The following is a 55735-nucleotide window of genomic DNA, read 5'->3' on the forward strand; positions in this document are numbered from 1 at the left end:
GGTCCCCGCGGCGGCCCCGCGGCGGCCCCGCGGCGGCCCCGCGGCGGCCACGCGGCGGCCACGCGGCGGCCACGCGGCGGCGGAGAGTGCGGGATTCGAACCCGCGGAGACGGGTTACGCCTCAACAGTTTTCAAGACTGTCACCTTCGGCCGCTCGGTCAACTCTCCTCGGCGCCGTGACGGCGCCGCGGACGCTCACGCGCCCGTGACATTGTGCCAGCCCGGGGCGAGGCCCGGGCTCAGCACCTGCAGCTCGTAGAGCTCGGAGGCGCGCGCGAGCTCGGCGTCGTACGTGAGGATCGCGTGGATCTCGGGGTGCGCCACCGCGGCGCCCAGGTGCAGCGCGGCGAATGGCTTGAGCACCGCCACCGCATGGGTCGAGACCGACACGTTGTGCTCCGAGAACCGGATCACCGGGATGGACCCGCGGACCATCTCGACCACGTCGAACGCCTTCGTCTTCTGCTCGCGCGGGTAGAGCTCGGCTGCCTGGCGCAGCTCGGTGAACCCCAGCTGCGTGGTCGCGAGCTCGTGGATGCGCGGCACCGCGAAGTCGTTGAACTCGTCGAAGTAGCGGACGCCCGGCAGGAACCTGCACAGCGCGGAGCCGTCGACGTAGATCACGGTAGAAGGGTAGCCCGGACATGGGAGCGCCCCCGCAACGCGGGGGCGCTCCCTGCCTCAGCTGGTCGTGTCAGCGGCTCTGGATGCGACGCATCGCGAGCTGCACCACGGAGATCAGCGCCTGCTTGGTCGCCGCCTTCTCGCGGGCGTCCGTGTACATGATCGGGGTGTCCTCGGAGATGCCGAGGGCCTCGCGCACGTCCTCGAGGGTGTGGCGGGCCACACCGTCGAAGCAGTTGACGCACACGACGAACGGGATGCCCCGGCCCTCGAAGTAGTCGACCGCGGGGAAGCACTGGTCGAGACGCTCGGTGTCGACGAGCACGACGGCGCCGATCGCGCCGCGCACCAGGTCGTCCCACATGAAGAGGAAGCGGTCCTGGCCCGGCGTGCCGAACAGGTAGAGCCACAGGGAGCCCGGCAGCGCGATGCGGCCGAAGTCCATGGCGACGGTGGTGGTGGTCTTGCGGTCGGTCACGCCTCCGGCATCGTCGACGCCCACCGAGTGCTCCGTCATGGCGGCCTCGGTGTTGAGCGGGTCGATGTCTGAGATGGATCCGATGAAGGTCGTCTTGCCGACGGCGAAGCCGCCCGCGACGACGATCTTGACGACCGTGGGAGCGGCGACAGCCGTCCCCGGTGCGACTGCTGCGTTAGAGGGCTGCGATGCCATCGAGGACACTCTCCAGGAGACTCAGGGACAGCTCGCCGGACGCATCGTGGGTCGAGGCGTCGTCGGCGGTGCCACTTACGTGGATCTTCAGATAGTTGACTTCGGCAAGATCCGTCACCAGCACCCGGACCACACCCAGCGGAAGGCGGGTGTGGGCCGAGAGCTCGGCCACGGACTGGTACTGACCTGTAGCGAGCTGCAGGATCTTCTTCTTCTCAGGGGTGAGCCCCGTCAAAGCCTGGGGGTCGGTGGTCGCCTCGACCAGGGCCTCCATGGGGAGGTCCTTGCTCGCAGCGCTGACCCGTCCACCGGTGACGGCGTACGGCCGGACCGTGTACGCCTCATCCTCGTGGCCGTCGAACGGCGTGCTGGAATCCGACACGATCAGGCCCTCGTCTGGCCGTTCGTCGGGAGGTTCTGACGCATCTCGGTGATGAGCTGCGGCGTGAGCGCGTTCTCGAAGCGCGACACCAGGAGCGTCATCTCGTAGCCCACGAGGCCCACGTCGCAGCTCGAGTCCGCCGCCACCGCGAGGACCGAGCCGTTGGAGACGCTCATGAGGAACAGGAAGAGCTCGTCCATCTCGACGATGGACTGGCGCACCTCGCCCGCCGCGAGCTGACGCGCGGCACCGCGCGTGAGGCTCGACATGCCGGCGACGATCGCCGCGAGGGTGTCGCCCTCGGTGCGGTCGAGGTTCTTCGACATCGCCATGAGAAGGCCGTCGGCGCTCACCACAAGCGTGTGGCGCGTGCCGGGCACGGACTCGACGAAGTTGTCCAGGAGCCACCCGAAATTGGTGGCCTCGGTGCTGAGGGCGGTCACATGTGCTCCTTGTGTGTGATGCGCGGCCGGGTGGCCTGGGGGTGGTCGTGGTCGGTCACGGTCTACTCGTTCGCCGGCTGCGGCGTGGACCGCAGGTCGAGGTCGGCGGCATCCGTCCGGGCCCGCTGGGTCCCGGAGTAGAAGCTGCTGAAGCGGCTGCGGACGGCGTCGGCGTCGCGCTCCTTGGGGGCGAGCGACACCTCCTCGGCGATGGGCTTCACCTCGACGGGCGCGGCCTCGGGGCTGCGACGCTTCTGCAGTCCCGCGCGGGTCTTGTCCACCGTGGGGCGCAGCTCCGACAGCGAGCTGAGCTCGGAGAACGCGAGCCGGGTCATGTCCGCGTCCTCGTCCGTGAACATGCGGCCGGACGGCTGGGTGTCGAACACCGGCTGGTATCCACCCACCGCCGCGTCGGAATCCGCCGCGGCGAGCGCCGAGGCGCCCGCCGCCTGCCAGCCGCTGGGCTGCGCGAGCTCCTCGGGCGAGAACGATGCGGGGGCCGACTGCGGCTCGAACACCGGCGCCTGCGGCACGTAGGGCGCCGCGGGCTCGGGCGCGAACGTCGCCGCGGGGGCGGGCGTGGGCTCGGGCGCGAACGCCGGAGCGGGCTCCGGCTCGAGCGCGGCGACCGGCTCGGGCTCAGGCGCGACGGGCCACGCCTCCGGGGTCACGGCCCACGGGTGCGCCGCTGCGGCCTCCGGCTCCGGGGCGATCGGCTCGAAGGAGCTCGGCGTGAAGGCGGGGGCCGCCTCCGCGACCGGCTCGACCGGAGCGACCGGCTCGACCGGGGCGCTCGGGGTGATCGGCGCGAACGGTGCGGGCGCCTGCGCCACGGGCTTCGCCGCCGCACGCTCGTCGTCGCTCTTGCCGCGCCCGAACAGGCGACCGAAGAAGCCTGCGCGACCGGCCTCCTCGCCCGACGCCTGGGCGATGATGTCGTCCATGCTCGGCTCGGAAGGCGCCTGGTAGGTGTACGGATCGTCGAGCAGCGCGTCGGCCACGCCGGCGGACGGAACCGCCGGTGCGGGGGCCGCGGCGAGCTCGGCCTCGCGGTCGGCCGCCGCGGTCGCGAAGGCCGCGGCGTCGAGCCACGGCGAGCGCGCCGGCTCGTCCTGTGCCTCGGCGACGGCGGGCTCCGTCGGCTGCTCGACCTCGGCGGCCGGCTCGGCCTCCGGCGCGGGGACGGACGATGCGGGGGTCGCCGGCGCCCACGGCGCGGCGGGCGCGAGCCACGGGCTCGCCGCCGGGGTCGCCTCGGGCTCGGGCTGAGCCTCGACGACGGCCTCGGACACGGCCTCGGCGGCCGGCTCGGGAGCGCTCCCGGGCGCCAGCACCATCGTCCACGGCATGGCCGCGGGCTCGTCCTGGACCGCGGGCTGCTCGGTCACGGCCGCCTCGAGGGGTGCCTCGGGCTCCTGCTCGAGCGCCACCGCGAGCTCGAACTCGTCGGGCTCGAGCGTCGGGATGGTGAACGGCTGCGCCTCGAGCGAGGCGTCCTCGACGGCAGGGGCCGCGGGCTCCACCTCGGGGACGGCGTCCCGTGCGGGCGCGCCGGCGAACGCGGCGCCGTACGGGGACCTCGCGAGCGCCGACGTCGGGGACGGGGCCTCATCGGCCTCCGCGACAGGCTCGTCGCGCCGCATGAGGGGCGAGCTCGACACCGCGAGCTTGGGCACCGAGAACGTGGGCAGCGACGGCGCGGCGGGCTCCGGCTCGGCCTCGAGCACCGGCTCGAGCTCGGGCTCGACGTCCGGCTCGAGGACCGGCTCCGGCTCAAGCTCGGGCTCGGGCTCGAACGCGGGCACCGGCGCCGCAGCCTCGTCGGCTCGCGCCTGGCCCTCGGCGGCGGCGGACGCGCGACGCATCGCGTCGAAGGCCGCGAAGGCGCCGCCGGCGCTGCGGGTGGGAAGTGCGGGCGCCTCGGGCTCGGTGGGCTCGCCCAGCGCATCGGCCATGACCGGCGGGACCGGGTCCGGCACCGGCGCGACCACGGCAGGCTTCGCCGTCTCGCGGCGCGAGCGGAAGCCGCGGAACACGGAGGCGCGCTCCTCGGCCGTCTGCGGGTCGACCTCGGCGGGCGACACGGTCGGGGTGAACGCGGCGGACTCGGCGTCGAGCGCGCTCAGCTGCGCGGCGGTCGCGCGGACGGGGAGACCGATGACCTTCTCGGCCTCGTCGGACGATGCGGCCGCGGGGGCCTCCTCGACGCGACGGCGGCGGGTCGGCAGCCCGGACTCCGACAGGCCAGCCGTGAGGTCGGCGCCGTCGACCGGCTGGCCGACGGGGGCCGCGGCGGCATCGGCGGCGATGAGCGCGTCGATGCCGGCGGGGAGGGGGATGGAGTCCTCGTCGTACTGCGGCTCGGACAGGGGCTCGGGCAGGGGCTCGGGCTGAGGCTCCGGCTCGGAGCCGCGACCGGACAGGCTCGCGCCGGCGACCATCGAGGCGGGCGCGTACGCGGCGGATGCCGGGGTGACGGGGGCCACGGGCGCCGCCGGGGCGGCAGGCGCCTGGACGGCGGGCGCGGCGGCGGGGGCGGGTGCCGACTCGGCCTCGCCCACGGCCTGGAAGAGCGCGGAGGGCAGCAGGATCGTCGCCACCGTGCCCTTGCCCTCGACGGAGGCGAGCGCGACCTGGGCGCCGAGGCGCCTGGCGATGCGGCCGACCACGAAGAGGCCGAGGCGCTGCGCGCCCAGGATCTCGGAGGCGGCGGAGGACTGGACGCGGGCGTTCGCCTCGGCGAGCTCCTCCTCCGTCATGCCGATGCCGGTGTCGATCACCTCGACGGTGAAGCCGTCGACCGTGCGACCGGTGCGGACCACGACGCGCGAGCCCGGGTCGGAGAACACGGTCGCGTTCTCGAGCAGCTCCGCGAACAGGTGGGCGGCGGTGAGCGCCTGGTGGCCGAGCATCGCGGGGTCGACCACGAGGTCGAGGTCGATGCGCTCGTACAGCTCGATCTCGGACGAGGCGGTACGGATCACGTCGGACATCGGCATCGCGCGGCGGATGCGACGGCCGGTGTCGATGCCGGCGAGCACGAGCAGCGACTCCGAGTTGCGGCGCATCCGGGTCGCGAGGTGGTCGAGCGCGAACAGCTTCGTGAGGCGCTGCGGGTCGTCCTCCGTGCGCTCCATCTCGTCGATGCTGGACAGCTGGCGGTTGAGCAGCAGCTGGTCACGGCGCGCGACGTTGACGAACATCTCGGAGATCGAGGAGCGCAGGGCGGCCTGCTCACGCGCGATCTCGATCGTGGCCGCGTTGACGCCGTTGAACGCCTCGGCGAGGCGGCCCACCTCGTCCCGCGACTCGACGGTGATCTGGACCTCGGAGACGTCGACGTCCTCGCCGGGCATCGCGACGCGCTCCACCAGGCGGGGCAGCTCCTCGCGGACCGCGGTCGCCGTCGTGGTGAGCCGGCGGAGCGGGTTGACGATGCGGCGGGAGATCGCGAACGCGATGAGCAGCGAGCCGACGACGGCCGCGATCGCGATCGCGAGGGTCAGCCACGTGGCCGACGCGGCGTTGACCGTGTTCGTGGTGATGATGCTGGTGGTGCGGTCCCACGCGTCGTCACGCAGCGGGGCGTACTGGTCGAGCTCGGCCTGGACCTTGCTGGGCCAGTCGTCCGACTGCGCGGCGACGAGCGACGAGTCGAGGCCGTTGAGGATCGTGTTCTGGACCGTCACGAACGACGTGTCGGTTCCGGCGGAGGCGCCCAGCGCGGGCACCTCGATCGCCGGCGTCAGGCCGGCCGCGCGGGTCTGCGCGTCCTCGAGGCCGAGTCGCGTGCGCTCGACGAGCGTGCGGGTCTCGGCGACCTCGGACGTGGTGAACTCGCCGTCCCGGATGAGGCGGTTGAAGACGTCGCCCTCGTACCGGATGTTCTCGATGAACGAGTCGAGGGCGCCGTAGGCCTGGATCGTCGCGACGGCGTTGCGGTCGGGGATCGCGAGGGCCACGGCGTCGGAGGCGCCGACGAAGGTCTTGATGACCTGCGTGTAGTAGTTGACGACGGTTCCGGTGGACACGCTCGCCGTGCGGACGCCCGCACGGATCTGCGGGAGCGAGTCGCGCAGCTCGTGGCCGGCGCTCACCGCGGCGAGCGCGGTCGCGTTCGCCTCGGTCGCGTCCACCTGCGCCGCGGCGGTGGCGATGTGGTCCAGGCCCGCGTCGACGGCGGGGAAGATCTCGTCGAGCTGATCGCGGTAGTCGGCGGTCTCGGCGAGGAGGCGGTGGGCGTAGACGCCCTCCTGCTCGACCGCGTAGGACAGCGCGGCGAACGGGATCTGCAGGTCGAACTCCTCGGGGCTCGAGCTCGCGAGCGTGTCGAGCTGGCGCACGGCCTCGCGGTACGCGCCATCCATCTCCTCGACCTCGTCGGCGGTCGGGAGGACGATCCAGCCACCCTCGGTCTCCGGCGTCGAGATCGTGTAGGCGCGCGCGTCGGGCAGCATCGTGCTGCCGTCCACACCCAGGCGCTGCTTGGTGAAGTCGAGGAGCGCGGACGCCTCGTTGTCCTCGAGCGCGTTCACGCGCTCGACGAGCGTGCCGTAGCGGTACTCGACGTCGGCGCGCGCGGCGGCGAGCTTCTCCTGGGTGTCCTGGACGATGTGGACGAAGTTGAGCGCGGCGCTGCGCTCGTCCTGGATGAGGGCCTCGGTCTTGCGAGCCTCTCCGAGGGTCTCGACCAGCTTCTCGGCGTTGGAGTTCTCGACGTAGTCGTTCGCGGCGGACAGCGTGATGTACGACACCGCCGACAGCAGGACGAGAATGGGCACCATGACGACGGCGAGGAGCTTCCCTCGGATACCGAGCCTCTGGAGCATGAAACCTTCCCCTCACAAGCCGCCGCACGGATCAGGGCGCTCCGTGCATGGAATCGGACGACTGCTCCCTTGCCCTATCGGCCGGTTCATGCAGGAACATGAGCCTTCATCCACGTGCGATGTTTGATGAGAGGGTAAGGGCCGCCAACCATGACGGGGTCAACAGGGGCACATCCATGAAGGCATGCATCGTCGTCACACCCGGGGGTCCCGAGGCGTTCTCCCTGGCAGATGTGGAGATCGAGCCGCCGGGAGGCCTCGATGCTGTGATGCGAATCACAGCCGCAGGCGTCAACCGCGCGGACGTGCTCCAGCGTCAGGGCAGGTATCCGGCGCCTCCGGGCGCCCCCTCCTGGCCCGGGCTGGAGGCCGCGGGCACGCTCCTGGAGGCGCCCGCATCGTCCCCCTGGCGCGCCGGGGACCGCGTGTGCGCGCTGCTGCCGGGCGGCGGCTACGCCGAGCGCGCCGTGGTCGACGCGTCGCTGCTGCTCCCGGTCCCCGACGGCCTCTCGGACGTCGAGGCGGCGTCGCTGGTCGAGGCGGCGTGCACCGTCGTGTCGAACCTCGACGAGGCGCGAGCGCTCCCGGGCGAGACCCTGCTGGTCCACGGCGGCTCGGGAGGCGTGGGGACCGCGGCGATCCAGATCGCCAAGGCGCGCGGCATGCGCGTGATCGCCACGGCCGGCGGCGCGGAGCGCGCGGCACGATGCGCGGCGCTGGGGGCCGACGTCGCGCTCGATCACCGTGCCGACGACTGGGTCGCGGCCGTGCGGGACCTGGGCGGCGCGGACGTGATCCTCGACGTGGTCGGCGCCGCGTACCTCGACGCCAACCTGCGCGCGCTTCGCACGGGCGGACGGCTCGTGGTGATCGGCATGCAGAAGGGCGCGCGCGGCGAGCTCGACCTGGGCCTGCTGCTCGCGAGGCGCGCGCGGGTCATCGGCACCACGCTGCGGGCGCGCCCGCTCGCGGAGCGGGCGGCGATCGTCGCACGGGTGCGCGAGGAGGTCTGGCCGCTGGTGCCGGACGCGGTACGGCCCGTGGTCCACGCGACACTCCCCCTCGAGCGCGCGGGCGACGCGCATCGGCTCCTCGAGTCCGGCGAGGTGTTCGGGAAGGTGGTGCTGACCGTCTGAGCGGGAGGCCTACATCACCGCGAGGCGGTCGGGGTCGATGAGGCGGTCGAGCACCGTGAGGATGCCGTCGTCCTCCACCGAGCCGATCACCTCGTCGGCGATCGACTTCACGTGCGCCGGGGCCGTGCCCATCGCGGCGGACCACCCGGCCCACTCGAGCATCGCGATGTCGTTGTTCCCGTCGCCGACCGCGACCGTGTGGTCGGGGTACACGCCCAGCTGGCGCCGGAGCGTCTCGAGCGCCGAGGCCTTCGACACCCCGGGCGGCGTGAGGTCGAGCCACGCGGAGTAGCCCACCGCGTAGGTGACATCGTTGAGGCCGATGCGGTGCACCAGGTCGTCGAAGTGGTCGACGTCGACGCCGGGGGCGCGGATGACCACACGGGTCGCCTCGTCGTGGCACAGCTCGTCGAAGGTCGCGACGCGCTGCCGCCCCACGAGCTCGCCCTGGGGGAACTCGCGGTTGACCAGGAAGCCCACGCCCAGGTCCTCGACCGCGAAGAACGCGTCGGGCATCTCCTCACGGATGAGCTCGAGCGCCGCACGGGGGTTGAAGGTGACCTTCTCGACGATGTCGTAGCCACCCGTGGCGCGCGGGTTGAGGCGCACGGTGACCGCGCCGTTCGAGCACACGGCCCAGCCGCGCCGCAGGCCCAGCCGCTCGGCCACCGGCAGCATGCCCATGATGTTGCGGCCCGTTGCGAGGATGACGTGGTTGCGGCACATCCGCGCGCGCTCGACGGCCTCCGCCACCGCGTCGGAGATGTCTCCGCCCCAGTGCATGAGCGTGCCGTCGATGTCGAGGCCCACGAGTCGCCACAAGTCCGGTCCGAGCGGGGGGCGCATCTCGCGGGGATTCATGCGACGACCTTACGACGCGACGTGCGCGGGCCGCGACGCGCCGCGGTGACCATCGCGTGAACGATGCACGGGCTCAGCGCGTGGGCTCCAGCACCTCGAGCCCGCCGAGGTAGGGGCGCAGCAGCGCGGGCACGTGGATGCTGCCGTCCGCCTGCTGGTGGTTCTCCAGCAGCGCCACCAGCCAGCGGGTGGTGCCGATGGTGCCGTTGACGGTCGCCACGGGCTCCGAACCGCCCTCCCTCCTCTCACGGATCGCGAGGCGGCGCGCCTGGTACGTGGTGCAGTTCGAGGTCGAGGTGACCTCCATCCACCGCTCCTGGCTCGGGAGCCACGCCTCGCAGTCGAACTTGCGGGCCGCGCTCGAGCCCAGGTCTCCGGCCGCGGTGTCGATGACCCGGTACGGGAGCTCGAGCGCCTGGAGCATGGTCTCCTCGGTGCGCAGGAAGCGCGCGTGCTCGGCGGCCGCATCCTCGGGGCGCACGTAGGAGAACATCTCCACCTTGTGGAACTGGTGGACGCGGATGATGCCGCGCGTGTCGCGGCCCGCGGAACCCGCCTCGCGGCGGTAGCACGCGCTCCATCCCGCGTAGCGGCGCGGGCCGTCGGACAGGTCGAGGAACTCGTCGGTGTGGTAGCCGGCGAGCGCCACCTCGGAGGTGCCGGTGAGATAGAGGTCGTCCCGCTCGAGCCGGTAGATCTCGTCGGCGTGCTTGCCGAGGAAGCCGGTGCCCGCCATCACCTCGGGGCGCACCAGCGTCGGGGTGATCATCGGCGAGAAGCCCGCGTCGATCGCGGTCTGCATCGCGGCGTTGAGGATCGCGAGCTCGAGGCGCGCGCCGATCCCGGTGAGGAAGTAGAAGCGCGCGCCCGACACCTTCGCGCCGCGCTCCATGTCGATCGCCTGGAGCCCCTCGCCGAGCGCGAGGTGGTCCTTCACCTCGATGCCCTCCGCCGCGAGATCGCGCGGGGTGCCCTCGTGACGCACCACCACGAAGTCGTCGGCGCCGCCCGCGGGCACGCCGGGCTCGGGGATGTTGCCGAGCGAGCGAGCGAGCTCGACCGCGCGCGCCGAGGCCGCATCGGCCGTCGCCTGGAGCTCCTTGACGCGTGCCGCGAGCTCCTTGGTGCGCGCGAGCAGCGCCTGCTTCTCCTCGCCCTGCGCCCGCGCGACGTCCTTGCCGAGCAGCTTCTGCTCCGCGCGCGCGGTCTCGAACTCCTGCAGCGCCGCGCGGTTGGCCGCGTCGGCCGCGAGGACCTCGTCGACCACGCCCGGATCGTCGCCCCGAGAGCGCTGGCTCTCCCTCACGACATCGGGGGTGGCGCGCAGCAGCTTGAGGTCGATCATGCCCGCAAGTCTATCGGCGGCCGACGTACGCTCTCCTCATGACCGCCGGCACGGGAATCGCTCTGATCGCGCTGGTGGTGGCGCTCATCGCGCTCTCGATGACGATCTCGACCACGCGGCGCATCGGCGTGCGCGACCCGGTCGCCGTCCCTCCCGTGTGGCGGCGGCTCCTGCGGATCAAGCCGCTGCCCGCGCTCGACCTCGCGGCCGCGGCCGACCGCTCGGACGCGCGCGAACGCGTCGCCTTCATCGCCAACCCGACCAAGGCGGGGATCGCGGAGCTCAGGGAGCAGGCCATGCGCGCATGCGCGATCCGCTACCTCCCCGAGCCCATGTGGCTCTACACCACCGCCGAGGACCCGGGCACGGGCCAGACCCGCGAGGCCCTCGCCCTGGGGGCCGATGTCGTGGTGGCCGTCGGCGGCGACGGCACGGTGCGCGCGGTGGCGGAGGGGGTGGCGGGCACCGGGGTGCCCATGGCGATCATGCCCATGGGCACGGGCAACCTGTTCGCGCGCAACCTCGACCTGCCGCTCGGCGACGTCCCCGCGCTGCTGCGCACGGCGCTCGAGGGCGCGCAGCGGCACTCGGACGTCGGCTGGCTCACGCTGGTGAGGACCCCCGACGGCGAGGACGAGGGCGAGCGGCACATCTTCCTGGTGATCGCCGGGGCGGGGCTCGACGCGGAGATGGTCGCGGGTGCGGACGACAGGCTGAAGCGCCAGTTCGGCTGGGTCGCGTACTTCTTCGCGGCGGTCCAGCACCTGGGGAAGCGCATGGTCGCGCGCATCGCCGTCGACGGCGGGGAGCCGGCGGAGAGCCACATGCGCACGGTGCTCCTGGCGAACGTGGGCCGGCTGCCCGCGGGGATCCAGCTGGTGCCCGACGCCACCTTCGACGACGGCATGATCGACGTCGCGACGCTCGACGCGCGCGGCGGCATCGTCGGCTGGACGGAGCTCTTCGGCACCGTGGTGGCGCAGGGCGCAGGCATCCGGGAGCCGTGGCACACGCGGGTGTGGCGCACGTCGCGCATCGACCACGTGCGCGGACGGCGCGTCGAGATCCGCTTCGAGGAGCCCCAGAAGGTCCAGGTGGACGGCGAGTCGCTGGGCCGGGCGACGCGCGTGCTCGCGGAGGTCGACGCGGGGGCGCTCACGCTGCGCGTGCCGGCGTCGAGCGTGCCCGGCGCCGAGCCGGCGGACGATGCAGCGGCGCTGCCCTCATCGTCCGAGCCCGGCTGAGCCGGGGCGCGCGGGACAGCGCTCGCGTCAGTGACGGCCCGCGCGGAGCCCCCGGACCCACGCGCGAGCGTCGGCGAAGTCCTCCTCCGAGGTGCCCGGCGCGACCGGGGTCGGATAGCCGGAGGCCGCCGGGTAGGAGCCCAGGAAGATCACCGACGGGTGGGTGCGCCGCAGTCCCATGAGGACCTCGGCCATGCGCGGCTCGTCGATGTGCGCGAGGGCGTCGACGGAGAACGAGTACTCGCCCGGACGGCCCGACAGCGGCCGGCTCTCGATGCGCGACAGGTTCACGCCGCGCGCCGCGAACTGCTCGAGCATCGCGAGCAGCGCACCCGCGCGATCGTCGGGCAGGCAGATCGCGAGCGTCGTCTTGTCGGCGCCCGTGGCCGGCGGCACCTCGGTGGGGCGGCCGACCTTGACGAACCGCGTCGCGGCATGGGCGTTGTCAGCGACTCCCGAGGCGAGCACCTCGAGCCCGAGCCGGGCACCCAGACCGGGCGGTGCGAGCGCCGCCTCGAAGCCACCGCCGCCCGCCGCGAGCTCCTCCGCGGCGGCCGCGTTGGACGATGCGGCGATCTGGACGGCGCCCGGCAATGACGCCGCGAGCCAGCGGCGGCACTGGTTGAGACCGTGCGAATGCGCGGAGATCGACGCGATGTCCGCGAGCGCCGTGCCCGGCTGGACCACGAGCTCGAAGGACACCGGCAGGAGCACCTCGCCGAGGATGACGAGCGGCTCGCCCGTCGCCAGCGTGTCGAGCGTCGCGGTCACGCCGCCCTCGACCGTGTTCTCGATCGCGACCACCGCGAAGTCGACCGAGCCGTCCCGCACCGCCGCGAGCGCGGCGGGGACGTCGATCATCGGCACCGCCTCGACCTCGTCGGCCGCGACCATCGCGAACAGCGCGGCCTCGGTGAACGTGCCGGAGGGTCCCAGGAACGCGTAGCTGGGCAGCGTCACGACTCGTCTCCCGCCTCGGATGCCTCCGGCGCCTCGGGCGCCTCGTCCCGGTGCGGACGCAGGCGCTGCTCCACGGAGGCCTGCGTCGACTGCATCCTGGCGCGGATGCGGCGCGCGCTCACCACCGTCAGCACCTCACGGTAACGGTTGGCCCGGCCCATGGGCGTGCGGTCCTCGATCGACGGCCCCTTGTGCCGAATGTCGCACTCCACCTCGGTGATCGCGAGCCCCGCGTGCAGCACGTCGAGCGTCATGGCGACCTCGAGGCCGTTGCCGCGCGCGAGCGGCATCGCCACCTCGAGCGCCTCACGCGTGAGGCAGCGGATGCGCCCGAGCGGCTGGCGCGGCGACCATCCCGTGGCCCTCTCGACCGCGGTCCGCGCGATCTTCGACGGGACCCCGGGCGCGACGGCCTGCGAGTCCGTGAGCGCGACCGCAAGGTCGCACACCCCCTCGAGCACGGCAGGCACCAGCGGCGCGGCGCCGATCGCGTAGTGGCCCAGGTTGGGGTCGAGGATGAGGATCGCCCGCGGCGTGCCCTCGGGCTCGTCGCGCATCGCGATGACAGAGGCGCCGGTCTCGACGGCCGCGGAGCGACCGCGCACATGCGAGTGCCGCACCACGACGGCGCCCGCGCGGCGGGCGAGCTCCTGCGTGTTGTCGGTGGACGCATCGTCCACGACGAGCACCAGGTCGACGCCCGGGATCGCGAGCGCGGCACGCACCGTCGCGGCGATGCGTCGCGCCTGGTTGTGGGCGACGATCAGCGCGGCGACGGACGGACCGTGGACCGCGGCGGGCACGGCCATGCGGCCGCGTGCACGGCGCGCGCGGGCGCGGGCCAGCGCCTCCGTGGAGGCCGCCCTCCGCTCGGATCCCTCGGCTGTCGACACGTCGCCTAGCCTAGTCACCCGTGACCGTCCCAGGTACCACTCTTTGCCCTTTCCTTACCTGCCCGTGGCATCGACCCGACCCTGGCATGCGCCCGATCGGCGTGGAAGAGTAGGCCCCATGCACGATCGCGCCGGCACCATCGCCCTTCCTGAGGATCTCATCGACATCGACGCCCTCCTGGGTGAGTATTACGACCGAGTTCCCGATCCCACCGTTCCCGCCGAGCGCGTCGCGTTCGGCACCTCGGGTCACCGCGGCAGCGCGTTCGACGGCGCGTTCAACGAGGCGCATATCGTCGCGATCACCGCCGCGATCGTCGAGTACCGCCGCGACCAGGGGATCGACGGCCCGCTGTTCATCGGCAAGGACACGCACGCGCTCTCGGGCCCCGCGCAGGAGACGGCGCTCGAGGTCCTCGCCGCGGCGGGGGTCGAGGTCCGCGTCGACGCGCGCGACGGCTACACCCCCACCCCGGCTGTCTCGCTCGCGATCCTGGTCGCCAACGGCGCCGTCTCCGAGACCGGCCTGCGGACCTCGGGCAAGGGCCTCGCGGACGGCATCGTCATCACGCCGTCGCACAACCCGCCGCGCGACGGCGGTTTCAAGTACAACCCGCCCCACGGCGGCCCCGCCGACACCGATGCAACGGGCTGGATCGCGAACCGGGCGAACGAGCTCCTCGCGGGCGGCTGGCGCCAGGTGCCCCGCTTCCAGCTGAAGAAGGCCGTCGCGACGGAGACCACGCAGGGCTTCGACTTCCTCGACCTCTACCTCGACCACCTGCCGTCGGTGATCGACCTCGACGCGATCGCGCGGGCGGGCGTGCGCATCGGCGCGGACCCGCTCGGCGGCGCGGCGGTCGACTACTGGGGTGCGATCGGCGAGGAGTTCAAGCTCGACCTCACCGTGGTCAACCCCAAGGTCGACCCGGCGTGGTCCTTCATGAGCCTCGACTGGGACGGCAAGATCCGCATGGACTGCTCGAGCCCGTACGCGATGGCGAGCCTGCGCACGCTCATGGCGGGCGCGGACAGCCCCTACGACGTCGCGACGGGCAACGACGCCGACTCGGACCGCCACGGCATCGTCACCCGCGACGGTGGCCTCATGAACCCCAACCACTACCTCGCCGCCGCGATCGCCTACCTCTACGGCGGCGCGCGCCCGCAGTGGCCGGCGAACGCGCGCATCGGCAAGACGCTCGTGTCCTCGAGCCTCATCGACCGCGTCGGCCGTGACATCGGCCGCCCGGTGGTCGAGGTGCCCGTGGGCTTCAAGTGGTTCGTGCCGGGGCTGCTCAGCGGCGACATCGCGTTCGGCGGCGAGGAGTCCGCGGGCGCCTCCTTCCTGCGCCGCGACGGCCGCGTGTGGTCGACCGACAAGGACGGCATCATCCTGTCGCTGCTCGCGTCGGAGATCATCGCGTCGACCGGAGCGTCCCCCTCCGCGCTGCACGCGGGGCTCGTGGACCGCCTGGGCGAGAGCTGGTACGCCCGCGTCGACGCCGCCGCGAGCAAGGAGGAGAAGGCCAAGCTGGGCGCCCTGTCCCCCGAGAAGGTCCCCGCCACGACCCTCGCGGGGCGGCCCATCACGGCCAAGCTCACCGCGGCGCCCGGCAACGGCGCGAAGATCGGCGGCCTCAAGGTGACCACGGACGATGCATGGTTCGCGGCCCGCCCGTCCGGCACCGAGGACGTCTACAAGATCTACGCGGAGTCGTTCGTGTCGGAGACGCACCTGGGCGAGGTCCAGGCGGCCGCGCGCGAGGTGGTCGCGGAGGCGCTCGAGGGCTGAGTTACCCCCCCACAACAGGGGGTAGCGCCGTCACGCCTGGTCTGGCAGGGTGTCCGCCATGTCTCGCACTCTGCGCACCCTTGCCCTGGCCGTCGTCGCGACGCTGGCCCTGTCCGGCTGCCTCCGGATGGAGATGAGCTTCACGCTCCACGAGGACGACACCGTCGACGGCGCGATGCTCATCGCGATCGAGAAGGGCGTCGGCGAGGCCATGGGCATGTCCGACGAGGACCTGCTGAGCGAGCTCGACGCCGAGTCCGGCCTGGACGGCGTCGACGGCGCCACGGTCGAGCCCTACGACGACGGCGATTACGTGGGCCAGACGATCACGTTCGAGAACCAGCCGCTCGACGCGACCGACGCGGTCGACTCGGGCCTCACCATCACGCGCGAGGGCGACGAGTTCATCGTCACCGGTGAGGGCGCGAGCGCGGAGGACCTCGAGCAGATGGGCGAGCTGCCCGGCGCCGTCATCACGATGAGCGTGACGTTCCCGGGCGAGGTGACCGAGCACAACGGCACGCTCGAGGGGACCACCGTGACGTGGGACATGCTCGACTCGCCGGCAGAGCTGAGCGCGCGCGGCGGCGCGACCGTGGGCGGCGGAGGCCTGCCGACCGCGCTGTGGGTCGCCATCGGCGCCGTGGTGATCGCGGCCGTCGCCGTCGGCGTGGTCGTCGCGCTGCGACGCCGCGGCGGGGACGCACCCGCCGAGGATGCCGCCGCGACGGCCGAGGGCGCGCCGGTCGCTCCGGTCGAGCCGGAGGCTTCGGCCTTCGCGCCCGCGCCGGTGGCCGACGAGGCGGCGGCGGACGAGGCGGCGGACGAGCCCGCGCCGGCCGGTGAGGCGGCAGCGGAGGAGCCCGCGCCCGCGACCGAGCCGATCGCGCCGACCGTCGAGCTCCCGGCCGCCGCGGATACGATCGAGACGGGCTCCGTCGAGGGCACGGATCCCGAGGAGGACCATGCGCGATGAGAAGGTCGACGGCGACGCTCGCGATCGCAGCGGTGGCCCTCACGGGCTGTGTCCGCGTCAGCACCGCCACCACCTTCTCTGACGCGGACACGCTCTCGCAGCACGCGGTGATCGCGCTCACAAGCCAGGCGCGGACCGTCCTCGAGCAGCAGCTGGGCCAGCTCGGCGACCTCGAGCTCCCCGACGGGGTCGCGGTGCCCGACGGTGCCGGCCTGGACGCGCTCGCGGGCCTCGACTCGCTGCTCGATCCCGATGCCGTGCGCGAAGGGCTCGCACCCCTCGAGGACGCGTACCCGGGCTCGGTGTCGGTGGAGCCCTACTCCGACGAGGACGGCCTCGAGGGCGTCGAGATCGAGGTCTCCGACATCCCCATCGACGCGCTCGCGGACGCCGCCGGCGCGGCACCCCTGGGAGGCGCGACCGCCGTGACGCGCGAGGGCGACACCTACGTGGTCACCCTCGAGTCGGGTGCCGCGAGCGGCCTCGCCGCCGCCGGCGCGAGCGCCGACGACCTCACCCTGCTGGGCGGCGCCGTCGAGGTCGAGGCGTCGTTCACCTTCCCCGGGCTGGTCCACGAGGCGAGCGCGGGCACGGTGGTGGGCAACACCGTCACGCTCGGGCTGACGGATCTGCTGGGCGCGGACTCGATCCGCATCGTCGGCGGCGCCACGGCGCAGCACGACTGGGGACCCGTGCTGAAGTGGCTCGTCGTCGCCCTCGGCGCGCTCGTCATCATCGGCGGCGCGACCGCGCTGGTCCTGCAGGACCGCCGCCGCCGTCACGTCTCGCACCTCCCGCCGCCGCGTGCGTCCGAGGGTGGGCCGGGCACGCTCGGCGGCGACGATGCTCCCGCGCGCGAGGACGCCGGCCCGCCCGCCTGACGGCGCAGGTCGGCGGGCGCACCCCCGCGCGGGGTGGGACCATGGCGCTCGTGCTCGACAACTATCGCGGGATCCTCTCCCACCCCGGGGCGAAGGCCTTCGCCGCGGCCGGCCTGCTGGCCCGCCTCCCGATCTCGATGTTCAACATCTCGGTCATCCTCATGGTCCAGCTGCAGTACGACAGCTACGCGATGGCGGGCCGCGTCGCGGCCGTCGGCACGCTCGTGTGGGCGGCCCAGACGGTGCCCACGGCACGCCTGGTCGACCGCATCGGTCAGCGCGCTGCGATGATCCCGCTGACCCTCGTCTTCATCGTCGGCGCCGTCATGGCCGTGGTCACCGCGATGACCCACGGCCCCGAGTGGCTGCTGTGGGTCTCCGTCACCATCGCGTCGGTCCAGGGACCGCTCGGCTCGCTGACCCGCGCGCGCTGGTCGCATCTGCTCGACTCCGACCGCGACATCCACACCGCCTTCGCGCTCGAGGGCGCGCTCGACGAGGTGCTGTTCGTCACGGGCCCCGCCCTGGCGACCATCCTCGCGACGCTCGTGTGGCCGCCGCTCGGCGTGGTGGTGTGCCTCGTGGCGCTCGTCATCGGCATGACCATCCTGCTCGCGCAGACCGGGACCGAGCCCGCGCCGCATGCGGGCACCGACGTCGACTCGCTCGGGCTGCGCCTGCCGCCCGCGGTGATCGCCGTCGCCGCCGTCACGCTCGGCATCGGCGCGATGTTCGGCGCCTTCGACATCTCGGTGGTGGCCTTCGCGGACGAGGCGGGACGCCAGACGCTCTCCGGCGTGGTCATCGCGATCGTGTCCGCGGGCTCGCTCGTGGGCGGCCTGCTCTACGGCGCCCGCCACTGGCGGATGCCGCTGTGGAAGCGGACGGTGCTCGGCGCCCTCGCGATGACGGTCGGCTTCGGCGCGCTCGCGCTCTCGCCCAACCTCGCGGTCCTCGCGACCCTCGGGCTGCTCGCGGGCCTCACGATCGCCCCGACGATGACGAACGCGGACACCGTGGTGCAGCGCGTGGTGAAGCGCCACCAGATCACCGAGGGCATGGCGTGGCTGCGCATCGGCATGGGCGTGGGCGTCGCGTTCGGCGCGTGGCTCGCGGGCGGCCTGGTCGAGCACTCCGGCGCGCGCGCGGGCCTCGGCGTCTCGGCCGCGGGCGCGGGCCTCGCGCTGGTGCTCGTGCTCGCGAGCGCCGGGATCCTGCGACGCGGGACCGAGCGCGGCGACCGCGCGGCGGAGGACGATGCGCCGCCTCCGTCGGAGCGCGAGGTCGCCGTCGAGCAGCCTCCGACGCCGCCCCACCTCTGATTCTGCGAAGAGGGGACCTAGGTCCCCGCCGACCCCCGGAGCCGGCCGCTACCGTCGTAGACACAAGAACGTGGGCGGCAGCGAAGCCGCCCGAACACCCGTGGCTCGGGCGATCATCCGGGGACTTGGTCGCCCGAGCCGCACCCCATTCCGTGCGCCGGTGCCCCGCTCCCTCCCCCTGGGGCGCCGGCGCCGGATCATGTCCGGACCAGGGCGCACTCTCGTAGGGTGGCGCCATGGGGCCCGACCTCCGCATCGACTCCGCCATCACCGCCGCGCTCACCGTCGCGGTGCTGCCGCTCGCGATGCTGCCCGCGCTCGGCGTGGTGGTCCGCCGCTACGGGCGGCTCCAGGCGTGGCCCCTGGTGAGCGCCGTCGGCCTGCTCGCGTCCGCATCGTCCCTCGCGGCGTTCACGCTCTTCCCGCTGCCCGCCGACGGGCAGCTCGACTGCACCGGCGTGGGGCTCACCGACCGCTGGCAGCTCGACCCGTTCGCGCAGCTGAGCCAGGTCGCGCGCGCGGTCGAGCACCGGGGCCTCCTCGGGGCGCTCGACGGCTGGATGGTCCGCTACGCGATCCTCAACGTCCTGCTCTTCGTGCCCTTCGGGCTGTTCCTGCATCAGATCACGCGCTGGCGGGGCGGCGCCGTGGTGCTCATGTCCGCCGGCACCTCGCTCGCGATCGAGATCACGCAGGGGACGGGCGTGTACGGCATGTACCCGTGCCCGTACCGCACGCTCGACCTCAGCGACGTCCTGCTCAACACCCTGGGCGGCACGGTCGGGCTGGCGTGCTCGCTGCTGCTCGCGCGCGCCGCGTTCGCCAGCCCGACCCCGCTGCCCGACCTCGATCCGCCGGGCCGGGCGCGGCGCGCGATCGCCGTGCTGGTCGACGTCGCGCTCGTGGCGTCGCTCGCGCTCGCGACGGCGGCGACGGTGCAGGCGCTGCTCGCGCGCTCGGCGACGCTCGCGGCGGCGCAGGACCGCCTCGGGCAGCCGCTGATCGAGGTCACCATCGACGTGGGCGCCGCCGCGCTCGCGACCCTCCTGCCGTGCCTGCTGTCGCGGGACCGCGCGACGCCCGGCGAGCTGCTGCTCAACGTCGCTCCCGCCGTCGTGGGCACGGGCGAACGGCCGCCCGTGCCCCGCCTGCTGGCGCGGTGGGCAACCCGCTGGCTGCCGTGGGCGCTGGTGCCGGCGCTCCTGCCCGCGATCCTCCTCGCCGAGGCGCTGGTGGCGTGGATCCGCACGGATCAGCGTGCGCTCAGCTCCGTGGTCTCCGGCACGACGACCCTGTCGCGACCCGCCCTCGCGGCGCTGCGAGCCCCGCGCGTCGAGACGGCGCTGCCGCTTCGCGACGACGCGTGAGACGTCAGGGCCGGCTCGCCGGCATCGAGACCCGGACGACGATCCCGCCCTCGTCCCCGGGACGCGTGTCGACCGCCCCCTCGTGGACCTGGGCGACCCGCGCGACGATGGGCAGCCCCAGCCCATGGCCCGCGACCTCCGATCGCTGGGCCCCGCGCGAGAAGCGCACGAACAGCGCCGGGATGTCCTCCGCGGCGACGGGCGGCCCGGAGTTCGCGACCTCGACCAGCGCGCCGTCGCCCTCGCTCCAGACGCGGCAGCGCACCCAGCCGTCCTCGGCCCGGTTGTAGCGCAGCGCGTTGTCGATGAGGTTGGCGATCATCCGCTCGAGCAGCACCGGGTCGCCGAGCACGGGCGCATCCTCGATGTCGAGGTCGATCGCGACGCCGGACGCCGTCGCGCGGGGGGAAGCGGCCGAGACCACCTCCGCCGCGACGTCCGCGAGGTCGGCCTGCTCGCGGGTGTGGATGACGTCATCGGCGCGCGCGAGCGTCAGCAGGCTGGTCATGAGCGAGTCCGCGCGCGCCACCTGGGTCTCCACCTCCTCCGCGAGCTCGCGGGCCTGGCGCGACGGACGCGAGGAGGACAGCACGTTGTCGGCCGACGCGCGCAGCACGGCGAGCGGCGTGCGCAGCTCGTGCGAGGCGTCCGCGGCGAAGCGCTGGCGCGCGTCGAATGCGGACTCGAGGCGTGCGAGCATCCCGTTGAAGGCGTGGCGCAGGCGACCGAACTCGTCGTCGGGACCGTCCTCGGGGAGGCGGCGGTCGAGCGTGCGCTCGGACAGCGTGCTCGCGGCGCGGGCGATCTCGTCGACCGGGCGCAGCACGCGTCCGGACAGCCACCACGCGAGGCCGACCGCCAGGACCGCCGAGATCGCGAAGGCGAGGAGCGAGCGCGTGAGGAGGTCCTCGAGCACCTTGGCGCGCGCCGCCTCGTCGATCGCCGCGAGGGTGCGCGCGACCGCATCGTCCTGCGGCGCGTCGGGCCGCGTCCCGTCTCCGGCCCAGGGGCCCTGGGGGTCCTGCGGCCCGGGCGACGCGGGGATCTCGATGCCCTGCTCCGCGAGCGCGTCCTGCAGCGCCTGCTGACGCTCGGCCATCTGAGCCGGACCGGTGGTGGTGCCCGCGACGAAGAGGTAGGCGGTGGTGACGAGCACCCCGGCGACCACCACGAACAGGAGCGCGAACGTCGCCGTGAGCGTGACGCGGATGGTCACCCTCATGCGCCCATGTCCTCGCGCAGCACGTAGCCCACGCCCTTGATCGTCTCGATGAGCGCGGGCTCGCCCAGCTTGCGGCGGAGCGTCACCATGGTGACCCGGACGGCGTTCGTGAGCGGGTCGGCGTACTCGTCCCACACCTTCTCCAGCAGGGTCTCCGCCGACACCACACGGCCGGGCTGCGCCGCCAGCACCTCGAGCACGCCGAACTCCTTCGGGGCGAGCGTGATGGTCCTGCCGTCGCGGGTCACCGCGTGCTCGTCGGGCCTGATCTCGAGCCCGCCGATGCGCATGTACGGGCGCGCCGCCACACCCGCCCGGCGGCCGAGCGTGCGCACCCGTGCGATCAGCTCGGCCATCGCGAAGGGCTTGGCGAGGTAGTCGTCCGCGCCGAGGCCGAGCCCCTCGACGATGTCGGCGAGCGTGCCCGCCGCCGTAAGCATGAGGATCCGCACGGGCGAGCCCTCCGCCGCGAGCTCGCGACAGACGTCGTCCCCGTGCACGCGCGGCAGGTCGCGATCGAGCACCACCACGTCGTACTCGTTGACCGCGCACTTCTCGAGCGCCTCGGCGCCGTCACGGGCCACGTCGACCGCGAGGCCCGCGCGCCTCAGGCCCGTCGCGACCTCGCGCGCGAGCACGGCATGATCCTCCACCACGAGCACCCTCACGCGGGCGCCTCCTGCTCCTGCACTGCTGCCACTTCCCTCACGTCCGGCGCTGTCGGCTGCGTCCACAGTACGCACGCCGGGGTGTGGGCAACGTCAGGGCCGCTCCTCCGCCTTGGCGCGGCCGTCCGCGTCGAGCGACAGCAGGTAGATGTCGTAGCCGTCCTCGTCCTCGCCGCCGTTGAGGCACAGCGCCTGCAGCTCGCCCGGCGCCTCGGCCGTGCCGGGGATGTACGTGTCCGGGGCCGGGCGGCACAGCCCCTCCGGCAGGCCCGCGTCCACCAGCCGCCACTGGTCCGTCACCAGGTCGACCACCACCCAGGTCCCGCCGTCGGAGCGCCACAGCGAATCCTGCGCCGCCTTCCGTGCCTTCTTGCCGGAGAGCGCCGGATCGATCTCGACCGGGCTCTGGGCGAGGAACATCGCGACGGTCCCCGACTCGTCGAGCCAGACCTCGTCGCCTCCCTCGCCGTGGCCGTTCACCGAGCCCTGCGCGAGGAGGCTGTCGAGCGCCTTCTGCGCGCCGAGCGCGCGGAACACCGAGCCGGCCTCCCGCACGAAGAGCGACTGGACCGCGCCCGTGTAGGTGTACCCGGCCCATAGGGTGCCCTCGCCGCCGAACGATGCCCGGGGCGCGACGGAGTAGACCATGCGGGACTCCTCGTCACGCTGGAGCGATGGGATCGCGTCGCCACCCCAGTCGTCGACCACCAGTCCCGACTCGAGCTCGACCTCGACCACCTGGTAGCCGTCACCGCCGCCGAGCCGCGCGGTCCACGCGACACGCGCATCGAGATCGGCCTCGAGCACCACCACCTCGACGTCGGTGCGCAGGTCGAACAGCTTGAGCAGGTCGCCGTCGGGCGCCTCGAGGTAGAGCGCCTGCGCGGTGCCGCCGAGCCGCCACGTGTCGCCGTCCGCCGAGTGGACCGCGACGTCCCAGCCCTCGCCGACGCAGGACCACACCGCGGCGGTCATCGCGCGCGCCTCCGGCAGGCCCTCGGGCTCGTCGACCAGCACGGGCGGGCGGAGATCCTCGGGAAGGTCCTCCCAGACGCAGTCCGCAGTGATCGCCGTGGGAGCAGGCGACGGCGCCGCGGACGGGGTGGGCGAGGCCGACGCCACAGGCGCCGCGACGTGCTCGACCGTGACTATCGGCTCGACGGTGAGGTAGGCGCCGCCCAGCAGACCCGCGCCCACGACGGCGCCGGCGACGGCCGCGAGCGCCTGGCTCCCACGCGACATCTGCACCTCCTGCCCGCGAGGGTAACCGCGTCATGGCCCGTCACCGGTCCGGCGCGCTGTCGCCGCACGCGTGAGATCGGTCACCCTGCGCGCCGCTAGGTTGAGCGGCATGACCGCCCGCATCGCCATCGTCACGACCCTCGAGATGTCGGTCCCCGACGCCGACGAGGACCTGCTGCTGCCGCTCCTGCCCGAGGCGGCGCTCGTCGCGTGGGACGACCCGGCGGTGGAGTGGGCGGCGTTCGACGTCGCGATCCTGCGCAGCACCTGGAACTACCACGACCACCTGGACGCGTTCCGCGCCTGGGCCCGCCGCGCATCGTCCGTCACGCGGCTGCTCAACCCGGTCCCCACCCTCGAGTGGAACACCGACAAGCGGTACCTCGCGGACCTCGCCGCGGCGGGCTTCCCCGTGGTCCCCACCACCTTCGTCGCGCCCGGCGAGGCGGTCCCGGACGATGCGGTGGTCGGGCTGGGCGCGCACCTGGTGGTCAAGCCCTCGGTGGGCGCGGGGTCCAACGGCGCCCGCCTGTTCGACGGCGACCCCGACGGCGCCGCCGCGCATGTCGCGGCGCTGCACGCGCAGGGCAAGGTCGCGATGCTGCAGCCGTATCTCGCGGAGGTCGACACCGCGGGCGAGACGGCGCTCATCTACCTGGGAGGGCGCTTCTCGCACGCCGCACGGAAGGCCGCGATCCTGTCGCGCGACATGTCGTGGGAGACCGGGCTGTACGCCGACGAGAAGGTCGTGGCGACCACCGCGACCCCGGCGGAGCGCGACCTCGCCGACCGCATCGTCGCCGCGCTGCCGGGGCTCGGCCACCCGGATCTCGCCTACGCACGCATCGACCTGCTGCCCACGCCGCCCGGCCCGGTGGTCCTCGAGCTCGAGCTCACCGAGCCGAGCCTGTTCCTGGGCCTCGACCCGGAGGCACCGGCGAGGGCGGCGGCGACCTTCCGCGCGCTCCTCCCGCTTCCCTGACAGTCACCACGGATCTCGCTCCGACACGCCGACGAGGGGCCTGTCACCCGGGGCCGGCGCCCGCGTGTCGCGCTCGATTCCGTTGGCACTGTCCGGAGGGCGGGGGCATCGTCTACTCTTGTCCACCGAGGGGAGTACTTCCCAAGCCCCGTTCCGGTCAGTACGAGATCTTCGTGGATCCTCCCGGGCGGGCGCCGCAAAGCGGCGAAGGAGACCTCAGGACTTCGCCGTACCTGAGGAGACCCATGTCCCCCCTGCTGCTCGACACCTCGACCACCGAGCCCGCGCTGCACTCGATCGCCACGCCGGGCCTGTGGATCGGCACCATCGTCGCCGTCATCGGCCTGCTCGCCTTCGACTTCGTCATCACGCGCAAGCCGCACGAGGTGACCTTCAAGGAGGCGCTCGGCTGGACCGCGTTCTACATCGCCATCCCGCTGGCGTTCGGCGGCTGGGTGTGGGCCGCGCACGGCGGCGACATCGGCGTGAAGTACTACACCGGCTACATCGTCGAGAAGTCGCTGTCGGTCGACAACCTCTTCGTCTTCATCCTCATCCTCAGCGCCTTCGCGGTGCCGCGCGTGCTCCAGCAGCGCGTGCTGCTGTTCGGCGTCGCCGGCGCGATCGTGCTGCGCGGCCTGTTCATCGCGCTCGGCGCGGGGCTCATCGCGACGTTCGACTGGACCTTCCTCCTGTTCGGCGCGATCCTGCTCGCGACCGCCGTCAAGGTCTTCCGCGACGCGCTCAGCCACGACGACGAGCAGGTGGACCCCGAGCAGATGCGCATCGTCAAGGTGCTGAGCCGGTTCTTCCCCGTCACCGGCGAGTACGAGGGCACCAAGGCCACCGTCATCCGCAACGGCCGCCGCGCCCTCACCCCGCTCGCGCTCGTGATGGCGGCGATCATCGGCACCGACATCGTCTTCGCGGTCGACTCGGTCCCCGCCGTCTACGGCATCACCGCGGACCCCTACCTGGTCTTCGCCACCAACGCGTTCGCGCTGCTCGGTCTGCGCGCCCTGTACTTCGTGCTCGAGGGCGCGCTGTCGAAGCTGGTGCACCTGGGCTACGGGCTGTCGATCATCCTCGCGTTCATCGGCGTCAAGCTGGTGCTGCACTGGGCGCACGGCGTGTGGCCGGGCGTCCCCACCATCCCGACGCTGCTCTCGCTCGTGGTCATCGTCGGCGTGCTCGCAATCACCACGGTCACCAGCCTGCGCGCCTCGAAGCGCATGGAGGCGGAGGCCGCCGCCGCGGCCCACGCCGGCTTCGTGGACCCCGCCGGGGACCCCGGGCAGCGCTGACGCACGCCCTGCCCGCGCGTCACCGTCGGCGACGCGCGGGCAGGGCGGCGGCGGTCCCTTCCACGAGCCGCTGGAGCGCCGGCGGGTCCTCGATCATCTCGGCGGCGACGATGCGGTGCTCCTTTGCGCCGGGGTACGGCGGCCCCTCGGGCAGCCCCTCCGTGACGGCCGTCGGCTTGAGGAACAGCACGCCGTCGCACACGACCCCCACGAACACCTCGTCGCAGTACAGGCCGTACTCGCCGAACATCGCACGGACCCTGACGGGGAGCGGCTCCAGCTGCTCGAGCAGGTGGTCGACGACGGCGCGCGAGGTTCCCATGGCACCGACGCTACGCTCGGCGGGGAAGGCGGAGCGCGGCGAGCGCGTTGCCCCACCCGGAGGTGCACACATGAGACGCAGATTCGGACGATGGATCGTCATGGCGATCGCCATCCCGCTGGCCGCGGCGCTGCTGGGCCGCATCGCGGACGAGGTGGAGGCCCGTCAGGGCGAGGGCTCGAAGGTCGCCAAGGGGCTCCGCGTGGGCAAGGGCATCCTCCGGCCAGGCGCCTGAATCGCTCCATTTGACGGGTATGCTCCCGACTACCAGGCTGATGACGTGAAGGGTCACCAGCCTGGTCGAGCTCAGGAGCGTGCCATGGAGATCTCGGTCGAGGCTCCCGCGGAGCCGCCCGTGCTGGTCGCGAGCCTGCGGATGCCGTTCCCGGTGGCGCGCGTGTGGACCGCGGTGACCGAGCCCCTGTACATCCAGCAGTGGTTCGCGCCCCACGGGTACGCCAACCGCTCCGTGGAGATGGAGGTGTCCCCGGGCGGAGCCTGGCGGCTGCTCCAGATGGACCCCGAGGGCAACACCTTCACGTTCTACGGGCGCTACGACACCGTGGAGCGCGAGTCGCGCGTGCGGTTCTCCCTCATCTCGGAGCTCTTCCCCGACGTGGTGACCTACCTGCGGGTCGAGATGGCGGGCTCGACCGCCGGCACGATGATGGTGGTGAGCCACCTGTTCCCCTCGGACTACCACCGCACCGCCTACATCAACCTGGGCGGCGTGGCACGCCTGCGGGAGCCGCTCGAGCGCCTGGACGCGATGCTCCGGACGATGTCCTGAGGCGCCTGTCGGGCCGCGCGTCGCTCGGCTACGCTCGGCGCATGACCGCGGATCCCTTCACCGTCCCGCTCGAGCGCCTGCGCCGCCGGACCTCCGCCAAGTGGACCAAGTTCGGCCCCGAGGTGCTCCCCCTGTGGGTCGCCGAGATGGACGTCGACCTCGCGGAGCCCATCCGGGAGGCCCTCGACCGCGCCGTGCGCGAGGGCGACATGGGGTATCCGACGCCGGAGCCCTACATCGAGGCCTTCCTCGACTTCGCGCGCGCCCGCTGGACGTGGACGGGGCTCGACGCCGCCCGGACGACCCCGGTGCAGAGCGTCATCATGGGCTATGTCGACGCCCTCCTCGAGGTGACCGACCCCGGCTCGGAGATCCTGGTGAACTCGCCCGTGTACCCGCCCTTCTTCGCGTACCTCAAGCAAGCGGGCCGCGTGATCCGCGAGGCGCCGCTCGGCGCGGACATGCGGCTCGACCTCGCCGCCATCGACCGCGCCATGGCCGAGGCCACCGCCGGCGGCCGCCGCGCCGGCTACCTCCTGTGCAACCCCCACAACCCCGGCGGCGCGGTGCACACGCGCGCCGAGCTCGAGGGCGTCGCCGAGCTATCCCGCCGCCACGGCGTGCCGGTGGTCTCCGACGAGATCCACGCGCCGATCGTCTACGCGCCCCACGAGTTCACGCCCTACCTCGACGTCGACCCGACCGGCATGGCGCTGCACGCCGCCTCCAAGGCATGGAACCTCGCGTCGATCCCGTCGGCGCTGCTCATCGGCGGCCCCGAGTCCGCACCCTTCGACTCCTACCTCGCGGGCAAGCACCACGGACCCTCGCACCTGGGCGTCCTCGCCCAGACGGCCGCGTACCGCGACGGCGGGGAGTGGCTCGCGGGAATGCTCGCCGGGCTGGACCGCAACCGGCTGCTCGTGCGGGACCTGCTCGCGCAGCACGCCCCGCAGGTCGACTACCTGGTGCCCGAGGGCACGTACCTCACGTGGCTCGACTTCGGGACGATGCTGGGCGAGGTCCCGTCGCACGCGCTCATGACGCACGGTCGGCTCGCGCTCAACGTCGGCACCGACTTCGGAACGGGCGGCGCGGGCCACGCGCGCATGAACATCGCGACCAGCCCCGCGATCCTCGAGGAGGCGGTGCGCAGGATCGCGCACACGCTCGACGTGGTTCAGTCGGCGGGCGCGTCCCAGGTGAGCGTGTAGCGCCACAGCAGCTCGCGCTCGTACACCGCTCCCGGCAGCAGCCGCTCGGCCGCGCCGCGAACGTCGCGGAAGCTGTGCGGCGCGGGCCACGTGCAGTCGCAGCCGTGGTCCCAGTAGCCGCGGAACAGGCGCTGGAACTTGTCGACGAACGTCGCCCACACGTCCCGCGGGAGGTCCTGGGGCCAGTTCGGGGTGGCCATGCCCACCACGACCAGGCGCCCGCCGGGCGCGACCAGGTCGCGCAGGCGGGTGAGCCCGGCCTCGAGGTCCATGTGATGCAGCACGGCCGACGCCGTGACCACGTCGTACGTGCCGAGCTCCTCCTCGAGCGCGTCTCCCGCGAGGTACGTGATCGACGGGGACTGCTCGGTCGAGTCGAGCAGCTCGACCGTGCAACCCTGCGCGCGGGCGCGCGCGATCGCGGCGGGGTCGACGTCGATCGCGGTCACCTCGAGGCCGCGCGCAGCCAGGCGGCGCGCGAGGTAGCCCTCGCCGCAGCCGACGTCGAGAGCGGTCCGGGCGGTCTCGGGCAGGTTCGCGACCAGCGGCTGCATGTAGTGGATGTTGTAGTTCCAGCGCTGGTGGTCGGGACGCTCCTTCGCGTCCTGCGGCGTCGTCTCGCTCATGACGCACCATCATCCCCCACGGCCGACGGACGTCGGGACGATGCGGGACCCGGCCCCCGTGCGCGTGGAAGAATCGCGTCCGTGAACGAGGGCATGTCGAGGCTGGGCCGCGCCGCAGGCGCCGCCGCGCTGTCGACGCTCTCCGCCCTCGCGATGCACATGGGCGCCGGCGGAGCCGCCCCGTCGCTGCTCGCGATCGTGGCTCCGCTGCTCGCGTCCTTCGCGATCGCGGCGCAGCTCGCCGGCCGCCCCCTGGGCCGTGGGCGCCTCGCGCTCGTCGTCGCGGCGAGCCAGCTCGCGCTGCACACGACGTTCTCCCTCGGCGCACCGCGCGCGGTTCCGCCCGCCGGGCACACCGGTCACGATGCCGCGGCGCTCGCCGGTGTCCTCGACGGCTCCGGCGTGCACGCGCACGCCGCGATGCCGCTCGCGCACGTCGCGGCCGGCGCCGTCACCTACGGGACCATCCGCGCGGCCGGGACCATCCTGGCGGCGGCCTCGCGCATCGTCCACCTCGCGCTCGACGCGCTCACCGCGGCGCTGCGCCTGACGCCCGCACCCGTCTCGGGGCCGGCCCCGCGCCTCGTACCCGTCGCGGACGGCGTCTACGCGCCGCGCTCGCTCACCCTCGCCGTGCCCTCGGGGCGCGGACCTCCCGTGACCGCCTGAACCGAGTCACCCGCGGGCCCCGCCCGCACCCTTCAGGCACACCCGCGCGCCGCGGCGCACTCGCACGCGCGCGCCATCCCCACAGGAGAGTCATGTTCACCCGTCCCCGCTTCCTCACATCCGCCGCCGTCGCCGTGGTCGCGGCCGCCACCCTCGCCGGCTGCGCGTCCGACGACGCCTCCGCCACGGACCCGCTCGAGGTCACCGACCCGTGGGTCACGACCGCGACGCCGGAGGACATGATGTCCGCGGCCTTCGCCACCCTCACCAACACGACGGACGCGGACATCACCATCGTCGCCGCCACCTCCGACGTCTCGCCCGAGATCCAGCTCCACGAGGTGGTCGACGGCGCGATGCAGGAGAAGGACGGCGGCTTCGTGGTCCCGGCGGGAGAGTCGCTCGTGCTCGAGCCCGGCGGCCTCCACCTCATGCTCATCGGCCTCCCCGAGGCCGTCGTCGCCGGCGACGCGGTCGACTTCAGGCTCGAGCTCGCCGACGGCGGGACCGTGGCGTTCACCGCGACCGCGAAGGACTTCGACGGCGCGAACGAGGACTACGGCGACGAGGGCTGATGCCCGCCGAGACCAGCGGCCTCAGCCGGCGGCGGCTCCTCCTCGGAGGGGCCGCCGCCGGTGCGGGCGCGGCGATCACCCTGGGCGCGGAGCGCACCGGGCTGCTGCCCGGCTCCATGGCCGCAGCGTCCGTCGACACCGCCGGCGTCAACGGCGCGCGCATCGTGCCCTTCCACGGCGCCCATCAGGCGGGCGTGACGTCCACGCCGGGCGCGCACGCCACCTACCTCGCCTTCGACCTGCTTCCCGCGACCGATCGGGAGCGCCTACGTGCGTGGCTGCGGCTCCTCACGGACGATGCGGCCCGCATCACCCAGGGCCGCGGCGCGCTCGCGGACCTCGAGCCCGAGCTCGCCGTCCGGCCCGCGGGGCTCACCGCGACGTTCGGCGTCGGCCGCGAGGCCGTGGTCCGTGCGGGAGCCGACGCGCCCGCATGGCTGGGCCCGCTGCCCGCCTTCCCCGAGATCGACGCACTCGAGGACCGCTGGTCGCACGGCGACCTGATGGTGCTGCTTCACGGCGACGATCCGACCTCGATCTCGCACCTCGCGCGGATGATCCTGCGCGACTCGCGCAGCTTCGCCACGCTGCGGTGGCGCCAGACCGGCTTCCGCCGCGCGTACGGCTCCGACGCCTCGGGCACCACGATGCGCAACCTCTTCGGGCAGGTCGACGGCTCGCGGAACCCCCGACCGGGCGACGATGCGTTCGCCGCGGCGGTCTGGGCGGGCGACGAGGCCCCGGCGTGGCTGCGGGGCGGCACGTCGCTGGTGCTGCGGCGCATCGCGATGGACCTCGAGGGCTGGGACGAGGTCGGGCGCGAGGGTCGCGAGGCCGCCGTGGGCCGGCGCCTCGCGGACGGCGCCCCTCTCACGGGCGGGAGCGAGCGGGACGAGGTCGACCTTGATGCGACCGGGCCGAACGGCTTCACCGTGATCAACCCGGCCGCGCACGCGGCCCGCGCGCACGTCGCGGACCCGGCCCAGGGCATCGTCCGCATCGGCTACAGCTACGACGACCCGGTCGAGGCCGGCGCGGTCGACGGTGAGGGTCGGCCGGCGGTCTCGAACACGGGCCTGCTGTTCGGCTCGTGGCAGCGCGATGTCGACGCGCAGTACGTGCCGATGCAGGAGCGGCTCGCACAGGCGGACCTGCTCAATACGTGGACCACGCCCATCGGCTCCGGCGTGTGGGCGATCCCGCCGGGGTGCGAGGAGGGCGGGTTCGTGGGGGAGACGCTCTTCACCTGAACGCGCCGCGCCGCGCCCCGGGATTTGGGGCGCTCACGGTCGCGTTCGGCGCCCGGCCGCGCGCCATGGGGCATCGGCGATCGCCCACGAGCGCGGATGCCCCATGGGAGGCGGCGCGGCCCGGGATCCGACCGTGGGCGCCCCATTCGGGGAAGCGGCGGGCGCGGGCGGGACGGAGGTGGGCGACGCCCGGTGGCGGCTCGGGGAGGGCGCCCGTAGCCTCGACGCATGAGCACAACGTCGTGGTCAGCCCCTCCCGCGGACATCTCCGTCACCCCCGACACGGCTCATGCGCTGCTCGCGCGCGACCATCCGGACCTCGCGTCGCTCCCGCTCGGTCCCACCTACGGGGGCTGGGACAACGTCACCATCCGCCTGGGCGACGATCTCGCGGTTCGGATCCCGCGCCGCGCGCACGCCGCGCAGCTGATCGAGCGCGAGCACGTGTGGCTGCCGCGCCTCGCTCCCGGCTGGGGCTTCCCGGCGCCGGTGCCGGTGCGCCTTGGCGGCCCGTCCGAGGAGGTGCCATGGGCGTGGGCGGTGGTGCCCTGGCTGCCCGGTGAGCCCGCCTACGCCGCGCCGCTGTCGGGCCGCGGCGCGCGCGACCTCGGCCAGGCGCTCGCCGCGCTGCACGCCCCTGCCCCCGCCGACGCGCCCCGCAACCCCTTCCGGTCCACCCCGCTGGCCGAGCGCGCCGAGCGCTTCGACGACCGGATCGGGCGGCTGCTCGAGCGGGGCCTCGCGCTGGACGACGACGTGGCGCGCGAGCAGTTCCGCGCCGGGGCCGCGCAGCGCCGGCCCCTCGAGACCTGGTGCCACCTCGACCTCCACGGCGCCAACGTGCTGAGCGACGGCGGGCGGCTGGGCGGCATCCTCGACTGGGGCGACCTCGGGATCGCCGATCCGGCGACCGACCTGGGACAGGCGTGGTGCCTGGTCGGCGGCGCGCGCATGCGCGATCTGCTGCGCGGGTACGACGACGCCGTGACGCCGCTCGACGAGTCGGCGATGCTGCGGATCCGCGCGGAGGCGCTCGCCTATGGCGTCACGCTCGCCGCGCTCGACGAGCAGCCGTACGCCGATGGCGGACGGCGTGCGCTGGTCGACCTCGGCGTGCTCGAGGGCTGAGCCCGGACGCGACGCGCCTGCTACGCGCCCATCTTCTGGAGGAAGGGCTCGAGCTCGACCCAGTTCTCCTCATCCGTGCGGTCGTCGCGCCACAGCTCGAAGTACTGCGCCTTCGTCTCCTCGGACGCCTCGTCCCACACGCGGATCGCGTGGGCGAGGTCCTTGTGCCAGTAGCCGACGATGCGGAAGTGCGTGAGGGGCAGGCCGTACTCGCGGCGCAGCATCGTGCGGATCGCACGGGAGTCCTTGGCCTCGCACGCGACCCAGATGTACGAGCCAGCGGCGGGGTCGAGGTGCGTGTCGGTGAGCTCCACGAGCGCGTCCTTGAGCCCGGACGCGCGGCGCCCGTTGCCCCCGAGCCGCCAGTCGATGGTCGCCGACGCGGCCGTCGGCAGCTCGCGGCGCTCGGCCATGTCGGCGAGCTCGATGACCACGTGGAAGACCTCGTCGGCGCTCGCCTCCGCGAGCACCCGCGCGATCGCGGGAAGCGCGGTCGCGTCGCCGACGAGCACGCGCACGCCCGCGCCCTCCGGCACTTTGTAGTAGCCCTTGGAGTCGGAGACCTCGGTGCGGTCGCCGATCCGCGCGGTGCGCGCCCACGTCGCGCCGGGACCGTCGCCGTGGATGAAGATCTCCATCTCGAACCCGGCCTCGGTGTGCCCGCTCACCGTGTAGTGGCGCGCGCTGTGGCCGTCGGCGTCGGCGGTCTCGGCGCCCACCTCGAGGTGGATGCACTCGTCGGGGGTGCCGTCCGAGACCCAGGCCTGGGGTTCGTCGAGGCGGAGGCCGATGCGCATCATGTGCGGCGTGACCTGTGCGATCGACTCGACCGTGGCGGCGTGGATGGTCTCCATGAGGCTCCGTTCGTGGGGGATGAAGCTGGCTCGTGCGAGAAGGTGAGGCTCACCTCACCCGGGAAGTGTAGCCCACATCCGCAACGGCGCCGTTTCCTAATTCGCGGCGCGGGATATCCGTCATATCGGGGTTATGCCCCGCTACTGTGTGGCCGTGGCCTTCGCTCCGCTCGACACCGCACGCCTGGTGCTCCGTCCCTTCTCCGAGGAGGACGCGGAGGACTTCGCCGCGCGCCGCTCCGACCCGGAGACCGCGATGTATCAGGCGTGGCGCGTGCCCTACTCCGTCGAGAAGGCGCTCGCCGTCATCCGCGAGAGCGAGCATCACGACGGCCCGGTGCCCGGCCACTGGTTCCAGCTGGACGTCCAGCGTCGCGCCGACGGCCGCACCGTCGGGGACGTGGCCGTCTACCTGCACGAGCACGGGCACACCGCGGAGATCGGCTACACGCTGCACAGCTGGGCGCGGCGCAAGGGCTACGCGACCGAGGCCGCGACCGCGCTCATCGACTACCTGGTGGACGTCACCGGCGTGCACCGCGTCGAGGCGGCGACGCACCCCGACAACGCGCGTTCGATCCAGGTGCTCGAGCGGCTCGGCTTCCAGCACGAGGGCGTCAAGCGTGAGGCCTTCTGGGTCGAGGACGAGGTCTCCGACGACGAGCTGTTCGGCCTCCTCGCGCGCGAGTGGCGCGCCCGCCGCCACGCCCTCGCCGCGAGCGCGGACGCCGACGCCGCATCCGACGCGTAGCTTCACGGAATCTTCATCCGCGGCACGGCCGTCGCTTCATGCGCGGGGGATGGACTGGGGTCATCCGAGGGAAGGAGACTCCGATGACCATCGCATGGAGGACCGCGGCATGGGCCGCGGCGGCCGGCGCCGCGCTGATCGCGGTGCCCGTCGGTGCGGCGTGGGCCGCATCGTCCGACGGGTCGGGTGACGACGATCGCGGCGCGTACGGCCGCGCCATGGGCGGCATGATGCGCGCCTGGCACGACGATGACGACGACGTCGCGCACGGCGGCGGATGCCTCGGCACGGCCGCGGAGGACGATGCGCCCGCGACCGACGCCGACGCGGCCTCGCTGGCCGCGACGGCCGAGGAGGAGCGCATGGCCGGCGACCTCTACGACGCGCTCGCGGACGCCTGGGACCTGCGCACGTTCGCCATGGTCGCGCATGCGGAGGACATGCACCTGGGCGCCGTGCTGACCCTCATGGACGCGTACGGGCTCAACGATCCGACGGAGGGCGCGGTGGCCGGCGTCTACGACGATGCCGACCTGCAGACGCTCTACGACGACCTCCTGGAGCGCGGCACCGCGTCCGAGACCGGCGCTCTGGCGGTCGGGGCGTACGTCGAGGAGGCCGATATCGGGGACCTGCGGGCCCAGGACGTCGACTCCGCCTCGCTCGCGTCGCTGTACGCGAGGCTCGAGCACGCCAGCGAGCACCATCTCACCGTGTTCGTCCGCGCGCTCGACGCGGACGGTCAGCCCTACGAGGCGACCGTCCTGACACCCGCGGAGGTCGCCGAGATCACGGGCGTGCCGGCTCCCTAGGATGGCGAGCGTGGGCGCGCGCACCGTGCTGGTGGTCGACGACGAGCAGAGCATCCGCGAGCTCGTCGGAGGCTACCTGCGTCGCGAGGGCTACGACGTGGTCCCCGCCGCCTCCGGCGAGGAGGCCCTGGACGTCCTGCGCGGACGGGCGGTCGACCTCGTGATCCTCGACGTGCGGCTCCCGGGGATCGACGGCCTCGAGACCCTGCGTCGCGTGCGCCGCGGCTCGTCGGTGCCCGTGCTGCTGCTCACCGCGCGCGCGGAGGAGCCCGACCGCATCGTCGGGCTGGAGCTCGGGGCCGACGACTACGTGACCAAGCCGTTCAGCCCGCGCGAGGTGGTGGCGAGGGTCCGCGCGATCCTGCGCCGGCGCGACGGGTCGCTCAATGACGACCACGTCGCGGTGGGCGCCGTCCGCATCGATCCGGGTGGCCGCGAGGTGACCGTCGACGGCGCGCCGACCACGCTCACGGCGCTCGAGTTCGACCTGCTCGCGGCGCTCGCCTCGGCGCCCGGGCGGGTCTTCACTCGCCGCCAGCTCATCGAGCGCGTGTGGGGGTGGGACTTCTACGGCGACGAGCGCATCGTCGACGTCCACATCCGCAAGCTCCGGGCCGCGCTCCGGGACCCGGGGGACGCTCCCCGCATCGTGCTCACGGTCCGCGGCGTCGGCTACAAGCTGGCCGCGCCATGAGCACGCTGCGCCGCCGGCTGCTCGCGTCCCACCTCGTCGTGGCGGCGGTCGGGGTCCTCGCGCTCGTCGCGGTGGGCCTCGCCGTGGGCGGCGTCGCGGTCCAGCGCCGCATGGGGACCACCCACGGGTCCATGATGCGCGCCGCCGAGGCGCAGCAGGCCTTCGCCGATGCGCTGCCGCTCGCGCTCGGGTGGGGCGCCGCGGCGGGCATCGTCGCCGCGGCCATCGCGGCGCTGTGGGCCTCGCGCCGCATCGCGGGGCCGCTCGCCGAGGTGCAGGAGGCGACGCGCGCGATCGCAGGCGGCGACTACACGCGACGCGTGCCGCGCCCGCCGGAGGCGGAGCTCGCCGGGGTCGCCGACGACGTCAACGCCCTCGCGGAACGCCTCGCCGACATGGAGGCGCGCCGCGCGCGGCTCATCGACGAGGTCACGCACGAGATGCGGACGCCGCTCACCACCATCGGCGGCACCATGGAGGGGCTGATCGACGGCGTGGTCGAGCCCGGCGCCGCGACCTACGAGCGTGTCGCGGCGGAGGCCGCGCGACTGCGGAGGCTCGCCGAGGACCTGTCGACGCTGTCGCGCGCGCAGGAGAGCACCCTCGCGCTCGCGCTCGCGGCCGTCGACCTCGCGACGCTCACCCGCGACGCCGCGGAGCGGTTGCGGCCCCAGTTCGAGCACCGGGGCGTCGGGCTCGCGGTCGACGCGCCCCGCCCGGTGCCCGTCACGGCGGACGCCGACCGCATCACGCAGGTGCTGGTCAACGTGCTCGGGAACGCGCTCGCGCACAGCCCACGCGGGTCCCAGGTGGCGGTCGCCGCCGCGCGCGACGCCGCCGGCGCCCTGGTGACGATCGCCGACCAGGGGTCGGGGATCGCCGGCGAGGACCTCGAGCGGGTGTTCGAGCGGTTCTTCCGCGGCGCCGACGCCTCGGACCGGCCCGGCCGCGGCATCGGCCTCACCATCGCCCGCTCGCTCGCGCGCGCCCACGGCGGCGACCTGACCGCGCGCTCCGCCGGTCCGGGTCGCGGCGCGACGTTCACCCTGACGCTCGGCGGCGACCGGCGACCGGTGACCGGTGACGCCGGAGCCGACGGCGCGCCTGTGGCCCATGTCACATGGCGAGCACGTTGTTCGCTAGGGTGACGGGCATGCTCCCGAGCGCAAGGATCGCGCGACCGGTCACGGTCGACGATGCTCAGGTGCGCGCGCTCGTCGACGACCAGTTCCCGCACCTCGCCGACCAGGAGGTCGGCCGCCGGTACACGCACGAGGACCACATCGCGGTCCGCATCGGCGACCGCTACGGCGCGCTCTTCCCGCGCTTCGCGCTCGACGACCCGCTGTTCGCGCGCGCGACCGACGTGCTCGCGCCGCACCTCGGGCGCTACTCGTTCCCGCTCAGCGCGCCGATCGCCACGGGCCTGCCGGGACACGGCTTCCCGTACCACTGGACGCTGGTCGAGTGGGTGTCGGCGTCGACGGCGGCGTTCGTGCCGCTCCATGCCTCGTCCGCGCGGGCGCTCGGGACGGCGCTGCGCGAGATCCACGTGGCGGCCCCCGAGGATGCCCCGCAGAACCCCGCGACCGCGCCCGGCCTCGGCGCCCTGCTGGCCGAGTGGGACCGCCTGCTCGTGTTCGCGTCGCTGCGCGGCGCCCCCGAGAACCGCGTCCTCGACGTCGAGTCCGTCGACTCGCTGTTCCGCGTGGGCGCCGTCGCGCCGGTCGACGTGCCGATCACCTGGACCCATGGCCGGCTCGAGCCGCGCTCGATCCAGTCGGACCGCGGCCAGTTCGCCGGGCTGCTCATCTGGCACCGGTTCGGCACGGGCGACCCCGCGGCGGACCTCGGCGGCGCCGCGACGGTGATCCCGCTCGACATGCGCGACGAGTTCTACGCCGGCTACGGCGAGGTGAGCACCGCGACCGCATGGCGCGCGCAGTCGTACCAGCTGTTCAGCGCGCTCCACCACATCGAGATCGACGATCCGTTCCTCGCGCGCATGGCGTGGGAGCGGCTCATCGAGCTCGGCCTGGCGCACGAGGCGTAGGACGATGCGCGGGCTCGCCTGCGCGGCGGCCTCCGCGGTCGGCGGCATCGTCGCGCTCGCGGCCTGCGCGGCGCCGTCCGACCAGGACGCGCAGCCCTGGGACGAGCCTGCGGACTACGTGTACGAGGCGACCATCACGGTGTTCGGCACCACCGCGGGCACGTGGCGCATCACGGTCGACGACCGGGCGGTCGCGGCCGCCGAGCCCCTCGACGAGCTCGCGGAGTACTCGGCGCACGACTACCAGCCGGCGCTCGAGGACTTCCCCACGCTCACCGGGCTCGTCGAGCTCTACAACCTCGGCGTCGCCGACGGCTACCGCGTGGCCGATCTCGAGCAGGCGGACGACGGCACGCCGCGGCGCCTCGAGCTCGACCCCGATGAGAACGCCATAGACGACGAGTACGCGATCGACGTCCTCGGCGTCGACGTCGGGTGACCCGGCCGGGCTGATAGCCGGTCAGGCCTCGTACGTGGGACAGTAGGCCGCATGGACATCTTCGAGACCCCGCTCCCCGGAGTCGGCGTCCGCTACGAGTTCACGGCCGAGGGCGGCGACCACGTCGGCGTGGTCGTGCGCCGCGACGGCAAGCGCGACATCGCGCTGTACGACCGCGACGACCCGGACTCGTGCCGCGGCACGGTCGAGCTCTCCGAGGGCGACGCCGGCAAGATGGCGGAGCTGCTGGGCGGCTCGAACATCATCGCGCGGCTCGAGGACCTCCGTCACACCATCGTGGGGCTCGCGATCGAGTGGGTGACGATGCCCGCGAGGGGCGGCCTGGTCGGGCGCCCGCTCGCCGAGGGCCGCATCCGCACCGTGACCTCGGCCTCGGTGGTCGCGGTCATCCGCGGCGACCAGGGCATCCCCGGCATCGAGCCGTCCTTCATCTTCGAGCCGGGCGACACGGTCCTGGTCATGGGCTCCGACGAGGCCGTCGACCGCGCGGCCGCGATCCTCACAGGCTGACCGATGCTCGCCGCGACCGCACCCCTGCCGGGCCTGCGCGTCGAGCTGGTGAGCGCCCACGCGAGCGAGACCTCGGTGGTCCTCATCGAGCTGGGGATCGTCTTCATCGTCCTGGCGCTGCTGGGCCGGCTCGCCAACCGCATCGGCATCCCCTCGATCCCCCTGTACCTGCTGGCCGGCCTGGTCATGGGCGAGGGCGGCTTCATCCCGATCGACGCGGGCGAGGAGTTCCTGTCGATCGGCGCGCAGATCGGCGTGGTGCTGCTCCTGCTGCTGCTCGGCCTCGAGTACTCGCCCGACGACCTCAAGGTCGGCATGCGCACCACGTGGAAGGCGGGCATCCTCGACCTCGTCCTCAACGCGACGCCGGGCTTCATCGTCGCGCAGCTGCTCGGCTGGTCGCTCCAGGCCTCCGTGCTGCTCGCGGGCGTCACGTACATCTCGAGCTCCGGGATCATCGCGCGGCTGCTCGACGACTTCGACCGGCTCGCGAACCGCGAGACTCCCGTGATCCTCAGCCTGCTGGTGATGGAGGACATCGCGATGGCGGTGTTCCTCCCGCTGCTCGCGGTCATGCTCGTCGGCGCGACCTTCGTCCAGGGAGCGATCGCGGCCGGCATCGCGATCGCGATCGTGGCGGTCGCCTTCATGCTCGCGGTGCGCTTCTCCAAGCACGTCTCCGCCGTGGTGCACTCGCACTCGCGCGAGCTCCTGCTGCTCGGCGTGCTGGGCCTCGCGTTCCTGGTCGCCGGCCTGGCCGAGGCGGTCCAGGTGTCGGCCGCCGTCGGCGCGTTCCTGCTCGGGCTCACCCTCTCGGGCAACGTGGCCGACCAGATCCGCGGCCTCATGCCCCCGCTGCGCGACGTCTTCGGCGGCATCTTCTTCGTGTTCTTCGGCATCGGGATCGACCCGCGCGACCTCGGCCCGGTGCTGCTCCCGGCGCTCGCCCTCGCGCTCGTCACGGCGGTGACCAAGATCGGCACGGGCGTGTGGGCGGCGAAGCGCGCCGGCATCGGCCCGAAGGGCCAGTGGCGCACGGGGCTCTCGCTGGTGCCGCGCGGCGAGTTCTCGATCGTCATCGCCGGGCTCGGCGTCGCCGCCGGCGCGCAGCCGCTCCTGGGCCCGCTCGCCGCCGCCTACGTGCTCGCCCTCGCGGTCGCCGGCTCGATCCTCATGCGCTTCGCCGACCGCATCCCGTCCCCGCTCAAGGCCCCCGTCCGGGACGGCTCCGCCCGTGTGAGACGATGAGCCGTCGTTCCCGGACAGGCGCTCCGCCCCGGGGACGATGCGCCGGCCACGTCGCGCAGTTGGCGTGGCTTCCGCGCGAGGACGCGCGCGATCTCAGCCTGTGAGGTTCCGTCATGCTCTCCCCGTATCGAGGCATCCTCGCGCTCCCCGGAGCGCGTGCGTTCACCGCCTGGGGCCTCGTCGCGCGCATGCAGATGGGGCTCACGGGCCTGTCGACGTTCCTGCTCGTGCAGATCGAGTACGGGCGCTACGAGTACGGCGGCATCGTTCTCGCCGCGATCGCGCTGTCCTTCGCGGCGATCTCGCCCCAGGTCGGCAGGCTGACCGACGCGTACGGGCAGTCGCGCGTGCTGCGGGTCGGCTTCGCCGTCGCGATCGTGGGCCGCGTCGCGATGATCGCCGCCGCGCTCACCCACCAGCCGCTGTGGGTCCTGCTCCTGCTCACGCCCCTGTTCGCGGCGGGCGGCACGCAGTCGACGCACACGCGCGCCCGCTGGACCCACATCGTCCCGGACAAGGACGCGCTCAACACGGCGTTCTCGCTCGAGTCCTCGCTCGAGGAGGTGCTCTTCATCGTCGGTCCGGCGCTCGCCACGATCCTCGCGACGCAGGTCGCCTCCTGGGTGCCGAGCGTGCTCGCGGTCACCACCCTCGCGATCGGCGGCTACGCGTTCCTCGCGCTGACCGCGACGGAGCCGCCGGCGCGGAGGGACGATGCGCGGCGCCGCCAAGCCGCGCACGATCACGGTCGCGCGCTCGTCATCGACGGGACGCTCGAGCGGGTGGGCCTGCCGCCGCGGCCGCGCGGGCTGCGCCGGTACCGCGGGGCGCTGCGCGGGCATCTGCTCGTCACCACCCCGGCGCTGGTGATCACGACCGCGATCTTCGCGACGCAGGGCGCGATGTTCGCCTCGGTCGACGCCGCCACGGTCGCGTTCGCGGAGGAGCTGGGCCACAAGGAGAAGGCCGGCCTCGTGCTCGCGGTGTGGGCGGTCGGATCGCTCGTGGGCGGCCTCGCCTACGGTTCGCGCGTGTGGTCGCTCACGCTCGCCTCGCGCATGCTCTGGGGCGTGACCATCACGGGCGTGGGCGCGGTGTCGTTCATGTTCGCGCCCGGGCTGGTCGCGCTGGGCACGCTGATGTTCCTCACGGGCCTCGCCATCGCGCCGACGATGGCGGTCGGGGACGGCGTCACGCATGCGCTCGTGCCCCGCTCGCGCCTCACCGAGGGGATGACGTGGACCCGCACCGGCATGGACCTTGGCGTCGCCGCGGGTGCGTGGACGGTGGGCGCGGTGATCGATCGCGTGGGTGCCGAGGGCGGGTTCCTCGTCACGGGGGCGGCCGGCGCGCTGGGCGTGGTGATCGCGCTCGCGTCGTGGCGCTACCTGCGGTCGCGTCGCGCCTACGAGGAGCAGGTGTCGCGCGACGCTGCGCTCCCCGTCCCCGCGTAGTCACCCGGGACCGCGGAGCGGGCCGATAATGGCCGCGTGATCAGAGACGCCGTCGCCGCCACCGATGCGGCCCGCATCGCCGAGATCTACGAGCACTACGTGCTCCACGACACGGCGACGTTCGAGACCGAGCCCGTCGAGGCCGACGAGATGTGGGGGCGCATCGACGGCATCCAGAAGCGCGGCCTGCCGTACCTGGTGGCCGAGGCTGACGGGCGCGTCGTGGGATACGCGTACGCCGGCCCGTACCGCGATCGCGCGGCCTACCGTCACACGCTGGAGTCGACGGTGTACCTCGACGCGGACGCGCGCCGCTCGGGCCTGGGCACCGCGCTGTACGGTGCGCTGCTCGACCGGCTCCGGACGCTCGAGGGTTCGGTCCACGCGCCGGTGCACTCGGTGATGGGTGTGGTCGCGCTGCCCCACCCGGGCTCGGTCGCGCTCCACGAACGGCTCGGCTTCCGCCACGTCGGCACCCTCACGGAGGCGGGCTACAAGTTCGACCGCTGGATCGACGTGGGCCTCTGGCAGCTCACGCTCTGAGCTCGAAGTAGCGGGCCGCGGCCGCGAGACGGCGTTGCCCGCGCGCCGTGATCCGGACCGTCCGATGGTCGACGACCGCACGTAGCCGCGCGATGGCACGGCGAGCCTCGGAGGGGTCACCCGTCCGTAGCGGCGAATGGCAGAGGTCGAGCAGCGTCTGAGCACGCGTGGTGGCAAGCCAGTCGCCCAGCTCGCCTCCGAAGACCAGGAGGATCGGCCCCTCGGTCGTCCTGGCGGGATCGGTGCCGAGCGGAGGCACATCCTTGATCCGCGTCTCGCGTCGTTGATGGAAGGTCACGGTGACACCGAGCGCATCGAGCGCGACGGGCCTCGTCTGCGCGGGGACGGTGACGTGCACCTCACCGCGCGGCGGCTCGCATGCGTGATGGATCGCGGCTGCGCTCAGCCCGCTGATGTAGGGCGCCCGGCGACCGAAGCGCGCGGCCGCCAGGAGCCACCCGACCTCGATCGCGTCCGGTTGCCAACCGGCCCCTGCTCCGTCGGGAACGCACACGAAGCGTCCGCGCGCCAGCGCGACGATGCGTCCCTCCGCGAGCCTGCGGCGCAGCCAGCGATCCGGAACCCCCACCGCGCGACGCACATCCGCGGTGCCGAAAAGCGGGAAGGCGCGCGGGGCCGCGTTCCCTGGGGTCCCGACGAGATCGACCCACCTCGCCTGCCGGCGGACTCCGTCGGCCGCCCGCCACCGCCGGAGCATCGTCTGTGGATCCCTGTCCCCGAGGTCCCCCGGCATCGCGCCCATCCGTGCCCTCCGCATCGTCCTCGCCCCACGCTGGATCGAGGCGACGCAGGAAGCGCGCGCGAGGACCGGACCGTGGAGCGTCGAACGGCCTCGGACGCCTGGGGACCACGCCCTCGGAGAGGATGAACCCCGTCGCACCCGACTCCTCCGCGAATTCATGCCGTTTGCGACGGACCGCCACCGACGCTTCGCGGCGCACGCGCCCGTCGCGATCTGCATGAATTCGCGGGCAGGTCGCACACGATCGGCGTCGCGATCCGCATGAATTCGCGGAGGTGTGCGGGGCGACTTACGCCATACCCTGGTGCCGCCCGCGCTGGGCGGGGGTAGACCGGTGGCCATGGCACGACTTGCGTGGTTCGAGATCCCCGCTACCGACCTGGCGCGCGCAACCGCGTTCTACGAGTCCCTGCTCGGTGTCTCGCTGATCCCGGAAGACATCGGGGACGGGAGGCCCAAGGCGCTCATCCCGGATGGCGACGTCATGATCGGTGCCATCGCCGCGGGCCCCGACTGGACTCCCTCGAGCGCTGGCGCCGTGCTCTACCTCGACGGCGGTGCGGACCTGCAGCCGATGCTTGACCGCGCCGTCGCTGCCGGCGGCGCTGTCGTCGAGCCGAAGCAGCCCGTCGATGCCACATCGGGCTTCTGGGCACGCTTCCAGGACACCGAGGGCAACATCGTGGGCGTGCTGTCGCCCGGCTGAACGGCCATGCTTGCGCCGGGGTGCGCGTGCCGCCACACTGGGGCCCGAGCCTGTGAGGGAGGCCCTGATGATCCGCGAGCCCCGACGCGATGATGCCGGCTTCACCATGGTGGAGCTGCTCGTGGTGATGCTGATCATCGGCGTGCTCGCCGCGATCGCCATCCCCATGTACCTCAACCAGACCAGGCAGGCGCACGACGCCGCCGCGCGGTCCGACGCCATGAGCCTCGGCGTCGAGATCCGGGCCGCGTACTCCCAGGACCCGGTGACGCTGGTCGAGCTCGTGGCAGGCAACTACGAGATCAACGGAGACGTCGCCTTCCCCGCCTCGCCCGGCGTCGTCTTCGAGACGTGGGTGCCCGGCGACGAGGACGCGTGGTGCGTCCAGCTGAGCCACCCGGGGGGCGACGTGTCCCGCAGCCCCGGCGTGCGCTTCGACGGCACCGACGGCTACGTCGAGGACTCCGCCTGCGCGACACCGTAGGCTCCGAGCACGGCGACGGCCCGGCCCCCTGAGGGGACCGGGCCGCGCGGCCAGGGACGATGCGCTACGCGCGCACCGCCGCCGTGGCCGCCATCATGTGCTCGAGCGACGCGGTGGTCTCCGCGTACGCGCGGGTCTTGAGACCGCAGTCCGGGTTGACCCACAGCTGCTTGCCCGGGATCGAGCTCTTCGCGAGCGCGAGCAGCTCGGTGATCTCCTCGGTCGACGGCACGCGCGGCGAGTGGATGTCCCAGACGCCGGGCCCGATCTGCCGCTCGTAGCCGTGCTGCTGGATGGCCGGGAGGACCTCCATACGGGAGCGCGCCGCCTCGATCGAGGTGACGTCGGCGTTGAGGCCGTCGATCGCGTCGATGATCTCGCCGAACTCCGAGTAGCACAGGTGCGTGTGGACCTGCGTGTCGTCCTGCGCGCCCGAGGTGGCGAGGCGGAACGAGTTGACCGACCACTCGAGGTACGCCGCCTGATCCGCCTTCTTCAGCGGGAGCAGCTCGCGCAGCGCGGGCTCGTCGACCTGGATGATGCCGATGCCCGCGGCCTCGAGGTCGCGGATCTCGTCGCGCAGGGCGAGCGCGACCTGGTTGGCGGTGACGCCGAGCGGCTGGTCGTCGCGCACGAACGACCACGCGAGGATGGTCACCGGACCGGTGAGCATGCCCTTCATGGGCTTCGCGGTGAGCGACTGCGCATAGGCGGACCAGCGCACCGTCATGGGCTCGGGCCGGGTGACATCGCCCCACAGGATCGACGGGCGGGTGCACCGCGAGCCGTACGACTGGACCCAGCCGTTGACCGTGACGTCGAAGCCGTCGAGCAGCTCGGCGAAGTACTGGACCATGTCGTTGCGCTCGGCCTCGCCGTGCACGAGGACGTCGAGGCCCAGGTCCTCCTGGAGCTTCACGACAGAGGCGATCTCGGCCTTCATGGCCTCCTCGTACGCCGCGTCGTCGATCTGGCCCTTCGCCCACGCGGCGCGCGCCTTGCGGATGTCCGGCGTCTGCGGGAACGAGCCGATGGTGGTGGTCGCGAGCTCGGGAAGCCCGAAGCGGGCGTCCTGCGCCGCAGCACGCACCGCGTACGCCGGCCGGTCGAGGTCGCCGGGCGTCACGGCCGCGAGCGCCTCGCGGACGTCCGCCTTGTTGGTGCCCGGGTGCGCCTTGCGCGAGGCGAGCGCGGCGCGGGTCGCGGCGAACGCATCGGCCGCCGCCGCCTCGCCCTCCGCGCGCGCCGTCGCGAGCGTCACGACCTCGCCGACCTTCTGGTCCGCGAAGGCGAGCCACGACAGCAGCTCGGCACCGAGGTGCTCCTCGCCGTCGAGCGTGTGCGGCACGTGGAACAGCGACGTCGAGCTCGACACGGCGACCGTGGCGCCGAGCGCCTCGATCTCGGCCGCCTTGCGCAGCGCGGAGTCGAGGTCGGTGCGCCAGATGTTGTGGCCGTCGACCACGCCGGCCACGACCGTCACGCCGGCGAGATCCGTGCCCGACGGCACCGCGCCGCGGACCAGGTCCACGCCGATGGCCTCGACGCCGGAGCCCTTGAGGACAGGCAGGGCGTCATCGAGCGAGTTGTAGGGCGCGGCGACGAACAGCGCGGGGCGGTTCGCGAGCGCGGCGAGCGAGCCGTAGACCGTGGCCGCGTTCGCCAGGACCTCGTCACGGGGGGCGTCGATGTCGGCGACCAGGATCGGCTCGTCGATCTGGACCCACGGCGCGCCGGCCGCCTTGAAGGCCTCGAGGAGGTTGCCGTAGACCTCGAGCACATCCGCGAGGCGCTCGATCGGGCGGAAGCCCTCGGGAGCCTCGTCGCTCGCCTTCGCGAGGTAGAGGAACGTGAGCGGGCCCGTGATGACGGGGCGCGTGACGTAGCCCGCCTCGCGCGCCTCGACGAACTCGTCGACCCAACGGGTGCTGGAGAGCGCGAACGCGGTCTCGGGGCCGATCTCGGGCACCAGGTAGTGGTAGTTCGAGTCGAACCACTTGGTCATCTCGAGCGGGGCCTTGTCGCCCACGCCGCGGGCGATGGTCGAGTAGCCCGCGAGGTCGACGGAGCCGTCGGCGGCGCGCAGGTCCGCGAAACGGGTCGGCACGGCGCCGAGGGTGACGGCCGCGTCGAGCACGTGGTCGTAGAACGAGAAGTTGCTCGGGATCGAGGCGTCGTCCTTGCCCAGGCCAAGCTCCGCGAGGCGGGCGAGGTTCGCGAGGCGCAGCTCCTGGGCTGCGGCCTCGAGCTCGGCGGCGGAGGTCGCGCCCTTCCAGAACGACTCGAGGGCCTTCTTCAGCTCTCGCATTCGGCCGATGCGCGGGTACCCCAGGATGGTGCCGCCGGGGAAGGCGGGCGCAGGGACACGGACGGAGTTCTGCTCAGTCATGGTTCCTCATAGAGGCTTGGTGCGCGGCGGGCTCGCCATTGCGCTTGGTCGACGCGGATCGCGCCGAGTTGCGCCGATAGATTACCCCGCGATGACGGCGTCCGCTAGGGGGCATGTCCAAGAAATGGACGGCGCGTCCCACTTGGTGGACGCGTGTCGAGCAGTGACGGCGCCGCTCAGGCGTCGCGCATGTCGACGACGGCGATGGTCGCCCCGGTGCGGCTCACGCGCTCGCCCCGCCCCGTGATCTCCATGCCCAGCCTCCGGTAGAGCGCGATGTTGCCCTCCTCCGCCGCCCTGACGGTGCAGGCGAGGCCAGGCATGCCGGCGAGCAGCGCATCGTCCCGGAGCGCGCGCACCAGCGCGGCCGCGAGGCCCCTGCCGCGCGCGGCGGGCTCCACCCCCAGGCGCCCGAAGTACCGGTAGCCGTCGGGAGCCGGGTGGTGCTTGGCGACGGCGACGATGCTCCCGTCGAGCCGCGCCACGGCCAGCCGCGTCCCCGCGGCCAGCTCCTCGCGCAGCGTCGCGGGCGTCTCGAGCATGACGCCCGCGGTCTCGCCCTTCGCGGTGTACTCGTCGAACGCGCGATGCATGGCCGCCATGGCCTCGTCGGCGGCGTCGGGACCGGCGTCGAGGTCGATCTCGAGGAGGTCGACCCACACGGTCACTCCGTGCCGGGCGCCTGCTCGAGCACGACGGGCACGCCGGCCTCGATGGTGCGGGACACCGTGCAGGACTTCTCGTGCGACGAGCGCAGCGCGGCGCCGATGCGCTTGCGCGCGGCGTCGCCGTCCTCGCCCTCCGGGAACGCGAGGTCGAACAGCACGCGGATGTCCTCGAGGATGTTCGCGCCGTCCTCCGTGACGTACTCGGCGGACGCGGTCACGTCGAAGCGCTCGGGCTCGGAGCGACGCGAAGTCATCACGTCGACATCGATGGCCGAGCAGCCCGCGATCGCCGCGAGCAGCAGCTCCACCGGCGAGAGCAGCCCCTCGCCGCGGCCGAAGCGCAGGGTGTCGCCCTGGGCGTTGGTCGCGACGTAGACGCGCTCCGACTCACGGGACAGCTGGACGGTGCGGGGCGACGAGGTACGGGTCATGCACCGATGGTCGCACGCCGCGGAGCAGCGTCAGGACCGCGTCAGTCCCGCACGAGCCCCATCGCGTCGACCAGCTCGAGCGCGGCACGATGCTGGTTGAACGTGATGATGTGGATGCCGGGGGCGCCCGCGTCCAGGAGGTCGCGCGACAGACGGGCGGCATGCGCCACCCCCACGGCGCGCGCCTCGTCGTCGTCGCGCGCAGCCTCGAGCCCGGCGAACAGCTCGGACGGGATGCGCACCTCCGTGAGCTGCTCGGCGCGGATCGCCCGACGCTCGCTCACGAGCGGCATGACCTCGGGGATCACGGGCAGGTGGATCCCCTGCGCGCGCGCATCGGTCACCAGCGACGTGAACTGGCGCACCTCGTAGAACACCTGGGTGATCGCGAAGTCCGCGCCCGCGTCCTGCTTGGCGCGGAACACGTCGAGGCCCATCTGGCGGTACTGCGGCACCACGTGCTGCGCGGGGAAGGCCGTGACACCGACGCTGAGATCGTCGATCCCGTGCGCGTGCGCGACCTCGCGGAGGAGCGCGACCAGGTCCGACGCGTACAGCAGCCCCTCGGGGTGGGGTCGCCAGTCGGTCTGCCCCTGCGGCGGGTCGCCCCGCAGCGCGAGGAAGTCCCGCACGCCGTCCTCGAGGTACGCCTCGATCACCTCGATAAGCTCGGCCCGCGACTGGTCGACGCACGTGAGGTGGGCCAGCGGGGGCACGGTGTGCTCGACCGCGAGGCGATGCACCACGCCGCGCGAGGCCCCGCGCGTGGTGCCGGAGGCGCCGTACGTGATCGACATGAAGTCCGGACGGGTCGCGGCGAGCGCCCGCATCGTCTCCTCGAGGGTCGACTCGGCGGCGGGGGTGCGCGGCGGGAACAGCTCGTAGGAGAGCGTGGGCCGCGGCTGGGCGAGGACGTCACGGATGGTCATGGCGCGCTCACGATACCCGGCGCGATGCGTCCCTTCCATCCCCGAGGCGCACAGCACCGTGAAGCCCGGTTCTTGTCCACAAGTGCCACAATGTCGCGCGCCGAGCGTCGCATCGTCCCGCCAGACTGGACCTATGACGGCCATGAACGACGCCACTGCCCGGTGCTTCGGCGCGGGGGATCCGCTGTACGAGCGCTACCACGACGAGGAGTGGGGGCACCCGGTCCACGGCGACGCGGCGCTGCTCGAGCGCATCGTCCTCGAGGGGGCGCAGTCCGGGCTCGCCTGGATCACCATCCTGCGCAAGCGCGAGGGGTACAGGGAGGTGTTCGACGGCTTCGAGCCGGCGGCGGTGGCCGCGTTCACCGACGCGGACGTCGCACGCCTCATGGACGATGCGCGCATCGTGCGCAACCGCCGCAAGATCGAGTCCGCCATCACGAATGCGCGTGCGACGGTCGCGCTCGCCGAGGCGGGCACCTCGCTCGACTCGCTGTTCTGGTCGTTCGTGCCCGAGCCGCGCGTCGCCGCGCCCGTCAGCTGGGACGACGTCCCCGCCTCGACGCCCGAGTCGATCGCGCTGGCGAAGGCGCTCAAGAAGGCCGGCTTCGTGTTCGTGGGCCCGACGACGATGTACGCGGCCATGCAGGCCTGCGGGCTGGTGGACGACCACATCGCGGGATGCGTCGCCGCACGCGCGTAGCGCGTTGTCCACATTTGTATCCACTTGATGTGGATATGTCCGGCTTGATGCCGCCGCGCGCGGGCGACCTCAGCAGTAGGCGCGGCGGTGACGCTCGACGGCGTCGGTGAGGAGCGCCTCGACGATGCGCTTGTCGGCCGGGAGCCACGGCACGTCGCGCCAGGCGCCGGGCTCGAGCCAGCGCAGCTCGTCGTGGTCCTCGAGCGGCCTCGGCTCGACGGCGGCGCCGTCGGCCCCCGGCAGGATCCTCGCCCACCACACGCGCATCACCAGGCGGTCGACGTCGGCGTCGCCCGGACGCAGCATCCACACGGGGCAGTCGCACGAGGCCTCGACGCCCTGGCCGTCGTCGGGCCCCACGAGCTCGTCGCCGATCTCGATCTCGACGCCCAGCTCCTCGCGGATCTCGCGTCGCAGCGCGGCCTCCGCGGTCTCGCCGCGCTCGACCTTGCCGCCGGCGAACTCCCACAGCCCCGCGAGCGCGGACGGCGCGCTGCGGCGGGCCGCGAGCAGCTGCCGAGGGGCGTCGAGCGAATCGGTGATCGCCGCCGCCACCACCAGCCGCGTGTTGACTCCCATGGCCCGGACCGTCGCCTACGCGATCGTCGCCGCGTACGCCTCGGCGTCGAGCAGGTCGGTCGCGGTCTCCGAGAGCTCGACCTTGAAGATCCAGCCGTCGCCGTACGCGTCCGAATTGACGGTCTCGGGCGCACCCTCGAGCGCCTCGTTGACCGCGGTGACGGTGCCGGACACCGGCGAGTAGAGCTCGCTCACGGCCTTGGTCGACTCGAGCTCGCCGCAGACCTCGCCAGCGATGACGGTGTCGCCCACGCGCGGCGCCTCGACGTAGACGATGTCGCCCAGCGCCGCCGCCGCGTGCTCGGTGATGCCCACCGTGACCTCGGCGCCCGCGTCGGGCTCACCCGAGACCCACTCGTGCTCCGCGGAGTACGCGAGCTCGTCGGGAACGTTCGACATGACAACCCCTCTCGGGTCGGGTCTATGAAGATCTGGGACGAGCCTACGAGGCCCGCGAGTAGAACGGTAGCGCCGTCACGGTCATGTCCTCGCGCCGCCCGCGCACATCGATGCCGACCACCGTGCCCGGCTCCGCCAGCGACGCGGGGACGTAGGCCATCGCGATGGGCCGGCCCAGCGTGGGCGACGGTGCGCCCGACGTGACCTCGCCCACGGCGGCGCCCGCATCGTCCAGCACCGCGTAGCCGGTGCGAGCCGCCCGGCGGCCGTCGCCCACCAGCCCGACGAGCACACGCGCGGGACCCTCGACCTTGGCCTTGAGCAGCGCGTCGCGGCCCACGAAGTCGCCGCGCGGCTTCGCGGCCGTGCCGAGCACCACGATGCGGCCGAGTCCCGCGTCGAACGGGGTCGTGGCGCGCGTGAGCTCCTGGCCGTAGAGCGGCATACCCGCCTCGAGGCGCAGCGTGTCCCGCGAGGACAGCCCGCACGGGACGATGCCGTCCTCGGCTCCCGCCTCGAGCGCGAGCTCCCACACGGCCGCGGCCTCGTCCGCGCCGACGAACAGCTCGAAGCCGTCCTCGCCGGTGTAGCCGGTGCGCGCCGCGAACGCGTGGATGTCGCCCCGGAGCAGGACGTTCGCGGCCGAGTAGTAGCGCATCGCCCGGATGTCGTCGTCGCCGCGCACGCACATGCGAGCGACGATGCCCTCGGCGAGCGGCCCCTGGACGGCGATGAGCGCGATGGCGGCGGAGATGTCCTCGACCGTCGCGTCGAACCCCGCGACGCGCGCGTCGAGCTCGGCGACCACCGTGTCCTTGTTGGACGCGTTCGCGACGATCACGAAGTGATCGTGGTCGCGCCGGTAGACGATGAGGTCGTCGATCACCCCGCCCTCGGGCGTGCAGATCATCGTGTACCTCGCGCCGGCGAGGGCGACCGCGGACATGCGGCCCACGAGCGCGAAGTCGAGGAACGCCGCGGCCCCCTCGCCGCGGACGGCGATCTCGCCCATGTGCGAGAGATCGAAGAGCCCGGCGCCGGTGCGCACCGCTGTGTGCTCCGCGATGTCCCCGGTGTACCTCACGGGCATCTCCCAGCCGGCGAACGGCACGAGGGTCGCGCCGAGCGCGACGTGCTGGTCATGCAGGGGGGAGCGCAGGGAGGCGTCGGACATGCCCCTCAGCGTAGCCGCGCGTCGACGGGCGCTACAGCAGCGTGACGGCGACCGCCGTGGCCGCGGCGACGGCGGCGAGCGAGGCGCCCACGAGCACGGCGACCCGGCGCTTGCGCGACCGCGCGCCCGCCTCGCGACGCCGCTCCCGGCCGGCCGCGTCGAGCACCTGCGGCGCGTGACCGCCCTCGTCGACGCGCGGGGGCTCGGGCCACACGCCCGCGCCCGCGGCGCTCTGGGTGTGGCGGATCCGCGGGTAGTAGTGCTGCGGCTCGCCGCCGAACCGCCCGGGCAGGTGCGCGCCGCCCTCGGCGGAGGGCGCCGCGAGATCCGCCGGCGGGCGCAGGGTCGGATCCTCGCCGCGTGCGCGCGGGCGGCGACGCGGCGCCACCGTGTCGCTCACATCGGCGGGTCCGCCGCTCGTCTCCGTCGCCGGCTGCGTCTGGGGCTGGGTCGCGCTCTCGGCGATGCGCCGGCGCGACAGCCGCGTGGAGTCGCCGCGGCGGCGCTGGGCGAGCTCCGTCGCGTCGTCCGGCTCGTCCGCCACGGGAGGCGCCGGGTCGCGCGCGGCGCGCCGCGCGGACAGCCGGGTCTCGTCGTCCGTCACGGCCGGCCCCGCCTGCGTGCGCTCGGCGTGGTGTCCTCGCGGTCCACCTCGCCCCACGCGGGCCACGGCGAGGCGTCCGCGCCGAACGTCGTGGTGGACGTGGCGTCCGCGACGACCACGGTGACGTTGTCCCGCGCGCCGCGACCCACGGCGAGCTCGACGAGGGCCGCCGCCGCGGTGGCGGGCTCGCCGACCATCGCCGCGAGCTCGCCGATCTCGTGGTCCTCGACCTCCTTCATGAGGCCGTCGCTCGCGACGATGATGCGCCGCCCGGGCGTCTGCGGCACCAGCCACGCGTCCATGAGCGGGATGTCGTCCCCGATCGCGCGCGTGAGCAGGTTCCGGTCGGGATGGACCAGCGCCTCCTCCGGCGTGATCCGCCCCGCGTCCACGAGCTCCTGGACGTGCGAGTGGTCGACGCTCACCTGGTGCAGGACCCCGCCGTCGAGCGCATAGGTCCGGGAGTCCCCGACGTTGAGGACCATCCACCACGGGCTGCCGTCGTGCATGACGGCGACGGCGCCCGTGAGCGTGGTGCCGGAGGCCGCCCCGACCTGGGCCTGGACCCGCGCGACCAGGCGGCGCGCCTCGAGATGCGCGCGGTCGACGTCGGCCGGCACCACGGCGGGGGCGCCGATGAGCGGGTGGAACGCGGCCATGGCCGCCGCGGCCGCCTCGGCGCCGGCGAGGTGGCCTCCCATGCCGTCCGCGACCACGAACACCGGCGCCTCGGCGATGAAGGCGTCCTCGTTGCGCGCGCGCCCCCCGACGGCGGTCGCTCCGCCGCCATGGACCTGAGGCGCGCCGCCGCTCACGCGCCGCCCCGGCGTCGGATGTCGACCTCGACGTCGCCCAGGATCAACCGGCCCGTGACCGGGGTGGGAACGCCGTCCGGCACCTGGGTCTCGTGGCCCGTGGCATCGACGAGGTACGTGCCGTTGGTCGATCCGAGGTCCTCGACCCACCAGGTCCCGCGGGTGAGCTCGAGGCGCGCATGCGTCTTCGACACCGTGCGCGTCGAGTCGACGAGGTCGAGGCGGCGCGTCCCGTCGATCGGCGGGAGCCCGCCGCTGCGTCCCACCAGCACGGCCTCGGCGTCGAAGCCGTAGACGCCGCCCTCCGACGTGACGAGCTCCCACGCCTCGCGCTGGCGCGCGGAGACCTGCGTCCTGTCGTCGGGGTGGTCGTCCGCCGTGTGCGGGGCGGGGGCCACGGGCTCGTGCGCGACGGGCTCCGCCGGCGCGGCCGCGACCGGCGGGGGCGGGAGGATGATCGGGGCCGCCGGGGCGGAGGGCTCGGCCGCGGGCTCGGGGGAGAGCGTCGGCTCGGGATCCGGCTCGAAGCCCGGCTCGACGTCCGGCGCGGGCGCCGTCGGAGGCGCGGGTACCGGGGCGACGGGCATCGCGAAGGACGGCACGGCCGACGGCGCCTCGGGAGGGGCGGCCGCGCCTCCGCGCAGGTACGGGCTGATCGGCAGGGTCGGCGTGGGCTCGACGTAGACCGGGGCGGCCGGCGGCGGCACGTCGACCGCGGGCTCGGGCTCGGGCTCGGGCTCGGGCTCGGGCGCAGCCTGCTGCTGAGGCACCGGCTCGGTGTCGGGCTCCGCCGGGACGTCGAGCGCGTCGGGCAGCTCGGCGGCCACCGCGAGGAAGGCGGGCGGGGTCTCGGGATCCGGCGCGTCCGCCGCGACGGGCGCCTCCGGGGACGCCTGGACCTCGGGCACGGCGCCGGTCTCGGCGGCCGCGGCGTTCCAGGCGCGCTCCTCGGCGGAACGGTCGAGCACCTCCGGCGCGAGCGACGCGAAGGGCGAGACCCGCGCCGGGCGGTCGGCCTCCGACGCGGGCACGGCCTCCGGCTCCGGCCCGGGCTCGGGCTGAGGCGCGGGCTCCGGCACGGCCTCCGGCTCCGGCGCGGCCTCCGCATCCTTGAGCCGGGGGTAGCCGTCGGTGCCGGTGAACGGCTCGACGGGGTACATGTCGTCGACGTTCGCCGGCTCCTGGGGCGCATGAGCCCACAGCACCGAGGCGGGCGACGCTCCCCAGATCGCCTGGGGCGCCTGCGCCTCGGGCTCGGATTCGCCGGCGGCGTCGCCCGCGGCACCCGCGCCGCGCGGCGCCTCGTCGGCCCACGAGGGAGCCGCATCCCCGGCATCGTCCCGCGCGACCGGGCGTGCCGACGCGGACGCGACGGGCACGAGCCCGCCGCCCCAGCCGACGATCGCGGCCCAGACGGCCGGCGCGATCGCGGCGACCACGGGAAGCGCGCCCGGAAGCGAGTGATCGAGCCCGAAGCGGTGGGTCTGGACGATCCACATGGCCCAGGCGACCGCGGCGGCGACCGCCGCGACGCCGAGGCCCACGAGCCCGACCGTCGCGTTCGAGATCAGGAACGCGCACACGAGCCAGGTGAGGTAGCCGAGCGCGGCGATCGCCCGCGCGACGACGGTGCCGACCACGGAGGACTGCGTGAGGTGGGCGAGGACCGCGTAGCGGACCACCGGGATCCACGCGAGGGCCGGGCGGGCGCCGACCTTCCGGTACACCGCGCCCAGCGCGAGCCCCATCCACACGATCCCGATCGCGAGCGCGCCGAGCAGGACGCCCGCGATCCACGCGGGCGCGACCCCGACCGTGGTCACCTCGCCCGTGACGTCCGTGACGACGCCTCCGATCATGCTCGCGCTCCTTCCCTCAGCCGTGTCATCGTCGTCTCCTCGTCGATGAGGAGCCACCGCGCGGCGGCACGGTCCGCCAACGCTCGTCGCTGTGCTCGCGCCTCGCATCGGCCCGCGCTCCGGAGCCGCGCCCCAGCAGCGAGCGGGTCGACAGGCGCGAGGCGAGCCTACGCCACGCGCTCCGTCGCGCCCGCAGCTCCGCGCGGTCGCGCGCGAGAAGGTCCCAGACGAGCCGCGCATCGTCCTGCTCGACCCCCTCCGACGTGAACGTCGCGCGGTCAGCGAGCGCCGCGAGCGCGACGCCGTGGGTGGTGCCGTACGCCTGGGCGAGCTCGTGACGCGTGGCGAGCGGCATGGGGTCGAGCCCCGTGTCGAGGCCGAGGTCGACGTACTCGTCCCACCCTCCCTCGGCGACCGCCCGGGCGGGGCCCCGACGACGACGACGACGCCTCGCCGCCTTGGCGATGAGCACACCGAGCACCGGGCCCAGCAGGAGCAGGAGGATGACGGCGCTCACCAGCACCGTCCGCACGGTGCCGGTGAACCACGGCAGGGCGTCGTCGAGCGCGGGCGCGACGTCGCCGCCGCCGCTGCGTCCCTTGAGCGCGGCGACGGCGTCCACCGGCTCGGCGCGGTCGGGGTCGGTCGCGGTGGGCAGCGCGGGGTCCGTCTCCGTCGCGATGCTCGGGGTCAGGGGCGCCGTGTGCTGCGGCGTGACGTCCACCGGGATCCACTCGCCGGCGGCCGAGCGCACCTCGGTCCACGCGCTGAGGTTGCGGCCGCGGCACACCTCGATGCACGTCTCGGGCGCCCAGCTCTGCGCATCGGTGTCGGCGATGCGCACGCCCACGACCACCCGCGCGGGGAAGCCCAGCTCCGCCGCGAGCAGCGCGACGGCGACGGAGAACTGCTCGTCGTCGCCGACGGCGGCCACCAGCTGAGCGTCGCTCGCCTCGGCGCCGAGCTCGGCCTCGCGCTCGAGGAGCGCGGTGAAGAGGCGATCGATGCGGTCGTAGGAGTGCCCGGCAGCGGAGGGCTCGAACGTGTAGTCGCCCAGGCCCTGGACCCACTGCGGACTGCCGTCGACCGTGAGCGCATGGCTGAGGTAGCCCCGCGCGCGCAGCCGCTCCACGAGCGTGGCGAGCCCGGCCCCGTCGCGCGTGACCCCCTGCGCCTCGACCCAGTCGCCGAGCGACGCCGGGATCAGCTCCGACGGCACTCCCGACCCGCCGGGGGAGGGACCCGCCGCGGCGAGCGAGGTGGCGACGGGCGCCGCCGCGGTGACGGCGAGCGCGTCGCCCGCGGCCACGCCGCCGTCGAGCGCGACCACCGCGGCGGCCGCCTCGGGCGCGTAGTAGAACGCGTCGGCGAGGGAGGCGGCTCGGGGGCCCGTGAGCCGCGCGCCGCCGAGCGCGCCCGGCAGGGGAGCCCAGGGGCCCTCGAGCCCCTCGATGGTCACCGTGAGGCTCACCTCCTCGGCGCCGTCGAGCGGCAGGCTCGACGGCACGCGCTGGAAGCGCAGGGGGGTGTAGCCGTCGGGCGCCACGGCCGTGTAGGCGCTCCCGTCGAAGAACGGCAGGGTCGCGATGCGCACCCGGTCCACCGGCCCGGTCGCGTCGGCCACGGTGAACAGCGGCGCGTCGTAGAGCGCGTCGGAGAACGATGCGCGGTAGGTGGTGAGCGGCGACACGGACCGGTCGACCACGAGCCGCGGGGTCACGGCGGTGCGCGCGACCTCGCGCGGCTGGGACTGGGCGACCGGCACCGCCACGGCGACCGCGGCGAGCAGCGCGACCACCAGCACGCCGGCGCCCAGCCCGAAGCGCCCGAGCGCGCGACCGGGCGCACGCACGCCGCGCACCCCGCCGCCCGCGCCGTGCAGCGCGACGTGGCGCAGGTCCGCCATCCGCCACAGCACCCAGCCGAGCGTCGCGCCCCACGCACCCAGGCCGATGAGGATCTCGCGGCTGAGGTCGCCCGCGACGCCGGGCAGCGCGTCGAGTCCCGTGCGTGCGGCGGGTCCGACGGCGACCGCGACCGCGAAGGCGGCGCCGCCTACGGCCACGGACAGCCCCCACCACCGTGCGCGGGTCCCGGCCCACACGATGCCGGCGGTGGTGACCGCGACCA

Annotated in this window: 56 protein-coding genes and 1 tRNA gene (1 of these 57 cut by a window edge); 29 read left to right on the top strand and 28 right to left on the bottom strand. The window is 73.7% G+C overall.

The window, feature by feature from the left end:
* Positions 1–80: 80 nt before the first annotated feature.
* From AOM09_RS12460 to AOM09_RS12485, 6 genes are all read right to left on the bottom strand, one after another.
* Positions 81–168: transfer RNA gene (locus AOM09_RS12460), tRNA-Ser, on the bottom strand.
* Positions 169–195: 27 nt separating this feature from the next.
* Positions 196–624 (bottom strand): hypothetical protein, encoded by a 429-nt coding sequence (locus tag AOM09_RS12465; protein WP_062389058.1) that lies wholly within the window; start codon positions 622–624, stop codon positions 196–198.
* A gap of 70 nt (positions 625–694) precedes the next feature.
* Complete coding sequence (locus AOM09_RS12470; RefSeq protein WP_062389061.1) at positions 695–1297, bottom strand: GTP-binding protein; 603 nt, start codon at positions 1295–1297, stop codon at positions 695–697.
* Positions 1278–1679 (bottom strand): DUF742 domain-containing protein, encoded by a 402-nt coding sequence (locus AOM09_RS12475; RefSeq protein WP_062389064.1) that lies wholly within the window; start codon positions 1677–1679, stop codon positions 1278–1280. Before AOM09_RS12475 ends, AOM09_RS12470 begins: the two co-directional genes overlap by 20 nt.
* A 2-nt stretch (positions 1680–1681) precedes the next feature.
* On the bottom strand, positions 1682–2122 hold the full coding sequence (locus AOM09_RS12480) for a roadblock/LC7 domain-containing protein (protein WP_062389066.1): 441 nt from the start codon (positions 2120–2122) through the stop codon (positions 1682–1684).
* A gap of 62 nt (positions 2123–2184) precedes the next feature.
* Positions 2185–6951: an ATP-binding protein gene (locus tag AOM09_RS12485; RefSeq protein ID WP_062389069.1), complete on the bottom strand. Its 4767-nt coding sequence runs from the start codon at positions 6949–6951 to the stop codon at positions 2185–2187.
* Positions 6952–7127: 176 nt separating this feature from the next.
* Between AOM09_RS12485 and AOM09_RS12490 the strand changes: the two genes are divergently transcribed.
* Entirely contained in the window at positions 7128–8087 is a 960-nt protein-coding gene (locus AOM09_RS12490) for an NAD(P)H-quinone oxidoreductase (RefSeq protein ID WP_062389072.1), read from the top strand.
* Positions 8088–8096: 9 nt separating this feature from the next.
* Here AOM09_RS12490 and AOM09_RS12495 read toward each other — a convergent pair whose 3' ends face one another.
* Both AOM09_RS12495 and serS read right to left on the bottom strand, forming a co-directional pair.
* Complete coding sequence (locus AOM09_RS12495) at positions 8097–8948, bottom strand: HAD family hydrolase (RefSeq protein WP_228375139.1); 852 nt, start codon at positions 8946–8948, stop codon at positions 8097–8099.
* A 73-nt stretch (positions 8949–9021) separates the two neighbouring features.
* The gene (gene serS / locus AOM09_RS12500) at positions 9022–10293 is read right to left on the bottom strand and encodes a serine--tRNA ligase (RefSeq protein WP_062389075.1); all 1272 of its coding nucleotides are present in this window, start codon (positions 10291–10293) and stop codon (positions 9022–9024) included.
* Positions 10294–10331: 38 nt separating this feature from the next.
* Between serS and AOM09_RS12505 the strand changes: the two genes are divergently transcribed.
* Positions 10332–11537 carry a diacylglycerol/lipid kinase family protein gene (locus tag AOM09_RS12505; protein WP_062389078.1) on the top strand — a complete coding sequence of 402 codons (1206 nt, stop codon included), beginning with the start codon at positions 10332–10334 and terminating at the stop codon, positions 11535–11537.
* A gap of 27 nt (positions 11538–11564) precedes the next feature.
* On the opposite strand, the gene pheA is transcribed toward AOM09_RS12505, so the two are convergent.
* Both pheA and AOM09_RS12515 read right to left on the bottom strand, forming a co-directional pair.
* Positions 11565–12497 (bottom strand): prephenate dehydratase, encoded by a 933-nt coding sequence (gene pheA, locus AOM09_RS12510; RefSeq protein ID WP_062389080.1) that lies wholly within the window; start codon positions 12495–12497, stop codon positions 11565–11567.
* Entirely contained in the window at positions 12494–13390 is an 897-nt protein-coding gene (locus tag AOM09_RS12515) for a glycosyltransferase (protein ID WP_228375140.1), read from the bottom strand. Before AOM09_RS12515 ends, pheA begins: the two co-directional genes overlap by 4 nt.
* 118 nt (positions 13391–13508) lie before the next feature.
* Here AOM09_RS12515 and pgm point away from each other — a divergent pair, with 118 nt between their 5' ends.
* The 5 genes from pgm (at position 13509) to AOM09_RS12540 (ending at position 19731) form a co-directional block, all read left to right on the top strand.
* Positions 13509–15185, top strand: a complete 1677-nt coding sequence (pgm, locus tag AOM09_RS12520; protein WP_062389085.1) for a phosphoglucomutase (alpha-D-glucose-1,6-bisphosphate-dependent) — start codon at positions 13509–13511, stop codon at positions 15183–15185.
* A 58-nt stretch (positions 15186–15243) separates the two neighbouring features.
* On the top strand, positions 15244–16161 hold the full coding sequence (locus AOM09_RS12525) for an LppM family (lipo)protein (protein WP_062389089.1): 918 nt from the start codon (positions 15244–15246) through the stop codon (positions 16159–16161).
* Positions 16158–17042 carry an LppM family (lipo)protein gene (locus tag AOM09_RS12530; protein WP_062389091.1) on the top strand — a complete coding sequence of 295 codons (885 nt, stop codon included), beginning with the start codon at positions 16158–16160 and terminating at the stop codon, positions 17040–17042. The genes AOM09_RS12525 and AOM09_RS12530 overlap by 4 nt, the downstream gene beginning before the upstream one ends.
* 41 nt (positions 17043–17083) lie before the next feature.
* Positions 17084–18364: an MFS transporter gene (locus tag AOM09_RS12535; protein WP_062389094.1), complete on the top strand. Its 1281-nt coding sequence runs from the start codon at positions 17084–17086 to the stop codon at positions 18362–18364.
* A gap of 236 nt (positions 18365–18600) precedes the next feature.
* On the top strand, positions 18601–19731 hold the full coding sequence (locus AOM09_RS12540; RefSeq protein ID WP_062389096.1) for a VanZ family protein: 1131 nt from the start codon (positions 18601–18603) through the stop codon (positions 19729–19731).
* A 4-nt stretch (positions 19732–19735) separates the two neighbouring features.
* Here the strand turns inward: AOM09_RS12540 and AOM09_RS12545 are convergent, their stop codons facing one another.
* From AOM09_RS12545 to AOM09_RS12555, 3 genes are all read right to left on the bottom strand, one after another.
* Positions 19736–20953 (bottom strand): sensor histidine kinase, encoded by a 1218-nt coding sequence (locus tag AOM09_RS12545; RefSeq protein ID WP_082099128.1) that lies wholly within the window; start codon positions 20951–20953, stop codon positions 19736–19738.
* Positions 20950–21621, bottom strand: a complete 672-nt coding sequence (locus AOM09_RS12550) for a response regulator transcription factor (protein WP_062389101.1) — start codon at positions 21619–21621, stop codon at positions 20950–20952. Before AOM09_RS12550 ends, AOM09_RS12545 begins: the two co-directional genes overlap by 4 nt.
* Before the next feature lie 93 nt (positions 21622–21714).
* Positions 21715–22863: a hypothetical protein gene (locus tag AOM09_RS12555; RefSeq protein WP_062389104.1), complete on the bottom strand. Its 1149-nt coding sequence runs from the start codon at positions 22861–22863 to the stop codon at positions 21715–21717.
* A gap of 109 nt (positions 22864–22972) precedes the next feature.
* On the opposite strand from AOM09_RS12555, the gene AOM09_RS12560 reads away from it, so the two are divergent.
* Positions 22973–23845 carry an ATP-grasp domain-containing protein gene (locus AOM09_RS12560; RefSeq protein ID WP_062389105.1) on the top strand — a complete coding sequence of 291 codons (873 nt, stop codon included), beginning with the start codon at positions 22973–22975 and terminating at the stop codon, positions 23843–23845.
* Positions 23846–24090: 245 nt separating this feature from the next.
* Entirely contained in the window at positions 24091–25149 is a 1059-nt protein-coding gene (locus AOM09_RS12565; protein WP_062389109.1) for a TerC family protein, read from the top strand.
* 19 nt (positions 25150–25168) lie between these two features.
* On the opposite strand, the gene AOM09_RS12570 is transcribed toward AOM09_RS12565, so the two are convergent.
* A complete protein-coding gene (locus AOM09_RS12570; protein ID WP_062389112.1) occupies positions 25169–25471 on the bottom strand; it encodes a TfoX/Sxy family protein in 303 nt (100 codons plus the stop codon).
* 70 nt (positions 25472–25541) lie between these two features.
* Between AOM09_RS12570 and AOM09_RS15250 the strand changes: the two genes are divergently transcribed.
* The 3 genes from AOM09_RS15250 (at position 25542) to AOM09_RS12580 (ending at position 27475) form a co-directional block, all read left to right on the top strand.
* The gene (locus AOM09_RS15250; RefSeq protein WP_156162360.1) at positions 25542–25706 is read left to right on the top strand and encodes a hypothetical protein; all 165 of its coding nucleotides are present in this window, start codon (positions 25542–25544) and stop codon (positions 25704–25706) included.
* Positions 25707–25790: 84 nt separating this feature from the next.
* Complete coding sequence (locus AOM09_RS12575) at positions 25791–26261, top strand: SRPBCC domain-containing protein (RefSeq protein WP_062389115.1); 471 nt, start codon at positions 25791–25793, stop codon at positions 26259–26261.
* Positions 26262–26302: 41 nt separating this feature from the next.
* A complete protein-coding gene (locus tag AOM09_RS12580) occupies positions 26303–27475 on the top strand; it encodes a MalY/PatB family protein (protein ID WP_062389118.1) in 1173 nt (390 codons plus the stop codon).
* Here AOM09_RS12580 and AOM09_RS12585 read toward each other — a convergent pair.
* Positions 27442–28101 (bottom strand): class I SAM-dependent methyltransferase, encoded by a 660-nt coding sequence (locus AOM09_RS12585; RefSeq protein ID WP_062389121.1) that lies wholly within the window; start codon positions 28099–28101, stop codon positions 27442–27444. The two genes, AOM09_RS12580 and AOM09_RS12585, sit on opposite strands and share 34 nt — an antisense overlap.
* Before the next feature lie 81 nt (positions 28102–28182).
* Here AOM09_RS12585 and AOM09_RS12590 point away from each other — a divergent pair, with 81 nt between their 5' ends.
* From AOM09_RS12590 to AOM09_RS12605, 4 genes are all read left to right on the top strand, one after another.
* Positions 28183–28770 (top strand): hypothetical protein, encoded by a 588-nt coding sequence (locus AOM09_RS12590; RefSeq protein ID WP_156162361.1) that lies wholly within the window; start codon positions 28183–28185, stop codon positions 28768–28770.
* 92 nt (positions 28771–28862) lie between these two features.
* A complete protein-coding gene (locus AOM09_RS12595; RefSeq protein WP_062389125.1) occupies positions 28863–29345 on the top strand; it encodes a copper chaperone PCu(A)C in 483 nt (160 codons plus the stop codon).
* Entirely contained in the window at positions 29345–30595 is a 1251-nt protein-coding gene (locus AOM09_RS12600) for a Dyp-type peroxidase (RefSeq protein ID WP_062389127.1), read from the top strand. Before AOM09_RS12595 ends, AOM09_RS12600 begins: the two co-directional genes overlap by 1 nt.
* 228 nt (positions 30596–30823) lie before the next feature.
* Entirely contained in the window at positions 30824–31723 is a 900-nt protein-coding gene (locus AOM09_RS12605) for a phosphotransferase (RefSeq protein ID WP_062389130.1), read from the top strand.
* A 20-nt stretch (positions 31724–31743) separates the two neighbouring features.
* Here AOM09_RS12605 and AOM09_RS12610 read toward each other — a convergent pair whose 3' ends face one another.
* The gene (locus AOM09_RS12610) at positions 31744–32577 is read right to left on the bottom strand and encodes a siderophore-interacting protein (RefSeq protein ID WP_062389132.1); all 834 of its coding nucleotides are present in this window, start codon (positions 32575–32577) and stop codon (positions 31744–31746) included.
* 154 nt (positions 32578–32731) lie between these two features.
* Between AOM09_RS12610 and AOM09_RS12615 the strand changes: the two genes are divergently transcribed.
* From AOM09_RS12615 to AOM09_RS12660, 10 genes are all read left to right on the top strand, one after another.
* Positions 32732–33328 carry a GNAT family N-acetyltransferase gene (locus tag AOM09_RS12615; protein ID WP_169747661.1) on the top strand — a complete coding sequence of 199 codons (597 nt, stop codon included), beginning with the start codon at positions 32732–32734 and terminating at the stop codon, positions 33326–33328.
* 83 nt (positions 33329–33411) lie between these two features.
* On the top strand, positions 33412–34140 hold the full coding sequence (locus AOM09_RS12620) for a DUF2202 domain-containing protein (RefSeq protein WP_062389137.1): 729 nt from the start codon (positions 33412–33414) through the stop codon (positions 34138–34140).
* Between the two features lies 1 nt (position 34141).
* A complete protein-coding gene (locus AOM09_RS12625; protein WP_062389140.1) occupies positions 34142–34834 on the top strand; it encodes a response regulator in 693 nt (230 codons plus the stop codon).
* On the top strand, positions 34831–35982 hold the full coding sequence (locus AOM09_RS12630) for a sensor histidine kinase (protein ID WP_082099135.1): 1152 nt from the start codon (positions 34831–34833) through the stop codon (positions 35980–35982). Before AOM09_RS12625 ends, AOM09_RS12630 begins: the two co-directional genes overlap by 4 nt.
* A gap of 5 nt (positions 35983–35987) precedes the next feature.
* Positions 35988–36887, top strand: coding sequence for a phosphotransferase (locus AOM09_RS12635; protein ID WP_062389142.1), 900 nt, complete (start codon positions 35988–35990; stop codon positions 36885–36887).
* 4 nt (positions 36888–36891) lie between these two features.
* Positions 36892–37326: a DUF6174 domain-containing protein gene (locus AOM09_RS12640; protein ID WP_062389144.1), complete on the top strand. Its 435-nt coding sequence runs from the start codon at positions 36892–36894 to the stop codon at positions 37324–37326.
* Positions 37327–37377: 51 nt separating this feature from the next.
* Positions 37378–37857 (top strand): cation:proton antiporter regulatory subunit, encoded by a 480-nt coding sequence (locus tag AOM09_RS12645; RefSeq protein WP_082099139.1) that lies wholly within the window; start codon positions 37378–37380, stop codon positions 37855–37857.
* A gap of 3 nt (positions 37858–37860) precedes the next feature.
* Complete coding sequence (locus AOM09_RS12650; protein WP_082099141.1) at positions 37861–39105, top strand: cation:proton antiporter; 1245 nt, start codon at positions 37861–37863, stop codon at positions 39103–39105.
* Between the two features lie 113 nt (positions 39106–39218).
* Positions 39219–40559 (top strand): MFS transporter, encoded by a 1341-nt coding sequence (locus AOM09_RS12655; protein ID WP_062389147.1) that lies wholly within the window; start codon positions 39219–39221, stop codon positions 40557–40559.
* A 36-nt stretch (positions 40560–40595) separates the two neighbouring features.
* Positions 40596–41102, top strand: a complete 507-nt coding sequence (locus tag AOM09_RS12660; RefSeq protein WP_062389150.1) for a GNAT family N-acetyltransferase — start codon at positions 40596–40598, stop codon at positions 41100–41102.
* Here the strand turns inward: AOM09_RS12660 and AOM09_RS12665 are convergent.
* The gene (locus tag AOM09_RS12665; RefSeq protein ID WP_156162362.1) at positions 41092–41691 is read right to left on the bottom strand and encodes a hypothetical protein; all 600 of its coding nucleotides are present in this window, start codon (positions 41689–41691) and stop codon (positions 41092–41094) included. The two genes, AOM09_RS12660 and AOM09_RS12665, sit on opposite strands and share 11 nt — an antisense overlap.
* Before the next feature lie 514 nt (positions 41692–42205).
* Here AOM09_RS12665 and AOM09_RS12670 point away from each other — a divergent pair.
* Both AOM09_RS12670 and AOM09_RS15575 read left to right on the top strand, forming a co-directional pair.
* Complete coding sequence (locus AOM09_RS12670; protein ID WP_062389156.1) at positions 42206–42571, top strand: VOC family protein; 366 nt, start codon at positions 42206–42208, stop codon at positions 42569–42571.
* A 67-nt stretch (positions 42572–42638) separates the two neighbouring features.
* The gene (locus tag AOM09_RS15575; protein WP_062389158.1) at positions 42639–43055 is read left to right on the top strand and encodes a type IV pilin protein; all 417 of its coding nucleotides are present in this window, start codon (positions 42639–42641) and stop codon (positions 43053–43055) included.
* Positions 43056–43119: 64 nt separating this feature from the next.
* Here the strand turns inward: AOM09_RS15575 and metE are convergent, their stop codons facing one another.
* From metE to AOM09_RS12695, 4 genes are all read right to left on the bottom strand, one after another.
* Positions 43120–45444: a 5-methyltetrahydropteroyltriglutamate--homocysteine S-methyltransferase gene (gene metE / locus AOM09_RS12680; RefSeq protein WP_062389160.1), complete on the bottom strand. Its 2325-nt coding sequence runs from the start codon at positions 45442–45444 to the stop codon at positions 43120–43122.
* A 176-nt stretch (positions 45445–45620) separates the two neighbouring features.
* On the bottom strand, positions 45621–46106 hold the full coding sequence (locus tag AOM09_RS12685; RefSeq protein ID WP_062389163.1) for a GNAT family N-acetyltransferase: 486 nt from the start codon (positions 46104–46106) through the stop codon (positions 45621–45623).
* A gap of 2 nt (positions 46107–46108) precedes the next feature.
* Positions 46109–46543, bottom strand: coding sequence for an OsmC family protein (locus AOM09_RS12690; RefSeq protein ID WP_062389165.1), 435 nt, complete (start codon positions 46541–46543; stop codon positions 46109–46111).
* Positions 46544–46584: 41 nt separating this feature from the next.
* Complete coding sequence (locus AOM09_RS12695) at positions 46585–47472, bottom strand: methylenetetrahydrofolate reductase (protein WP_062389168.1); 888 nt, start codon at positions 47470–47472, stop codon at positions 46585–46587.
* Positions 47473–47605: 133 nt separating this feature from the next.
* Between AOM09_RS12695 and AOM09_RS12700 the strand changes: the two genes are divergently transcribed.
* Positions 47606–48175, top strand: a complete 570-nt coding sequence (locus tag AOM09_RS12700) for a DNA-3-methyladenine glycosylase I (RefSeq protein WP_062389171.1) — start codon at positions 47606–47608, stop codon at positions 48173–48175.
* A gap of 69 nt (positions 48176–48244) precedes the next feature.
* Here AOM09_RS12700 and AOM09_RS12705 read toward each other — a convergent pair whose 3' ends face one another.
* The 7 genes in view from AOM09_RS12705 to AOM09_RS12735 are tightly spaced (at most 43 nt apart) and all read right to left on the bottom strand, a layout consistent with a single transcriptional unit that may run on beyond the window.
* Positions 48245–48754 (bottom strand): (deoxy)nucleoside triphosphate pyrophosphohydrolase, encoded by a 510-nt coding sequence (locus tag AOM09_RS12705; protein ID WP_062389172.1) that lies wholly within the window; start codon positions 48752–48754, stop codon positions 48245–48247.
* A 15-nt stretch (positions 48755–48769) separates the two neighbouring features.
* Complete coding sequence (gene gcvH / locus AOM09_RS12710) at positions 48770–49153, bottom strand: glycine cleavage system protein GcvH (RefSeq protein WP_062389175.1); 384 nt, start codon at positions 49151–49153, stop codon at positions 48770–48772.
* A 43-nt stretch (positions 49154–49196) separates the two neighbouring features.
* Positions 49197–50327 (bottom strand): glycine cleavage system aminomethyltransferase GcvT, encoded by a 1131-nt coding sequence (gene gcvT, locus AOM09_RS12715; RefSeq protein ID WP_062389177.1) that lies wholly within the window; start codon positions 50325–50327, stop codon positions 49197–49199.
* Between the two features lie 31 nt (positions 50328–50358).
* Positions 50359–50931 carry a hypothetical protein gene (locus AOM09_RS12720; RefSeq protein WP_062389180.1) on the bottom strand — a complete coding sequence of 191 codons (573 nt, stop codon included), beginning with the start codon at positions 50929–50931 and terminating at the stop codon, positions 50359–50361.
* Positions 50928–51746 (bottom strand): PP2C family protein-serine/threonine phosphatase, encoded by an 819-nt coding sequence (locus tag AOM09_RS12725; RefSeq protein WP_062389181.1) that lies wholly within the window; start codon positions 51744–51746, stop codon positions 50928–50930. Before AOM09_RS12725 ends, AOM09_RS12720 begins: the two co-directional genes overlap by 4 nt.
* Positions 51743–53605 carry an FHA domain-containing protein gene (locus AOM09_RS12730; RefSeq protein ID WP_062389183.1) on the bottom strand — a complete coding sequence of 621 codons (1863 nt, stop codon included), beginning with the start codon at positions 53603–53605 and terminating at the stop codon, positions 51743–51745. Before AOM09_RS12730 ends, AOM09_RS12725 begins: the two co-directional genes overlap by 4 nt.
* Before the next feature lie 25 nt (positions 53606–53630).
* Positions 53631–55735, bottom strand: partial view of a transglutaminase-like domain-containing protein gene (locus AOM09_RS12735; RefSeq protein WP_156162364.1) — the 3' portion only. It continues 424 nt past the right edge of the window; the window shows 2105 of its 2529 coding nt (coding positions 425–2529); its start codon lies off the right edge, out of view; it ends in the stop codon at positions 53631–53633.

It is taken from the genome of Demequina iriomotensis (assembly GCF_000971395.1).
GTDB classification, from domain to species: domain Bacteria; phylum Actinomycetota; class Actinomycetes; order Actinomycetales; family Demequinaceae; genus Demequina; species Demequina iriomotensis.

Coding starts and splice junctions, on each gene's coding strand:
- AOM09_RS12555 (WP_062389104.1), bottom strand. CDS start 22,863: ATGTCGCGTGGGAGCCAGGCGCTCGCGGCCGTCGCCGGCGCCGTCGTG.
- AOM09_RS12620 (WP_062389137.1), top strand. CDS start 33,412: ATGACCATCGCATGGAGGACCGCGGCATGGGCCGCGGCGGCCGGCGCC.
- AOM09_RS12530 (WP_062389091.1), top strand. CDS start 16,158: ATGAGAAGGTCGACGGCGACGCTCGCGATCGCAGCGGTGGCCCTCACG.
- AOM09_RS12695 (WP_062389168.1), bottom strand. CDS start 47,472: ATGACCATCCGTGACGTCCTCGCCCAGCCGCGGCCCACGCTCTCCTAC.
- AOM09_RS12670 (WP_062389156.1), top strand. CDS start 42,206: ATGGCACGACTTGCGTGGTTCGAGATCCCCGCTACCGACCTGGCGCGC.
- AOM09_RS12565 (WP_062389109.1), top strand. CDS start 24,091: ATGTCCCCCCTGCTGCTCGACACCTCGACCACCGAGCCCGCGCTGCAC.
- metE (WP_062389160.1), bottom strand. CDS start 45,444: ATGACTGAGCAGAACTCCGTCCGTGTCCCTGCGCCCGCCTTCCCCGGC.
- AOM09_RS12485 (WP_062389069.1), bottom strand. CDS start 6,951: ATGCTCCAGAGGCTCGGTATCCGAGGGAAGCTCCTCGCCGTCGTCATG.
- AOM09_RS12575 (WP_062389115.1), top strand. CDS start 25,791: ATGGAGATCTCGGTCGAGGCTCCCGCGGAGCCGCCCGTGCTGGTCGCG.
- AOM09_RS12585 (WP_062389121.1), bottom strand. CDS start 28,101: ATGAGCGAGACGACGCCGCAGGACGCGAAGGAGCGTCCCGACCACCAG.
- AOM09_RS12545 (WP_082099128.1), bottom strand. CDS start 20,953: ATGAGGGTGACCATCCGCGTCACGCTCACGGCGACGTTCGCGCTCCTG.
- AOM09_RS12605 (WP_062389130.1), top strand. CDS start 30,824: ATGAGCACAACGTCGTGGTCAGCCCCTCCCGCGGACATCTCCGTCACC.
- gcvH (WP_062389175.1), bottom strand. CDS start 49,153: ATGTCGAACGTTCCCGACGAGCTCGCGTACTCCGCGGAGCACGAGTGG.
- AOM09_RS12600 (WP_062389127.1), top strand. CDS start 29,345: ATGCCCGCCGAGACCAGCGGCCTCAGCCGGCGGCGGCTCCTCCTCGGA.
- AOM09_RS12705 (WP_062389172.1), bottom strand. CDS start 48,754: ATGGGAGTCAACACGCGGCTGGTGGTGGCGGCGGCGATCACCGATTCG.
- AOM09_RS15250 (WP_156162360.1), top strand. CDS start 25,542: ATGAGACGCAGATTCGGACGATGGATCGTCATGGCGATCGCCATCCCG.
- AOM09_RS12610 (WP_062389132.1), bottom strand. CDS start 32,577: ATGGAGACCATCCACGCCGCCACGGTCGAGTCGATCGCACAGGTCACG.
- pgm (WP_062389085.1), top strand. CDS start 13,509: ATGCACGATCGCGCCGGCACCATCGCCCTTCCTGAGGATCTCATCGAC.
- AOM09_RS12470 (WP_062389061.1), bottom strand. CDS start 1,297: ATGGCATCGCAGCCCTCTAACGCAGCAGTCGCACCGGGGACGGCTGTC.
- AOM09_RS12560 (WP_062389105.1), top strand. CDS start 22,973: ATGACCGCCCGCATCGCCATCGTCACGACCCTCGAGATGTCGGTCCCC.
- AOM09_RS12640 (WP_062389144.1), top strand. CDS start 36,892: ATGCGCGGGCTCGCCTGCGCGGCGGCCTCCGCGGTCGGCGGCATCGTC.
- AOM09_RS12580 (WP_062389118.1), top strand. CDS start 26,303: ATGACCGCGGATCCCTTCACCGTCCCGCTCGAGCGCCTGCGCCGCCGG.
- AOM09_RS12495 (WP_228375139.1), bottom strand. CDS start 8,948: ATGAATCCCCGCGAGATGCGCCCCCCGCTCGGACCGGACTTGTGGCGA.
- AOM09_RS12490 (WP_062389072.1), top strand. CDS start 7,128: ATGAAGGCATGCATCGTCGTCACACCCGGGGGTCCCGAGGCGTTCTCC.
- AOM09_RS15575 (WP_062389158.1), top strand. CDS start 42,639: ATGATCCGCGAGCCCCGACGCGATGATGCCGGCTTCACCATGGTGGAG.
- AOM09_RS12630 (WP_082099135.1), top strand. CDS start 34,831: ATGAGCACGCTGCGCCGCCGGCTGCTCGCGTCCCACCTCGTCGTGGCG.
- AOM09_RS12730 (WP_062389183.1), bottom strand. CDS start 53,605: ATGATCGGAGGCGTCGTCACGGACGTCACGGGCGAGGTGACCACGGTC.
- AOM09_RS12505 (WP_062389078.1), top strand. CDS start 10,332: ATGACCGCCGGCACGGGAATCGCTCTGATCGCGCTGGTGGTGGCGCTC.
- AOM09_RS12625 (WP_062389140.1), top strand. CDS start 34,142: ATGGCGAGCGTGGGCGCGCGCACCGTGCTGGTGGTCGACGACGAGCAG.
- AOM09_RS12525 (WP_062389089.1), top strand. CDS start 15,244: ATGTCTCGCACTCTGCGCACCCTTGCCCTGGCCGTCGTCGCGACGCTG.
- AOM09_RS12655 (WP_062389147.1), top strand. CDS start 39,219: ATGCTCTCCCCGTATCGAGGCATCCTCGCGCTCCCCGGAGCGCGTGCG.
- AOM09_RS12535 (WP_062389094.1), top strand. CDS start 17,084: ATGGCGCTCGTGCTCGACAACTATCGCGGGATCCTCTCCCACCCCGGG.
- AOM09_RS12650 (WP_082099141.1), top strand. CDS start 37,861: ATGCTCGCCGCGACCGCACCCCTGCCGGGCCTGCGCGTCGAGCTGGTG.
- AOM09_RS12690 (WP_062389165.1), bottom strand. CDS start 46,543: ATGACCCGTACCTCGTCGCCCCGCACCGTCCAGCTGTCCCGTGAGTCG.
- AOM09_RS12645 (WP_082099139.1), top strand. CDS start 37,378: ATGGACATCTTCGAGACCCCGCTCCCCGGAGTCGGCGTCCGCTACGAG.
- AOM09_RS12570 (WP_062389112.1), bottom strand. CDS start 25,471: ATGGGAACCTCGCGCGCCGTCGTCGACCACCTGCTCGAGCAGCTGGAG.
- AOM09_RS12540 (WP_062389096.1), top strand. CDS start 18,601: ATGGGGCCCGACCTCCGCATCGACTCCGCCATCACCGCCGCGCTCACC.
- AOM09_RS12635 (WP_062389142.1), top strand. CDS start 35,988: ATGCTCCCGAGCGCAAGGATCGCGCGACCGGTCACGGTCGACGATGCT.
- serS (WP_062389075.1), bottom strand. CDS start 10,293: ATGATCGACCTCAAGCTGCTGCGCGCCACCCCCGATGTCGTGAGGGAG.
- AOM09_RS12595 (WP_062389125.1), top strand. CDS start 28,863: ATGTTCACCCGTCCCCGCTTCCTCACATCCGCCGCCGTCGCCGTGGTC.
- AOM09_RS12700 (WP_062389171.1), top strand. CDS start 47,606: ATGACGGCCATGAACGACGCCACTGCCCGGTGCTTCGGCGCGGGGGAT.
- gcvT (WP_062389177.1), bottom strand. CDS start 50,327: ATGTCCGACGCCTCCCTGCGCTCCCCCCTGCATGACCAGCACGTCGCG.